General features: G+C 73.0%; 40 protein-coding genes and 1 pseudogene. 17 read left to right on the forward strand and 24 right to left on the reverse strand.

Going from position 1 to position 44,501, the window contains the following annotated elements; all coding sequences use genetic code 11:
* A partial coding sequence (locus ADY01_RS03835; RefSeq protein WP_049565376.1) for a hypothetical protein occupies nucleotides 1-490 on the reverse strand: 490 nt, incomplete at its 3' end.
* Nucleotides 491-546: 56 nt separating this feature from the next.
* Entirely contained in the window at nucleotides 547-1,206 is a 660-nt protein-coding gene (locus ADY01_RS03840; protein ID WP_234320048.1) for a GntR family transcriptional regulator, read from the reverse strand.
* 93 nt (nucleotides 1,207-1,299) lie between these two features.
* Between ADY01_RS03840 and ADY01_RS03845 the strand changes: the two genes are divergently transcribed.
* The 5 genes from ADY01_RS03845 (at nucleotide 1,300) to ADY01_RS40240 (ending at nucleotide 8,901) form a co-directional block, all read left to right on the forward strand.
* Nucleotides 1,300-1,896, forward strand: coding sequence for a DJ-1/PfpI family protein (locus ADY01_RS03845; RefSeq protein ID WP_049565378.1), 597 nt, complete (start codon nucleotides 1,300-1,302; stop codon nucleotides 1,894-1,896).
* Entirely contained in the window at nucleotides 1,893-2,342 is a 450-nt protein-coding gene (locus ADY01_RS03850; protein WP_049565380.1) for a MarR family winged helix-turn-helix transcriptional regulator, read from the forward strand. Before ADY01_RS03845 ends, ADY01_RS03850 begins: the two co-directional genes overlap by 4 nt.
* Before the next feature lie 163 nt (nucleotides 2,343-2,505).
* Nucleotides 2,506-4,395 (forward strand): protein kinase domain-containing protein, encoded by a 1,890-nt coding sequence (locus tag ADY01_RS03855; protein ID WP_053170478.1) that lies wholly within the window; start codon nucleotides 2,506-2,508, stop codon nucleotides 4,393-4,395.
* Between the two features lie 103 nt (nucleotides 4,396-4,498).
* The gene (locus ADY01_RS03860) at nucleotides 4,499-6,478 is read left to right on the forward strand and encodes a serine/threonine-protein kinase (RefSeq protein ID WP_053170482.1); all 1,980 of its coding nucleotides are present in this window, start codon (nucleotides 4,499-4,501) and stop codon (nucleotides 6,476-6,478) included.
* A gap of 167 nt (nucleotides 6,479-6,645) precedes the next feature.
* The gene (locus tag ADY01_RS40240; protein WP_078899966.1) at nucleotides 6,646-8,901 is read left to right on the forward strand and encodes a serine/threonine-protein kinase; all 2,256 of its coding nucleotides are present in this window, start codon (nucleotides 6,646-6,648) and stop codon (nucleotides 8,899-8,901) included.
* A gap of 91 nt (nucleotides 8,902-8,992) precedes the next feature.
* On the opposite strand, the gene ADY01_RS03870 is transcribed toward ADY01_RS40240, so the two are convergent.
* Nucleotides 8,993-10,276, reverse strand: coding sequence for an adenylosuccinate synthase (locus ADY01_RS03870; RefSeq protein WP_049565382.1), 1,284 nt, complete (start codon nucleotides 10,274-10,276; stop codon nucleotides 8,993-8,995).
* 132 nt (nucleotides 10,277-10,408) lie between these two features.
* Between ADY01_RS03870 and ADY01_RS03875 the strand changes: the two genes are divergently transcribed.
* Nucleotides 10,409-11,182: a diacylglycerol kinase family protein gene (locus tag ADY01_RS03875; protein WP_049565383.1), complete on the forward strand. Its 774-nt coding sequence runs from the start codon at nucleotides 10,409-10,411 to the stop codon at nucleotides 11,180-11,182.
* A 63-nt stretch (nucleotides 11,183-11,245) separates the two neighbouring features.
* Here the strand turns inward: ADY01_RS03875 and ADY01_RS03880 are convergent, their stop codons facing one another.
* Complete coding sequence (locus tag ADY01_RS03880) at nucleotides 11,246-11,761, reverse strand: GbsR/MarR family transcriptional regulator (protein WP_078899967.1); 516 nt, start codon at nucleotides 11,759-11,761, stop codon at nucleotides 11,246-11,248.
* An 82-nt stretch (nucleotides 11,762-11,843) separates the two neighbouring features.
* Between ADY01_RS03880 and ADY01_RS03885 the strand changes: the two genes are divergently transcribed.
* The 4 genes from ADY01_RS03885 (at nucleotide 11,844) to ADY01_RS40245 (ending at nucleotide 16,336) form a co-directional block, all read left to right on the forward strand.
* A complete protein-coding gene (locus tag ADY01_RS03885; RefSeq protein ID WP_049565386.1) occupies nucleotides 11,844-12,785 on the forward strand; it encodes an ABC transporter ATP-binding protein in 942 nt (313 codons plus the stop codon).
* On the forward strand, nucleotides 12,782-14,449 hold the full coding sequence (locus ADY01_RS03890; RefSeq protein ID WP_049565389.1) for an ABC transporter permease: 1,668 nt from the start codon (nucleotides 12,782-12,784) through the stop codon (nucleotides 14,447-14,449). Before ADY01_RS03885 ends, ADY01_RS03890 begins: the two co-directional genes overlap by 4 nt.
* Before the next feature lie 220 nt (nucleotides 14,450-14,669).
* Nucleotides 14,670-15,215, forward strand: a complete 546-nt coding sequence (locus ADY01_RS37900) for a hypothetical protein (protein WP_049565391.1) — start codon at nucleotides 14,670-14,672, stop codon at nucleotides 15,213-15,215.
* An 8-nt stretch (nucleotides 15,216-15,223) separates the two neighbouring features.
* Nucleotides 15,224-16,336, forward strand: a complete 1,113-nt coding sequence (locus ADY01_RS40245; RefSeq protein ID WP_053170487.1) for a class F sortase — start codon at nucleotides 15,224-15,226, stop codon at nucleotides 16,334-16,336.
* Here the strand turns inward: ADY01_RS40245 and ADY01_RS03905 are convergent.
* The 10 genes and pseudogenes from ADY01_RS03905 to ADY01_RS03950 form a co-directional block, all read right to left on the reverse strand.
* Nucleotides 16,249-17,019 carry an alpha/beta hydrolase gene (locus ADY01_RS03905; RefSeq protein WP_324612889.1) on the reverse strand — a complete coding sequence of 257 codons (771 nt, stop codon included), beginning with the start codon at nucleotides 17,017-17,019 and terminating at the stop codon, nucleotides 16,249-16,251. The genes ADY01_RS40245 and ADY01_RS03905 overlap by 88 nt on opposite strands.
* Nucleotides 17,016-18,227: a kynureninase gene (gene kynU, locus ADY01_RS03910; protein WP_049565393.1), complete on the reverse strand. Its 1,212-nt coding sequence runs from the start codon at nucleotides 18,225-18,227 to the stop codon at nucleotides 17,016-17,018. The genes ADY01_RS03905 and kynU overlap by 4 nt, the downstream gene beginning before the upstream one ends.
* Nucleotides 18,214-19,038: a tryptophan 2,3-dioxygenase gene (locus ADY01_RS03915; protein WP_049565395.1), complete on the reverse strand. Its 825-nt coding sequence runs from the start codon at nucleotides 19,036-19,038 to the stop codon at nucleotides 18,214-18,216. The genes kynU and ADY01_RS03915 overlap by 14 nt, the downstream gene beginning before the upstream one ends.
* Before the next feature lie 136 nt (nucleotides 19,039-19,174).
* Nucleotides 19,175-19,588, reverse strand: coding sequence for a DUF3151 domain-containing protein (locus ADY01_RS03920; RefSeq protein WP_049565397.1), 414 nt, complete (start codon nucleotides 19,586-19,588; stop codon nucleotides 19,175-19,177).
* Nucleotides 19,589-19,656: 68 nt separating this feature from the next.
* Nucleotides 19,657-20,679: a class II fructose-bisphosphate aldolase gene (fbaA, locus tag ADY01_RS03925; protein ID WP_049565399.1), complete on the reverse strand. Its 1,023-nt coding sequence runs from the start codon at nucleotides 20,677-20,679 to the stop codon at nucleotides 19,657-19,659.
* A 139-nt stretch (nucleotides 20,680-20,818) separates the two neighbouring features.
* Complete coding sequence (gene pyrE, locus ADY01_RS03930) at nucleotides 20,819-21,355, reverse strand: orotate phosphoribosyltransferase (protein ID WP_049565401.1); 537 nt, start codon at nucleotides 21,353-21,355, stop codon at nucleotides 20,819-20,821.
* Between the two features lie 11 nt (nucleotides 21,356-21,366).
* The gene (locus tag ADY01_RS03935) at nucleotides 21,367-22,182 is read right to left on the reverse strand and encodes an aldose 1-epimerase (protein WP_234320049.1); all 816 of its coding nucleotides are present in this window, start codon (nucleotides 22,180-22,182) and stop codon (nucleotides 21,367-21,369) included.
* A gap of 230 nt (nucleotides 22,183-22,412) precedes the next feature.
* A complete protein-coding gene (locus tag ADY01_RS03940) occupies nucleotides 22,413-23,303 on the reverse strand; it encodes an SRPBCC domain-containing protein (RefSeq protein WP_049565454.1) in 891 nt (296 codons plus the stop codon).
* 91 nt (nucleotides 23,304-23,394) lie between these two features.
* Nucleotides 23,395-24,147 (reverse strand): annotated as a pseudogene (locus ADY01_RS03945) (spermidine synthase); the annotation flags it as partial.
* Entirely contained in the window at nucleotides 24,144-24,716 is a 573-nt protein-coding gene (locus tag ADY01_RS03950; protein WP_049565404.1) for a DUF2617 family protein, read from the reverse strand. The gene ADY01_RS03950 and the pseudogene ADY01_RS03945, both read right to left, overlap by 4 nt.
* 407 nt (nucleotides 24,717-25,123) lie before the next feature.
* Between ADY01_RS03950 and ADY01_RS03955 the strand changes: the two genes are divergently transcribed.
* The 5 genes from ADY01_RS03955 to ADY01_RS03975 all read left to right on the forward strand — a co-directional run bounded on the left by ADY01_RS03955 (nucleotide 25,124) and on the right by ADY01_RS03975 (nucleotide 31,743).
* Complete coding sequence (locus tag ADY01_RS03955) at nucleotides 25,124-26,830, forward strand: ABC transporter family substrate-binding protein (RefSeq protein WP_234320050.1); 1,707 nt, start codon at nucleotides 25,124-25,126, stop codon at nucleotides 26,828-26,830.
* 202 nt (nucleotides 26,831-27,032) lie between these two features.
* Nucleotides 27,033-28,544 carry an ABC transporter permease gene (locus tag ADY01_RS03960; protein WP_049565408.1) on the forward strand — a complete coding sequence of 504 codons (1,512 nt, stop codon included), beginning with the start codon at nucleotides 27,033-27,035 and terminating at the stop codon, nucleotides 28,542-28,544.
* A gap of 15 nt (nucleotides 28,545-28,559) precedes the next feature.
* A complete protein-coding gene (locus tag ADY01_RS03965; protein WP_234320051.1) occupies nucleotides 28,560-29,582 on the forward strand; it encodes an ABC transporter permease in 1,023 nt (340 codons plus the stop codon).
* The gene (locus ADY01_RS03970; protein ID WP_053170490.1) at nucleotides 29,582-30,715 is read left to right on the forward strand and encodes an ABC transporter ATP-binding protein; all 1,134 of its coding nucleotides are present in this window, start codon (nucleotides 29,582-29,584) and stop codon (nucleotides 30,713-30,715) included. The genes ADY01_RS03965 and ADY01_RS03970 overlap by 1 nt, the downstream gene beginning before the upstream one ends.
* Nucleotides 30,712-31,743, forward strand: coding sequence for an ABC transporter ATP-binding protein (locus tag ADY01_RS03975; protein ID WP_049565409.1), 1,032 nt, complete (start codon nucleotides 30,712-30,714; stop codon nucleotides 31,741-31,743). The genes ADY01_RS03970 and ADY01_RS03975 overlap by 4 nt, the downstream gene beginning before the upstream one ends.
* Nucleotides 31,744-31,775: 32 nt before the next feature.
* Here the strand turns inward: ADY01_RS03975 and ADY01_RS03980 are convergent, their stop codons facing one another.
* The 4 genes from ADY01_RS03980 to ADY01_RS03995 all read right to left on the reverse strand — a co-directional run bounded on the left by ADY01_RS03980 (nucleotide 31,776) and on the right by ADY01_RS03995 (nucleotide 36,301).
* Nucleotides 31,776-32,105 (reverse strand): MTH1187 family thiamine-binding protein, encoded by a 330-nt coding sequence (locus tag ADY01_RS03980; protein WP_049565411.1) that lies wholly within the window; start codon nucleotides 32,103-32,105, stop codon nucleotides 31,776-31,778.
* Nucleotides 32,102-32,677, reverse strand: a complete 576-nt coding sequence (locus ADY01_RS03985; protein ID WP_049565412.1) for a YbjN domain-containing protein — start codon at nucleotides 32,675-32,677, stop codon at nucleotides 32,102-32,104. Before ADY01_RS03985 ends, ADY01_RS03980 begins: the two co-directional genes overlap by 4 nt.
* A gap of 96 nt (nucleotides 32,678-32,773) precedes the next feature.
* Nucleotides 32,774-35,368: an ATP-dependent chaperone ClpB gene (gene clpB / locus ADY01_RS03990; RefSeq protein WP_049565414.1), complete on the reverse strand. Its 2,595-nt coding sequence runs from the start codon at nucleotides 35,366-35,368 to the stop codon at nucleotides 32,774-32,776.
* A gap of 129 nt (nucleotides 35,369-35,497) precedes the next feature.
* Nucleotides 35,498-36,301: a trypsin-like serine peptidase gene (locus ADY01_RS03995; protein ID WP_078899971.1), complete on the reverse strand. Its 804-nt coding sequence runs from the start codon at nucleotides 36,299-36,301 to the stop codon at nucleotides 35,498-35,500.
* A 116-nt stretch (nucleotides 36,302-36,417) separates the two neighbouring features.
* Here ADY01_RS03995 and ADY01_RS04000 point away from each other — a divergent pair, with 116 nt between their 5' ends.
* Together ADY01_RS04000 and ADY01_RS04005 are read left to right on the forward strand one after the other, a co-directional pair.
* A complete protein-coding gene (locus ADY01_RS04000) occupies nucleotides 36,418-38,508 on the forward strand; it encodes a peptidoglycan recognition family protein (RefSeq protein ID WP_078899972.1) in 2,091 nt (696 codons plus the stop codon).
* A gap of 58 nt (nucleotides 38,509-38,566) precedes the next feature.
* Nucleotides 38,567-39,244: a phosphatase PAP2 family protein gene (locus ADY01_RS04005; RefSeq protein WP_049565424.1), complete on the forward strand. Its 678-nt coding sequence runs from the start codon at nucleotides 38,567-38,569 to the stop codon at nucleotides 39,242-39,244.
* Here ADY01_RS04005 and ADY01_RS04010 read toward each other — a convergent pair.
* The 6 genes from ADY01_RS04010 to ADY01_RS04035 all read right to left on the reverse strand — a co-directional run.
* A complete protein-coding gene (locus ADY01_RS04010) occupies nucleotides 39,222-39,752 on the reverse strand; it encodes a TerD family protein (protein ID WP_049565426.1) in 531 nt (176 codons plus the stop codon). The two genes, ADY01_RS04005 and ADY01_RS04010, sit on opposite strands and share 23 nt — an antisense overlap.
* Nucleotides 39,753-39,882: 130 nt before the next feature.
* Entirely contained in the window at nucleotides 39,883-40,338 is a 456-nt protein-coding gene (locus ADY01_RS04015) for a heat shock protein transcriptional repressor HspR (RefSeq protein ID WP_049565428.1), read from the reverse strand.
* A 4-nt stretch (nucleotides 40,339-40,342) separates the two neighbouring features.
* Nucleotides 40,343-41,542 (reverse strand): molecular chaperone DnaJ, encoded by a 1,200-nt coding sequence (gene dnaJ / locus ADY01_RS04020; RefSeq protein WP_049565430.1) that lies wholly within the window; start codon nucleotides 41,540-41,542, stop codon nucleotides 40,343-40,345.
* 42 nt (nucleotides 41,543-41,584) lie between these two features.
* Entirely contained in the window at nucleotides 41,585-42,262 is a 678-nt protein-coding gene (grpE, locus tag ADY01_RS04025) for a nucleotide exchange factor GrpE (protein WP_049565432.1), read from the reverse strand.
* Complete coding sequence (gene dnaK, locus ADY01_RS04030; RefSeq protein WP_049565434.1) at nucleotides 42,259-44,112, reverse strand: molecular chaperone DnaK; 1,854 nt, start codon at nucleotides 44,110-44,112, stop codon at nucleotides 42,259-42,261. The genes grpE and dnaK overlap by 4 nt, the downstream gene beginning before the upstream one ends.
* Before the next feature lie 113 nt (nucleotides 44,113-44,225).
* Nucleotides 44,226-44,501, reverse strand: a 276-nt coding sequence (locus ADY01_RS04035; protein ID WP_159000940.1) for a SpoIIE family protein phosphatase, incomplete at its 5' end; no start/stop codon positions are given.

Here is a 44,501-nt window from a genome sequence, read left to right on the forward strand (position 1 = left end):
GGGGCGGGTTCAGGTGGTCGATCTCCAGCACCGGCGCCACCCGCTCCAGCTCGCGCAGCAGCCCGTGACTGGAGCCCAGGGGCCCACCGCCGGCCAGCAGCGTCTCGTTGACCAGCGGGTGCGGGAAGTCGACCGGGACGTACGCGCCCGCGTGGTCGAAGTGCCACACCAGGTGCGACTGCTGCGCGCTCGCCTCGAACATCTCCAGCAGATGCTGGTAGTCGCCGTCCAGCTCCTCCGCCGGGGAGACCGGCAGGCCGCTGAGCTGGAGCAGGTAGGCGCGGCGCAGCAGGTGGAGCGCGGCGTAGTCGAAGCCCGCGATCGGCGCGACCGCCCCGGACATGCCGGGGACGTACCCGTAGACGGGGACCGGCGGCAGCCCGGCCTCGTTCAGGGCCCGGTCGTACTCGGCGAGCTCGTCGGCGAACGGATTGTCGGGGCTGTGGCACAGCACATCGACGAGGGGGACCAGCCACAGGTCACAGGCCACGTCACTGCTTTCTCTGCGAGGGGCGCGTACGGGCCAGCGTAGAGCCTGAAACGGCCTCATGCCCCGGTCAGTTGCGCGGCGAGGGCGAGGGCCTGGGCGCGGTAGGCGCCGAGCAGGCGGGCCGTTCCCGCGGGGTCCTGGCGTTCGACCGAGTCGGCGAGCTCCAGATGGCCCGCCCACAGGCGCCCGGCGAGGCCGGGTTCGCGGCGCAGGTAGGGCACGGTGAACGCCCAGCAGGCGACCCGCAGCCGGTCGAGGAAGTCCCCGATGTGGGGGTTGCCGAGCAGCGCGTCGAGCTCGCGCCAGAAGCGCAGGTCGTAGGCGATGAGGATGTCCAGGTCGCCGGCCAGGGCGGCCTGCCGCGCGGCGGCGGCGCGGCGGCGGATCGAGGTGAACGCCTCGGGCAGCGCCTCGCGCCCGGCCAGCTCCGGGTTCATCACCAGGACGCCGTCGCTGACGATGCGCTGCGCCTCGATCATGCTGCGGAAGTCTTCGAGCGAGAACCGCCTGATGCGGAAGCCGCGGTGCTGCTCCACCTCCAGGAGGCCCTGGGCCGAGAGGTCCACCAGGGCCTCGCGGACCGGCGTGGCCGAGACGCCGTACTGCTCGGCTATCTCCCGCACGGTGAATTCCCCGCCCGGGGCGAGCCGCCCGGCGAGGATCTCCTCCCGCAGGGCGTCGGCGAGTTGCTCGCGCAAGGTGCTGCGTTGAATCACGGCGGCCCAGCCTAGCCCTCCCCCGTTGACAGCATGCTGTCCATTTGCCAGGATGCTGTCACAGGCACCCGTTCCCGAGGCCGGGAGGCCCGCATGAACAAGACCGTTCACCTCGCCGTATACGACACACTCGCCGACTGGGAGACCGGTCACGCCACCGCCGAGCTGGCCAGGCGCGGCTACCGGGTGGTGACCACCGGGCCCACCACCGAGCCGGTGACCACCGTCGCCGGCGTGCGCGTGCTGCCGGAGATCGCGCTCGCCGACCTCTCCCCCGAGGACAGCGCGCTGCTGATCCTGCCCGGCGCCGACCTGTGGCTGGAGGGCGAGGCGCTGGCGCCGTTCGCCGACGCCGCCCGCCGCTTCACCGAGGCGGGGGTGCCCGTGGCCGCGATCTGCGGCGCGACGGTGGGTCTCGCCCGCGCCGGGCTCCTCGACGACCGCGCGCACACCGGCGCGGCGCCGTACGTGCTCGGGCTCAGCGGGTACGCGGGCGGCGAGCTGTACCGGGACGCGGACGCGGTCTGCGACCGCGACGTGATCACGGCGGGGCCGACGGACCCGGAGGCGTTCGCCCGCGAGATCTTCCGGCGGCTCGGCGTCTTCGGTCCCGAGGTGCTCGACGCGTGGTTCCGGCTGTTCGCGCACTCCGACGCGGACGCCTACGAGACCGTGGCGGCGGCCGGGTGACCCCCGGGGGAGCGCCCGCCCTGCTGTCCGGCACCGCGCTGACGTCCTTCAGGATCAACGGCCAGTTCCTCGCCGTCGCCGAGGGGCTGGCCCGCCCGGCGGGGCTGACCGCCGCGTGGTGGCAGGTGCTCGGGGCGGTGCTGAACGAGCCGCTGACCGTGGCCGGGATCGCGCGCGCGATGGGCATCACCCGGCAGAGCGTGCAGCGCATCGCGGACCTGCTGGTCGAGCGCGGCCTCGCGGCGTACCGGCCCAACCCGGCGCACCGCAGGGCCAAGCTGCTCGCGGTGACCGACGAGGGGCGGACGGCGGTGGACCGGATCGGCCCCGGGCACGCCGAGTTCGCCGCCCGGCTGAGCGAAGAGCTGGGCGGCGAGGAGGAGTTCGCCCGCGTCCACGACGTGCTGCGACGGCTCACCGCCGCGCTGGACCGCCTGGAGGAGTGACCCGGGCGCCGGGCGGTCCGCGCCCCCCGGGGGGAGTTCACGTCACGGGGTGAGTTACAGAACGGGTGACGAGTCGTGACACGGCGGGGACCGGCCGGACCAGGGGCGTTGGCCCTATGCTCGGGGCGACGTGTCCGCGCACCGGGGGGAAGGACGTCCGCGCATGGAATCGCTCGCGCCCGAGGACCCGCGCACGATCGGTGGCTACCGACTGCTCGCCCGGCTCGGCGAGGGCGGCATGGGGCAGGTCTACCTGGCGCGTTCCGAGCGCGGCAGGACCGTCGCCGTCAAGACCATCCAGCCGGGGCTGGCCAGGGAGCCGGACTTCCGGCGGCGGTTCGCGCGGGAGATCACCACCGCGCGGCGGGTGGGCGGCGAGTGGACCGCCCCGGTGCTCGACGCCGACACCGAGGCGGCGACGCCCTGGGTCGCCACCGGGTACATCGCCGGGCCGACGCTCCACCGGGTCGTCGCGGAGGACTACGGCCCGCTGCCCGAGCGCTCCCTCGCCTTCCTCGCCTCGGGGCTGACGCGGGCGCTGCGCGACATCCACAGCACCGGGCTGATCCACCGCGACCTCAAGCCGTCGAACATCATGATCACCATCGACGGCCCCCGCGTCATCGACTTCGGCATCGCCCGCGCCCTGGACGGCATCACCAGCGGCGGGCTGACCAGGACGGGGGCCGTGATCGGCTCCCCCGGCTTCATGTCGCCCGAGCAGGTCCGCGGCCAGCGGCTCACCCCCGCGAGCGACGTCTTCTGCCTCGGCTCGGTGCTGGCCTACGCGGCCACCGGGAGGCTGCCGTTCGGGACCGGGGACAGCGGCGGGCACGCGCTGATGTTCCGGATCGTGGAGGAGGAGCCGGACCTCGACGGGGTGCCGGACGCGGTGCGCGGGCTGGTCGCCGACTGCCTGCTCAAGGACGCGGAGCAACGCCCCGGCGTCGAGGGGCTGCTGGAGCGGACCGGGCCCGGAGGCGACGGGCCCTGGCTGCCCGCCGAGGTGCTGGCACAGCTCGGCCGCCACGCGGTCTCGCTGCTGGACAGCGAGGACCCTGACGCCGTGTCCGGACCGGCCGCGCCCCCGGCGCCGCCCGCCCCCGGGGGGCCCAGGACGCCGCCGACGTTCGGCGCCCACGCCGACGTCACCACGGCCGCGCCCTCACCCGGCGGCGCGGCGCACCCGCCGACCTACGCCGTGCCCCCGGCGCACACGCCCCCACCGCACCACACCCCCGTGCCCCCGCACACCCTCGCGCCGCCTCACACGCCGGTGCCGGGCGCGCCGGTGCCCCGCGCGCCGGTGACGTACACGCCGCAGGGGTACCGGGAGCCCCCGACGCGCCCCTGGCACTCAGCGCCGGCGTACGCGCCGCCGCCCCCGGCGCCGCCCCCAAAACCACGGCCGGTGCGCGGATCGACCACCGCGCTGACCGCCCTGTTCGCCGTGATGGCGCTGACGCTGGCCGTCACCCTGGCGCTGTACGCGCAGGTGGCGGGCGACATCGGCGACTGGGAGAGCGAACTGCTCCGTGGCGGGGGCGACGTGACCCTGATCTCCGAGACGGCCGAGAAGCGGAAGAACGACCTGGAGTGGTTCGCCAACGCGGCGGGCGTGGTCCAACTGGCCCTGTTCCTCGTCTGGTTGATCTGGTTCTGGCAGGTCAGGCGCAACGCGGAGGCGTTCGCCCCCGGCCGGATCAGGTACAAGCAGAGCCGCGCGGCCGTCTTCTGGTTCATCCCACTCGCCAACCTGGCGCTGCCCAAGCAGATCGCCGACGACATCTGGCGCGCCTCGCACCCGAGGCCGTACGCGTCCCTCGCCCTGGTCAACGCCTGGTGGACCCTGCTCCTCGCCTACCTGCTCTCGGGCGTGGTGCTGAGCGGCCAGCCGTGGCACGAGGCGGAGAACGTCGGCCAGGCCACCCGGCGCGCCGTGCTCGGCGCCCTCCAGAACGGCCTCGGCCTGGCCGCGGCCGTGGCGGCGCTCGTTCTCGTCAGGAGGATCGCCGGCATGCAACACGCGCGGCTCACCGGCACACCGCACTGAGCCGCGCGCTCCAGCAGCCCCGCTGACCCGCATGGGCGGTCGGCCCGTTCACCTTTATCCTCGGTGGGGCAACCAACGACAGTATCGGGGGAGTCTGCTCCATATGGATCGGCTGACGCCACAGGACCCGCACCGGATAGGGGAGTACCGGCTGCTCGGCAGGCTCGGCGAAGGCGGGATGGGACAGGTCTTCCTGGCCCGTTCCGAACGCGGCCGGACCGTCGCCGTCAAGACGATCAGGTCCGCACTCGCCCAGGAGCCCGACTTCAGGCGGCGGTTCGCACAGGAGATCACCGCCGCGCGCCGGGTGGGCGGCCGGTGGACCGCGCCCGTGCTCGACGCCGACACGGAGGCGGCGACGCCCTGGGTCGCCACCGGGTACATCGCCGGGCCCTCGCTGCACGAGGTCGTGAGCCGGGACTTCGGCACGCTGCCCGAGCACAGCGTCCGCCTCCTGGCCAACGGCCTGGCGCACGCGCTCCAGGACATCCACGGCGCCGGGCTCGTGCACCGCGACCTCAAGCCGTCCAACGTGCTGCTCACCATCGACGGGCCGCGGGTCATCGACTTCGGCATCGCCCGCGCCCTGGAGCCGGGCCCCGGCGAGGGGATCACCCGCACCGGCGCGACGGTGGGCTCCCCCGGGTTCATGTCCCCCGAGCAGATCCGCGGGGGGCGGCTGAGCCCGGCCAGCGACATCTTCTGCCTCGGCTCGCTGCTGGCGTACGCGGCCACCGGCCACACCCCGTTCGGCGCGCTGGACTCGGGCGTGCACATCCTGATGTTCAACATCGCGGAGGAGCCGCCCGATCTGGCGGGCGTGCCCGAGGGGCTCCACGAGCTGATATCCGGCTGTCTCGCCAAGGAGCCCGAGCGGCGGATCACGGTGGAGCAGCTGCTCCAGGCGACCACGCCGCTCAGCGTCTCCCGCGAGCCGTGGCTGCCCGGCGCGCTGGTCGCCCAGCTCGGGCGGCACGCCGTCGAGTTGCTCGACTCGGAGAACCCGGAGAGCCGCACCGATCTGCCGGTGGTGCCCCCGTCCGCCGCGGCCTCGCCGCCCCCGCCCTCGGGCCCGCGGCCCGCGCACTCCTCGCCCTGGCCCGCCTCCACGAGTCCGCAGCCCAGGCCCGCGCCGGTCCCCTCGCCGTACTCGCAGCCGGGCACTCCCTACCGCCCCGCGGCGCCCTCGCTCCCCTCGGTCGGCGGTTACCCCGGCGGCGGCTACGGCACCCCGCCGCCGCCCTCGGGCCGCTCGCGGCGTCCGGCCACCATCGCCTCGATCGCCGCCGTGCTGGTCGTGATGGCGGTGCTCGGCGTGCTGGTGGCCCAGCAGGTGACCGGGGACGGCGGCGGCGGAGGCGGGGGCGACGGCGTGATCGACGAGGCGTATCTCGGCGCCTGGCAGGGCGAGTACACGGACGACGGCGGCGATGTGAAGGAGCTGCGCTTCGAGATCGAGCAGGGCGGCGAGGGCGAAGTCGTGGGCCGGGCCCTGACGCTCACCCCCAGGACCCTGTGCGTCTTCGAGATGCAGCTCGACTCGTTCGACGGCCGGCTCTCGTTCACCGAGGTCGCCGACTGGAGCGCGCCCGAGGACGAGATCGAGGAGTCCTGCCGGGACAACACCACCGTCCAGACGCTGCGCCTCAACGAGGAGGGCGGGATGGACTGGGCGTACAGCAGCCAGAGCGCGGTGCTGCACACCGCCGACCCGGCCGCGGCCGAGAACGTCCCGGCGGGGCTGCTCGGCGAGTGGCGGGACGAGTGGCACGACGAGGACCAGGATGTGGACGGCGAGGACATCGTCACCATCTCGCAGGGCAGAGTCGGGGACATCGTGCTGCGGTTCGCCAGGTCGCAGGACGGCGAGATGACGTGCACCTGGGAGAACCACCTGGTGGCGGTCGGGGAGCGGCAGATCACGCTGGGTCCCGACCAGTTGGTGGAGAGCGGGCCCGACGCGGACTGCAGCGTCTACCCGAGCTTCCGGCTGTTCCAGGAGGACGGCGACGAGGACACCATCAAGATCAATTGGCTGGACCGCCTCGACGAGGACCCGGCCGAGCTGGAACGTATCGAATAGGTCTCTTTCATGTCTGCTCCATGTCCCCTTCAGGTCACGAATTGGTACGGATGCCGACGTCAGAGGGGCACGGGGGAACCGGTCGCCGTTCGGCTCCTGTCCCCTACCTTGTGTACGGTCCCCCGTATTCTCATGAGGCTTATCGGAGCGAAGGGGAGTAGCACGACATGAAACCGCTCGGGCCGACCGATCCTCAACGAGTGGGCCACTACCGCCTGCTGGGGAAATTGGGCGCCGGCGGAATGGGCAGCGTTTATCTCGCCCGCTCCGACCGCGGGCGCACGGTGGCCGTCAAGCTCGTCCAGCCGGAGCTCGCGGCACAACCGGAGTTCAGACAACGGTTCCAGCACGAGGTCGACGCGGCGCGCCGCGTCGGCGGTGACTGGACCGCTCCGGTGCTCGGCTGCGACACCGAGGCGGAGACGCCCTGGGTGGCCACCGGCTACGTGGCGGGTCCCTCGCTCCACGAGGTCGTCGCCCACACCTATGGCCGCCTGCCCGAACGCTCGCTGCGGATCCTCGCCAACGGCCTGGTCAAGGCGTTGCGCGACATCCACGCCGCGGGCTTGGTGCACCGCGACCTCAAGCCGTCGAACGTCATGATCACCATCGACGGCCCCCGCGTCATCGACTTCGGCATCGCCCGCGCCCTGGAGGCCGGCGGCGAGGGGCTGACGAGGACGGGCGCGGCCGTCGGCTCGCCCGGCTTCATGTCGCCCGAGCAGTGCCGCGGCGAGGTCCTGACCGCCGCGAGCGACGTCTTCTGTCTCGGCTCCGTGCTCACCTTCGCGGCGACCGGCTCCACCCCGTTCGGCGACGCCAACAGCGCGATGACCGCGCTGATGCTGCGGATCGTCCAGGGCCAGCAGGACCTGAGCGAGGTGCCCGAGGGGCTGCGCGGCCTGATCGAGCGATGCCTGGCGCAGCACCCGGCGGACCGGCCCAGCCTGGACGAACTCATCGCGTACACCGAGTCCGCGGAGAACGACGAGGAGCCCTGGCTGCCGGGCGCGCTGGTGGCCAAGCTCGGCCGCCACGCGGTGGAGCTGCTGGACTCCGAGGACCCGCTCCAGGCGCCGCCGAAGCCGGCGACGCAGCCGCCGCCCGCGATGCCGCACATGCCGCCGACGCCGGCCCCGCCGTCGTCCATACCCGGCATGCCGCCCACGAGTCCGCTGCCGGCGCAGCCGCCGACGCAGCTGAGCGTGCCCGCGACGCCGCCCCCGAGCCCTCCGCCGAACTCGGGGGTGGACGGGATGGCCACGATGACCTCGGCCATGCCGCCCGCCGGGTACGGCACCCCGCCCCCCGCGGGCGGCGGCTACGGCTACCCGCAGGGCCCCGGGGGCCCCGGAGGGCCCGCCGGGTACGGCTACCCGCAGGCGCCGGGCACGCCCGGGTACGGCTCGCCGGTCCCCGGCGACGTCAACTCCGTGCAGGGCCCCTACGGCGCGAGCTACCCGGCGGGGCCGATGGGTCACGGCGGCCCCGGCGCTCCGGGCGGTCCCGGCCACGGCGGTCACGGCGGCGGACAGCGCAAGAACATCACGTGGATCGTGGTCGCGGCGGTCGCCGTCTTCGCCCTGGCCGCGGGCATCGCGGTGGTCTCCATGAGCGGCGGCGACGACGAGCCGGACGACCCGCCCACCGCGCAGCCGTCCAACGACCCCACCGAGGACCCGACCCAGGACCCGACGCCGACCGAGGACCCGACCGAGGACCCCGCGCCGCCCGGGGGCGGGGAGGGCACCGTGGGGTACGAGTACATCGGCTCCTGGGAGGGCCCGGTCCTCAACGACGGCGAGGACGCCGGCTGGTACCAGCGGATCGAGATCAACGAGGGCTCCACGGGCGACACGGTGACGACGCAGTGGACGCTGCTGCGGACCCTGCTGTGCACCGAGGAGTCGCAGCTGACCGGGGTCGGCGACGCGCTGACCCTGACGGGCACCGGCACCACGGTCACCGCTCCCACCGACGACCCGAGCCGCTGCGAGCCGTACGGCGAGCAGACCATCGAGCCCCAGGGCGACGGCACGCTGCTGTGGACCTCGGGCAGCCTGACCGCCGAGCTGACGATGGCCGACCTGAGCCAGGGCGGCGACGGCATGCCGATCGCCATCTACGAGGGGCAGTACCAGTCCCCCGACTACCAGGTCACCTTCCCGTTCTCCGCCTCCGCGGGCGAGCTGGGGGTCACCTACACGAACGGCTCCTGCACCTGGGAGGGGCACCTGGTGGCCAACCACACCGACACCACCTCCATCCTGGTCGGCCCGGCCGAGGCCACCTCCGGCGACTGCGAGCCGCTGCCCTCGTTCACCATCTCCTGGACGCTGGGCTCGGGCGACTCCGAGGCGCAGTCGGTCGAGTTCTCCGAGTTCGACGGAAGCACGACGTTCAGCGCCGAACGCACCAACTGACGGGGTAACCCGGCGGGAGGGGGCCGGGGGCGCGCGTTCGACCGACGCGCCCCCGGCCCCCTCCGTCGTTCCCGCCGCGCTCCGCGCGCGGTCAGACGAACGCGTTGATCTGGATCGTCTCCTCGCGCCCCGGGCCGACGCCGATGGCCGAGACGGGGGCGCCCGAGAGCTCTTCGAGCGCCCGCACATAGCGCTGCGCGTTCTTCGGGAGCTCCTCGAAGGTCCGGGCCTTCGCGATGTTCTCGCTCCAGCCGGGCAGGTACTCGTAGACTGGCTTCGCGTGGTGGAAGTCGGTCTGGCTGTACGGCAGTTCATCCACGCGTCGGCCGTCGATCTCGTAGGCGACGCAGACCGGGACGCGGTCCCAGCCGGTGAGGACGTCGAGCTTGGTGAGGAAGAAGTCGGTCAGCCCGTTGACCCGGGTCGCGTACCGCGCGATCACCGCGTCGAACCAGCCGCAGCGCCGGTCGCGCCCGGTCGTGACGCCGAACTCGCCGCCGATGCGGCGCAGCGCCTCGCCGTCGGCGTCGTGCAGTTCGGTGGGGAACGGCCCCGCGCCGACCCGCGTGGTGTATGCCTTGAGGATGCCGATGACGCGGCTGATCTTCGTGGGCCCGACGCCCGAGCCCGTGCAGGCGCCGCCCGCGGTCGGGTTGGACGAGGTGACGAACGGATAGGTGCCGTGGTCGACGTCGAGCAGGGTGCCCTGGCCGCCCTCGAAGAGCACCACCTTGCCCTCGTCCACCGCCTGGTTGAGGACCAGGGTGGTGTCGCAGACGTAGTCCCTCAGCCGGTCCGCGTAGCCGAGCAGCTCGGTGACGACCTGGTCCGCGGCGATGGCGCGGCGGTTGTAGAGCTTGGCGAGGACCTGGTTCTTCTGGTCGAGCGCGGCGTCGACCTTCTGCCGGAGGATCGATTCGTCGAAGAGGTCCTGGACGCGGATGCCCTGCCGGTTGATCTTGTCGGCGTAACTCGGGCCGATGCCGCGCCCCGTGGTGCCGATCCTGCGGGTGCCGAGGAAGCGCTCGGAGACCTTGTCGAGGGTCTGGTGGTACGGGGTGATCAGGTGCGCGTTGCCGCTGATCAGCAGCCGGGAGGTGTCGATGCCGCGCGCGTTCAGCCCGCTCAGCTCGGAGAGCAGGACCTTCGGGTCGACGACGACGCCGTTGCCGATGACGGGAACGCAGCCGGGGGACAGGATGCCGGACGGCAGCAGGTGGAGCGCGTACTTCTGGTCGCCGACGACGACGGTGTGCCCCGCGTTGTTCCCGCCCTGGTAACGGACCACGTAGTCGACCGAACCGCCGAGCAGATCGGTGGCCTTGCCTTTGCCTTCGTCACCCCACTGAGCGCCGAGCAGCACAAGTGCGGGCACAGGCGTACACCCCTTTCGAGCGGGGCATCTACGCAAGGGCTGCCCCGGATCGACGAAACCCCTGGCGCAATCGCGACAGGGGCTCTTGCACAGAGAGCCTACGGGACACGCAGCCGGGAGGCGAACAGTCAGGTGCTCATCGTCATCGACCCGACGGCTCGGCGGACGGACGGGGAATCGGTGCGCATCGCCAGGGATGTGCTCTGCGCCGGCGAGGGTGAGGCGAAGGTTTGTGTGCTCGACCGCCCGGGGGCGCTCACGCGCGTCCTCGCGCGCCGGGGCGGGCGCCGGGTGGTGATCGTCGGGGACGACGGCGCGCTGCTGCGGGCGGTGACGCTGCTGCACGAGACGGGTGAACTGGGCGCGAGCCCGCTGGCGATGGTGCCGGTGGGTCCGGGGCCCTCGGTCGCGGTGGCCAGGGCTCTTGGGGTGCCGACGGACGCGGTGGCCGCGTCGCGCGCGGTGCTCACCGGGACCGACCGCCGTCTCGACCTGCTGACGGACGACGCGGGGGGCGTGGTGCTCGGCCCGCTCGGGATCCCCGCGCCCAACCCGCGGGCCTCGGGCGCCTCCGGGCTGTGGTGGCGGACGGTGCACCGGCCGCGGCAGCGGCTGCGGGTCGAGGCGGACGGACGGGTGCTCGCGGATCTGGACCGGCCGGTCGCCGGTGTCTCGCTGCGTGCGGCGGGCGGCCTGGCGGAGGTGGTGGTGCGGCCGAGCCCGGCGGGCGAGGACGTGTCGGCCCGCGCCACGTCGGTGACGGTGTCCGGGGCGGTGTCGGGGGCGGGCTTCAGCTACCGCGCGGACGCGGTCGTCCTGGGGCCGACGCGGGAGCGGACCTGGACCGTTCGCCCGGGAGCGCTGAGCCTGACGGTCCCGGCGGCCCGGAGCAACGGGTCGGGGTGACGGGTCCGGGTGACGGCGGGGGTGACGGCTCGGGGCGCGCGGCGGCGGGCGTGGGACGGCGCGTCAGCCGGCGCCGCGCTGCGCGCGCCAGCGCGCGAGGGTCTCGGGCAGCTCCATGCGGAGGAACGCGAGGAAGTCGGCGGTCTCGGCCAGCCTGACCCCGGCCTCCGTGTCGCGCCCCACCGCGTCGACGCCCGACTCCATGGTGGCGACCCAGCGCGCGAGCAGGGGGTCGCGGCTGGCGATGGCCTCGTGCCAGACGTCGTGCTGGAGCCGGTACCGCTCGCGGCGCGAGCCCGGCTCGCGCTCCCTGCTGAGCAGGTGCATCTGCGCCAGGTAGCGGACGGCGCCCGAGACGGCGGCGGGCGAGACCTGGAGCCGGTCGGCCAGCTCCGCGGAGGAGAGCGTGCCCTCCTGGGAGGCCAGCAGGCAGGCGAAGACGCGCGAGGCCATGCGCGGCATGCCGGCCTCGGTCATGTCGGCGGCGCACCGCTCGACCCAGGCGGCCGTGGCGTCGCTGTACGGCGGAACGGGCCGCCGCTCACCGGGCCGTCGCGTCGGGGGGGTGGGGTCGATCATCAGATCATCCTCCCATCCGCGTTCATGGAGCTTGACGCTTTCCTAACTTCACAACTTTGTGAATCAACAGTAAGTTGAAAACATGAACACGGCAAGCAACGCCATCACCGTCAGCGGTCTGGTGAAAACCTTCGGCCGGACCCGCGCCCTGGACGGTCTCGACCTGGAGGTCGGGACCGGCGAGGTGCACGGCTTCCTCGGGCCCAACGGCGCCGGGAAGTCCACCACCATCCGTGTCCTGCTGGGCCTGCTCCGCGCCGACGCGGGATCCGTGACCCTGCTCGGCGGGGACCCGTGGGACGACGCGGTGCGGTTGCACAGACGGCTCGCCTACGTTCCCGGCGATGTCGAGCTCTGGCCCAATCTGAGCGGCGGCGAGGCCATCGACCTCCTCGCCCGGCTCCGCGGCGGCCTGGACCGGGAGCGGCGCGACGAGCTCACCGAGCGATTCGCCCTCGACCCCACGAAGAAGGGCCGCACCTACTCCAAGGGGAACCGGCAGAAGGTCGCCCTGGTGGCCGCCCTCGCCTCGCGCGCGGACCTGCTGCTGCTCGACGAGCCCACCGCGGGCCTGGACCCGCTGATGGAGGTCGTCTTCCAGGACGTGATCAAGGAGGCCAAGGACGCGGGCAAGACCGTGCTCCTCTCCAGCCACATCCTGGCCCAGGTCGAGAAGCTCTGCGACCGGGTCAGCATCATCAGGCTCGGGAAAATCGTCCAGTCCGGGACGCTCAGCGAGATGCGCCACCTCACCCGCACCACCATCGAGGCGGAGACCGGCGAGCCCGTCACCGGCCTCGACGCACTGCCCGGGGTGCACGACGTGCGCGTCGAGAACGGCACGGTCCACTTCGGCGTCGACGGCGGCCACCTGGACGGCGCCGTCCGCCACCTCGCGGGCTTCGGCGTCCGCAGCCTGGTCAGCCACCCGCCGACCCTGGAGGAGCTCATGCTCCGCCACTACGGCGACGAGCTGGAGGCCCTGGAGGGCAACGGCCACCAGCACGCGGGAGCGGCGCGATGACCGCCACCGCGACCGCCGGTCCCGCCGCCCCCGCGAGGCCCGCGCACCCGGGCGGCCGGGGCGGAGCGCTGGCGGGCACCGGCACGCTCATCCGGTTCAACCTGCGGCGCGACCGCGTCCGGCTCCCGGTCTGGATCGGGGCCCTGTTCTTCGTCACCGTCGCCTCCGCCGCCAGCTTCGAGACCACCTATCCCGAGTTCGCGGACCGCGAGTCGGCCAAGCGGACCGTGGAGGGACCCGCCGGGCTCGCCATGTCGGGCCCCGAGCACTACCTCGGCGGCGACTACCACTACGGCGCCATGACCGGCCACCAGATGATCGGCGCGATGGCCATCGTCGTCGGCATCATGAGCGTGCTCACCGTCGTGCGGCACACGCGCACCGAGGAGGAGACCGGCCGCGCGGAGCTGCTGCGCTCCGCCGTGGTCGGCCGCCACGCCCACCTGGCCGCCGCCCTGACCGTCGCCGTCGCGGCCAACGTGGCGCTCGGCCTGCTGCTGGCCCTCGGCCTCGGCGGGCTCGGCGTCGAGAGCGTCACCGCCTCCGGCTCCCTGCTCTACGGCGCCGCCAGCGTCGCCGTCGGCGTCTCCTTCGCCGCCGTCGCGGCCGTGACGGTGCAGATCACCGCGTTCGCCCGCGGCGCCTCCGGCATGGCCATCGCCGTCGTCGGCGCGGCCTACACCCTGCGCGCGGTCGGCGACATCGGCGCCGACGCGCTGTCCTGGCTCTCCCCCATCGGCTGGGCCCAGCGCACCTACGTCTACGTCGACGACCGCTGGTGGCCGCTGCTGCTCCACGCCGCGTTCGCCGTCGGCTGCGTCCTCGTGGCCGTGGCCCTCTCCACCCGCCGCGACCTGGGCGCGGGTCTGCGCCCGCCGCGCCCCGGACGGCCGAGGGCGAGCGAGGCCCTGGCCCACCCGCTCGGCTTCGCGCTCCGCCTCCACCGCGGCGTGCTGATCGGCTTCGCCGCCGGAGGGCTGCTCACCGGCCTCACGTTCGGCTCGGTCCTCGGGGAGACGGAGGACCTGCTCGACAGCAGCGACGAGCTGCGCGAGTCCGTCGAACAGCTGGGCGGCGCCAGCCTGGCCGAGGCGTTCGCCTCCGTGGTCCTGGCCATCCTGACGCTGATCGCCGCCTGCTACGTGGTGATGGCCGTGCTGCGGGCGCGGGCCGAGGAGACCGGCGGGCGCGCCGAACCGCTGCTCGCCACCGGCCTGTCCCGCACCCGCTGGGCGGGCAGCCACCTGGCCGTCGCGCTGGCGGGCGGCACGCTGATCACGCTGCTGGCGGGCTTCGGCCTCGGCCTCGCGGGCGCGGGCTCCGCGGAGGACACCGGCCTGATCTGGAGCCTGACCTGGGGCGCGCTGGCGTACGCGCCCGCGCTGTGGGCGACCGCGGGGATCACGCTGGTGGTGTTCGGATGGTTCCCCCGGGCGTCGATGGCGGCGTGGGCCGTTCCGACCTACGCGTTCTTCGTCGTCTACCTGGGCAACCTGACCGACATCCCCGGTCTCCTGAGCAACCTGTCGCCGCTCAGCCATGTGCCGCAGGTGCCGGCCGCCGAGCTGGACTGGGTGCCGCTGCTCGCCCTCACGGCGGTCGCCGCGGGCACGAGCGCGCTGGGCCTGGCCGGCTTCCGGCGCAGGGACCTGGAGACCAAGTGACCCCGCACGGGCGCTGACGCGCGTCGGCTGACTTCGCATCGGCTGACCCCACGTCGGCTGACCCCGCGTCATGAGGGCCCGGCCGCCGCCTCCCCGTTCGGCGGCCGGGCCCTCACCCGCGAGGACGCGCTCCGGGTGCGGGCGGCGTCACGGACTGTTCGCATGAGTGACAACCCGTCACGCCCTCCGCGTGCGGCAGACGACCGGAGGTCACTCGTCCATGAAGCCCCGCATCCGCATCGCCACCCGTCTGACCGCGGCCACCGCCACGTCCGTTCTCGCCCTGGGCCTCGCGGCACCGGCCGCGCTCGCCCAGGACGCCGCCAGGCCCGGGTGGGACAGCTCCTCCCCGCTCACCATCTCGCCCAGCTCGGGCGGCGCCGGCACCTCGGTCACCGTCAAGGCCGCCTGCCAGCCGAGCGGTCCCGCCACCTCGCAGGCGTTCCAGCAGAACATCACCCTCCGCAAGAGCCACGACAAGCGCTGGGTCGGCACCGGCCGGATCAAACGCAGCGGCCTCCAGGTCGGCAGGAGCTACCAGGTCACCGTCCGCTGCTCCGACGGCGTCACGCTGAGCACGACGTTCACCTTCACCGCCGGCACCCCGAGCGGCGGCGCCTCCGCCGGCTTCGGCGGCCAGGGCGGCGCGAGCAGCGGCTCCACCCAGGCGACGGCCCTGGCCATCGGCGGCGGCATGGCCGTCGCGGGCGCGGTCGGGTACGTGTTCCTGGCCCGCCGCCGGCGCTCGACCGGCAACCACTTCTGAGGCACGGCGTGCCCAGACCCCCGCGCCTCCCCCGGCCCTCCGGGCTCGCCGGGATCGCCGCCCGTGCCCGGCTCACCCGGCTCACCCGGCTCACCGCGGTCGCCCGGCTCCTCGCCGTGCTGCGCGCCCTCGCGCTGCGGATGGGGCGCTCGCCCGCGGCGCGCCGGGCGGGCGCCTGGTGCGAGGCCAGGGCGCCGCGCCTGGTGGCCTCCTGCCGCCACCACGCCCTCCGCGCCACCGCCCCGCTCCGCCGCGCCGCCCCGGCGGGAACGGGCGACGCGGCGGGGCCCGATGGCGCCCCCGCCCCGGGAGGGGGCCCGGCCCGCCCGGCCGCGAGGACCAGGCACCAGCGGCTCTCGCTCACCAGCCGCCGTCTGGAGACGTCCGCCGCGGCGGTGGCGGTCTCGGTGGGCCTGCTCGCCGGGTTCTTCTGGCCCGGCGGCGCCGACGGCATGCGCGAGGCCCGGGCGTCGAGCGGCATCGCCGAGGGCGTCTCGCGCCCCGGCGCCGTCGACGCCCCGGCCGCCGCGCCCGACGCGGGTTCCACGGCGGACCTGGACCCGTCCATATCGGGCCAGCCGTCGGACGTGGTGGCCCCACCCATGGTCCGGGCGGACCCGATCCGGGTCCGCATCCCCCAACTGGCCACCGACGTCGAAGTCTTCGGCGCCGACCTGTCGCCCGACGGCGGCCCGCCCTCCCCCTCGGAACAGGACGCGATGCGCGCCGCCTGGTACTCGGGCGGCGTCGCGCCCGGCGAGCGCGGCGCGGCCATCCTGGTCGGGCACCTGGACACCTACGACGGGCCCGCCGCGTTCGCCGGACTCGGCTCGCTGCGGCCCGGCGAGAACATCGAGATCGACCGCACCGACGGCCAGGTCGCCGTCTTCACGGTCGACTCGGTCGAGCAGTACCCCAAGTCGGACTTCCCCGACGAGCGGGTCTACGGCTCGGTCGACACCCCGCAGCTCCGGCTGATCACCTGCGGCGGACGCTGGTCCGAGGGCGGCGGCTACGACTCCAACATCGTGGCCTACGCCCGGCTGACCGCCTCGTCGGTCTCCGCCAGCTCCCCCAGCAGCCAGGTCCCGGCGTACGAGCCGGGGTTGAACGGGTCGTAGTGCCCCACGCCCGGCAGCAGCCGCAGCCGGGAGCCGTGCCGGGCGGCGTAGGACCGGGAGAGCCCGGCCGGCACCTGGCGGTCCTCGGCACCGTGCACCAGCAGCACGGGGGCCGCCGGGGACGGCAGCCGCAGCGGGTCCGCCTCCGGCGGCGCTCCCCCGAGGAACGCCGCCACCGCGCCGCCGCCGAGCGCGAGTTCGGCGGCCCGCCGCAGGTCGCTGACGGCCGCGACCGCGACGGTCGCGGCGATCCGCCCCGGCGCGCGGGAGGCCGCCCACAGCGCGAGGTGGCCGCCGGCCGAGTGCCCGGCCAGCACCACGGGCCCCTCGCCCGGCAGCACGGCGAGCCCGGCGCGCACGTCGTCGAACGTCTCGGGCCACCCGCCGCCCCCGCCGGTCCGCCGGTACTCCGCGAGCGCCACCGGGACGCCCCGCCCGGCCAGCGCGACGGCGAACGGCACCAGGTAGGCGCGGTCGTACGCCTGCCGCCAGAACCCGCCGTGCAGCAGCACCACCCGGGGCGTGCCCTCGCCGTACACGTCGACGACCTGCGCCGGGTCCTCCCCGTACCGCAGGACCAGGTCGGGCGCCCTCCCGCCCGGCAGCCCGAGCAGCGCGGCGGCCTCCACCGCGTCCCGCCCCGTCTCGGGCGCCCCCTCGGCCTCCGGCGCCCCCTCGGTCAACGGGCCTCCTCGCCCGCCGGGTCGAGAGCCCGGCCGAGCTCCCACGCCGCGCGTTCGGCGTCCGCGAACGTCGTGTAGAGCGGGGTGAAGCCGAAGCGCAGCAGGTTCCGCGGCCTGAAGTCGCCGACCACGCCCCGCGAGACCAGGAGGGCGTGCACCTCGGCGGCGTTCTCGCAGTGGACCGAGACCTGGCTGCCGCGCCGCGCGTGCTCCTCGGGCGTGACCGGCCTGGCCAGGGCGCCCGGCACATACCGTTCCAGGCAGGCGAGGAAGAAGTCCGTCAGCGCCAGGGACTTCGCCCGCACGGCGCGCAGGTCCACGCCCTCCCACACGCCGAGCGCCGCGTCGAGGGCCAGCAGCGACAGGATCTCCGGCGTGCCGACGCGGCCCCTGACCGGCCCGTCCGCCGGGGCGTAGGACGGATCCATGGCGAACGGGTCGGCGTGCGAGTTCCACCCGGGCAGCGGGGAGTCGAAACGGGCCTGGTGCTCGGCGCGCAGATACAGGAACGCGGGGGAGCCGGGCCCCCCGTTCAGGTACTTGTAGGTGCAGCCCACCGCCAGGTCGACGCCCGCCGCGTCCAGCTCGACCGGCAGCGCGCCCGCGCTGTGGCAGAGGTCCCAGACGGCGAGCGCCCCGGCCGCGTGCAGGGCCTCGGTGACCGCCGGGAGGTCGAACAGCTCGCCGGTGCGGTAGTCCACGTGGTTCACCAGGGCGGCGGCCGTGCGCGGCCCGGCCGCCGCCGGGATCTCCGGCACCGTCACCGGGCGCAGCGTGCGCCCGGTGAGCCGGGCGGCGGAGGCCGCGATATAGCCGTCGGTGGGGAAGGTGGCGGCGTCGACCAGGATCTCGTCCCGCTCCTCGTCCGCCATCCTGACCGCGCCGACCAGTGCCTTGAACAGGTTGACGCTGGTGGAGTCGCCGACGACCACCTGCCCCGGCGCCGCGCCCACCAGCGGCGCGATCGCCTCGCCCACCCGCTCCGGCGCCGTCCACCAGCCGGCCTCGGTCCAGGAGCGGATCCGCAGCGCGCCCCACTCGCGGGCGACCACCTCGGCCAGCCGCTCCGGGACGTCGCGCGGCAGCGCGCCCAGGGAGTTCCCGTCGAGGTAGACGGTGTCGTCCAGCACGAAGCGCGCCCGCAGCGCCCGCAGCGGGTCGGTGGCGTCCAGTTGTGCGGCGCGCCCGCGCGGTTCAGACCTGGCCACGGGCGGTCCACAGCTCCGGGAAGACCCACCGGCTCGCCCGCTTCTCCAGCCAGGCCACGCCGGGCGAGCCGCCGGTGCCGATCTTGCCGCCCATCGCGCGGCGGGTGGCGGCGAGGTGGTCGTTGCGCCAGCGCCACACCAGCTCGGCCACCTCGGTCAGCGCCTCCCCGAGCCGCAGCAGGTCGCCGCCGTCCGGGCCCTCCTCGCCCGCGGCGTAGATCCGCTGCCAGGCCGCGGCGACGGCCGGGCTCTCCTCGTAGCGCCGGCTCAGGTCCCGGTCCAGCACCTCGTCCGGGATGCGCTCGCCGTGGCGCGCGAGGTAGGCCAGCACGTCGTCGTACAGGCTCGGTTCGCGCAGGGACTTCTCCAGCTCCGCGTGGGCGCGGGGCGTGCCGCGGTGCGGGACCAGCATGGACGCCGCCTTGTCGCCGAGCAGGAACTCCATCCGCCGGTACATCGCCGACTGGAAGCCGGAGCCGTCGCCCAGCGCGGGCCGGTAGGCGTTGAACTGCCGGGGCGTGAGGTGCGCCAGCGGCTCCCAGGAGGCGTTGAGCGCGCGCATCTCGTGGGCCGAGCGGGCCAGCGCGGCCAGCGCGTCGGGCAGCCGGTCGGCGCGCAGCGCGTCCGCCGCGGTCCGCCACTCGTGCACCAGCACCGTGAACCACAGCTCCATGACCTGCGTGGTGACCAGGAACGCCATCTCGCCCGGGTCGTCGGTCAGCGGGTGCTGGAGGTGGGTGAGCACGTCCGCCTGGACGTAGTTCTCGTAGGGGGTGGGTTCTTCGCCGAAGTCCGTCACCGGTTGCGACATCGTTGTCTCCTTGGGCGGCCTTGATTCCCACGTCAGCGTACGTGCGGTACGGGCAAAGGCGCCCCGCGGGGGCGGGGCGCCTCGGTGGTGGTGCTCGGGGCGGTGGGCCGGCGCGCCGGCACGCCGTCGGGCCGGCTCAGGACAGCGTGTCCGCCGCGGTCGGCGAGCTGTCCCGGAGGAACTGGGCGCACCGCTCGTACTCCTCCTGCTCGCCGATGGTCTGCGCCGCCCGGGCGAGGGCGTGCAGGGCACGCAGGAAGCCGCGGTTGGGCTCGTGCTCGAACGGGATCGGGCCCTGGCCGCGCCACCCGCTGCGCCGCAGGGAGTCCAGGCCGCGGTGGTATCCGGTGCGGGCGAACGCGTACGACTCGATGGTGCGGCCCTCCGCGAACGCGTCGTCCGCGAGCTGCGCCCAGGCCAGCGATGAGGCCGGATACTTCGCCGCCACCTCACCCGGAGCCGTGCCGGCGGCGAGCAGTTCGCGGGGCTCCGGGTCGTCGGGCAGGTGGGTCGGGGGCGTGCCCCCGAGCAGATTCTCGTGAATGGCCATGCCGACCAGTCTGCCGGTTGGCCGCGCGAAGGCCCAAACGCCCGGGCCCGCGTGCGGCGGTCGGCGTGCTACTTCAGCCGGGTGCCGGTGGACCTGAGGTGGCCGCAGGCGGCGGTGACGCGCTCGGCCATGCCCGCCTCGGCGAGCTTGCCCCAGCTGCGCGGGTCATACGTCTTCTTGTTGCCGACCTCGCCGTCCACCTTCAGCACGCCGTCGTAGTTGCGGAACATGTGGTCGGCGATGGGCCGGGTGAACGCGTACTGGGTGTCGGTGTCCAGGTTCATCTTGACGACGCCGTTGCCCAGCGCGGTGGCGATCTCCTCCTCGGTGGAGCCGGAGCCGCCGTGGAAGACGAAGTCGAACGGGCTCTGCTTGCCGTACCGCTCGCCCACACCCTCCTGGAGGTCCTTGAGCAGCTCGGGGCGGAGCACGACATTGCCCGGCTTGTAGACGCCGTGGACATTGCCGAAGGAGGCGGCCAGCAGGTACCGGCCCTTCTCGCCCAGGCCCAGCGCCTCGGCGGTGCGCAGCGCGTCCTCGACCGTGGTGTAGAGCTTGTCGTTGATCTCGTGGGTGACGCCGTCCTCCTCGCCGCCGGTGGGCGTGATCTCCACCTCCAGCACGATCTTGGCGGCGGCGGCACGGGCCAGCAGCTCCTCGGCGACCTCCAGGTTGTGCCTGAGGGTCTCGGCCGAGCCGTCCCACATGTGGGACTGGAACAGCGGGTTCCCGCCGCGCGCCACGCGCTCCTCGGAGATCGCGATCAGCGGGCGGACATAGCCGTCCAGCTTGTCCTTGGGGCAGTGGTCGGTGTGCAGCGCGATGTTCACCGGGTACTTCTTCGCGACCACATGGGCGAACTCCGCGAGCCCGCTGGCACCGGTGACCATGTCCTTCTGGTACTGGCCGCCCAGGAACTCGGCGCCACCGGTGGAGATCTGTACGATGCCGTCGCTCTCCGCCTCGGCGAATCCGCGCAGCGCGGCGTGCAGGGTCTGCGTCGAGGTCACGTTGATGGCCGGATAGGCGAACTGGCCTGCCTTCGCCCGGTCGAGCATCTCGTTGTAGACCTCGGGGGTCGCGATGGGCATCTGTCCGCTCCTTGGAGTCTGCGTTGCGTGCGTTGCGTGCGACAGCCCGAATATCCTCCCAGACCGCCATCACGGCGCGGGCGAGCGCCCAAAGTTTCACGTGAAACGACTACGGAGCGTGAGATCCCGCCGGAGCCGCTCAGGCGAGGCCGAGGTCACCCAGCCGGAACGCGGGGTAGTACGGCAGCCCGGCGGCCTCGACGGCCGCCGCCGCGCCCCGGTCGACGATCACGGCGACCCCGGCCACCTCGGCCCCGGCCTCGCGCAGCGCCTCGACGGCCGTCAGCACCGAACCACCCGTGGTGGAGGCGTCCTCCACGGCCAGCACCCGGCGGCCCGCCACATCGGGCCCCTCGATGCGGCGCTGGAGGCCGTGTGCCTTGCCCGCCTTGCGCACCACGAAGGCGTCGAGACGGCCCCCGCGCGCCGCGGCGGCGTGCAGCATCGCCGCGGCGACCGGGTCGGCGCCCAGCGTCAGCCCCCCCACGGCGTCGTACTCCAGCTCCGCGGTCAGGTCCAGCATCACCTGGCCGACCAGCGGCCCGGCCTCGCCGTCGAGGGCGATGCGGCGCAGATCGACATACCAGTCCGCCTCCTGCCCCGAGGAGAGCACCACCTTGCCGTGCACCACGGCCTTGCTCGTGATCTGCCGCAGCAGTTCGTCTCGCGCGCTCATGGCCCCCGAGCCTATGCCAGGACGCTCCAGGCCCAGCGGGTGGTGATCTCCAGCGGCTCCAGCTCGGTGACCAGCCGGGGGCGGGAGTTCAGGCCGTCCGGCGGGCCGGACTGCGGCTCGACGCAGACGGCCTCGTCCAACTCGTCGTAGACCACCGCCCACGGGGAGCGGCTGGTGACCGAGAGCTCCAGCTCGCCGGGCCAGGTCAGCGAGACGTCCACGCCGTCGGGCATGCCGAAGGTGTCGTCCCAGGGTCCGGGACCCGGCTCGACGCGACGGCCGGTGGGGAGGTGGTCCTCGCCGCGCTCCTCCTGCCACTCGGCGTCGAAGTCGATGCGGACGCCCTGCCCATCGGGGCTGAGGGTGCGCAGGAACCACGGGTGCCAGCCGGCCTGCGCCGGGAAGGAGGCGCCCAGGGTCTCCACGCCCAGCGTGAGCGTCACGCCGCCGCCGTCCTCGTCCAGTTCCACCAGCTGGGTGACGCGCCCCGGGTACGGCCAGGGATCGGTCAGCTCGCAGAGCAGGACCGCCGAGGTGGCGTCCCCGCGGACGGTGCGCCACTGCCTGCGGCGGACCGTGCCGTGGATGGCGTGCGGGGCGCCGTTGGTCGGCATCTGGTGAACGGTGCCGCCGTTGCGGAAGCGGCCGTCCCTCATCCGCCCGCACCAGGGGGCCATCACGAAGGAGCCGAACCGCTCCCCCTGCCGGAGCAGCTCGGTGCCTCCGACCACGAGCGAGGCGATCCGCCCGCCCTGGTCGGGCCGCAGCACCAACTCGGTCCCGCCTGCGGAGAGTCGTACACCACGGTCGGTGTCATGAGTCGTCACGGTATGACGATAGCCCCGGCTCCGCCGCCCTGCCGTCACCGACGGCCCGGTGGGGAGCGGGCCGTCTAGGGTCTGTCCGGCGAATCCTCGCGGGCTCCCGACGCCGGCTACGGCACCTCGCCGCGTTACCGAATCGCCCCGGTACGACCAAGTACGAGGGGCGACCCGGTGCCTTGCGATGCACCGCATCCGACGCCGCTCGCTATCCACGAAGATCCGCCGGACAGACCCTAGCGACGGCGCCGGAGGGCGCGGGTGATCAGGACTGCGGTGGCCACGGCCATGGCCGCCGCGGGGGCCGCCCAGCGGAGGGTGGCGGCGCCCGAGGAACGGCCCGGCGCGGGCTCGGGGGCGTAACGGCCCCGGGGCGGCGCGTGGTCCACCTCCTCCGCGCTGCGGCCGATCATCGTGCGACGGGCGAAGTCCGCCTCCGGCTCGGGCAGGAGGCCGGACTCGTCCTCCTCCACCGCCGGGTCGAGCGTGGGCGGCGGGATGTCGATGTCCGGAAGCTCGGGCTCGGGCTCCGCCTCCGCCGAGGGCTCGGGCTCGACCGGGGGCACCTCCCGGATCGCGTCCGGTGGGGGCACCTCCCGGACGGAGTCTGGGGGAGGGATTCCCGGGATGGCCCGCTCGTTGTCGTCGGGCTCGCCGATGCCGCCGCCCACCGCCGGAGGCTGCCGCTCCTCGTCCGCCAACTCGTCCGCCAGCGCCTCGGCGAAACGATCCAGCAGCCGGCGCCCCGCCGCCTCGCGCTGCTCGGCCTCGACGTCCTCCATGCGCCCCTTCGCCTCCACCGTGCCGGTGAACGCCAGCACCGTGCCCGTCCCGTCCTCGGCCTCCCGCGGCGCCACGGTGAGCAGCAGCGTGGCCGTCCCCGAGCCCCGGGCCTCGTGGCCCTGCGCCTCGACGGTGAAGGACTCGCCCCCGCCGGTCACCGTCAGACCGCCGCGGTAGGTGATGGTCGAGGAGCCGATGCGCAGCCGCAGGCGGCCCGCGGGGGCGAGGGGATCGCCCTCCGGGTCGAGCTGGAGCCCCGGCACGCAGCGGGCGACCCGCTCGGGCCGGCCGAGCGCACTCCGCACCGTGGAGGGGGCATACGGCAGGAAGACCTCGTGCTCCATGGCGCGGAGCCTACCCACTGCCCGGCGCATAAGGCACTCCCGCTGGCAAAAGCACCGGATGTGCCGCCGCTCGGCCGACCGGGTGCTCCCGCACCTCCTCCTCGGCGGACCGCTCCAGGGGACCGACGGCCGCCGCGCAGGCGAGCAGCACGCCGACCACCGCGGCGTTGAGCAGGAGGAGGCGGCGCCTGACCCGCCGGGACAAGTCGCCGCGGAAGAGCCACAGCACCACGACCGCGCCCGCGAGCGCGTTGACCACGCCGGTGCACAGCGCGGCGTTCAGCTGGCCGAGCAGCGGGAGCAGAAGAAAAGGGAACGCCAGCCCGCCGAGCAGCGCCCCGACATAGTCGGCCGCGGAGAGATCCGCCACCGCGCGGTCGGCGTCCTGCTCGCGGATGCGCTGGATCAGGGTCATCAGCAGCGGCATCTCCGCCCCGATCAGCACGCCTATGGCGAGCGAGAATCCCACCAGCAGCGGCCTCGCGTCGCCGAACATCAGGAAGCAGAGGTGCAGCGCCGTCGCCGAGCAGCCGCCGACCAGCGCGAGCACCGCCTCGATCAGGCCGAAGTTGGCCGCGGCGTGCACCCGGAGCCGCTTGGCACCCAGCGAGCCGATGCCCATGGCGAAGACCATCAGCGACAGCACGATCGACGTGTAGGTCACGGTGTCGCCGACCAGGTAGTCGGCGAGCGCGATGAGCTCCAACTCGTAGACCAGGCCGCAGGCGGCGCAGATGAAGACGGCGACGAGAACCAGAAAACGCCCGATCCCCGCCGATACGGGAAGCCCGTCAGCCGCTGGACGCACGGCCGTTGGGCTGTCGGCTTCGGGCGTGTCGATCATGAACCGAACGTTACGTCACACCCCGGGTTCATCACGTCACCCACAGGAGTGCACTTCCGGTGATCGGCCACGGCCGTCACCCGCGTCCTGGTGGCGACCAGGCGCATCTCCTGCGGGTAGGAGTGCCAGGTCCGCCAGTGCACCTGGGCGCCCTTGCGCTGGGCCAGCAGCGCGGTGAACGCGTTGGGCTCGCCCGGGAAGAGCCCGGCGAGGCCCTGCGGGTGCCCGGAGACCAGGGCCAGCAACTCCTGGGCCCGGCCGGCGAACGAGCCCGCGCTCAGGCTCTCGACGCAGGCCGCGAACTCGTACTCGAAGTGACCGAGCCGCTTGGACACCCCCAGGGGCAGAGGGGTGTTGCTGCCGGGGATGCAGGCGACCGTCTCGGAGCAGGTGCCCTCGGGACAGTCGAGCAGCACCTGGTGCGAGGCGCCGAGGACGCGCAACTGCACGCGGGCGTCGACCAGTTCGAGATCGAGCGTGGCGAGCGCGGGCAGCGGCTCCCGGCCCAGGGCCCAGGCAAGATCGCTCGCTCGCGTGTCGGTGAAGGCGGTGTGGATCGTGGTGAGCATGGGTCGGCTCCCGCATGCGCAGTTGAGGGTGGCGCGGGCCGACCCTCCGGAGACAACGGGAACACCGAATCACGTAACACGCCGCCGCCACAGCGTTTTTACCCAACTTGGCCAGGTTTCCATCCCGTCGGGGTCAGGGTGGGTCAGGTGTTCTCCCCCGGCTCGCCCGCAATGCGAACACATATGCCCGATCAACGCGCGGAGACCCGGAGAAACGCCCCCTTCAGTCCCGATAAAACCCGAAATCATGGTCACGGCTCGGCGTTCTTCACATCTCGGCTGCACAACGGTCACGGTGACGCACTTGTTCCCGCACTCGTCTGTGAGGAAGCTCTCGGCAACTTCACACGAATGGGAAGGCCCAGTAGATGACGCGAATCGGCACAACGTCGAGGCTCGTCGCGGCCATGCTAGGGGGCGTTCTCGTCCTCAGCGCGTGCGGCGGCGACGACGACGACGGCAGCGGCGAGGAGAACGAGAACGGCGGCTCGGGCGGCACCGTCACCTACGGAATGGCCCAGCCGTTCCAGAGCTTCAACAACACCACCGCGTCGGCCAATACCGTCGCCAACGGCCAGGTGCTGGAGAACGTCACCTCCGGCTTCTGGACCTTCGGCAACGAGGACGGCCAGCTGGTCCCGGACACCGACTTCGGCACGTTCGAGCAGACCAGCGACGACCCGCTGACCGTCGACTACACGATCAACGACGCGGCGGTCTGGTCGGACGGCGAGTCCATCGACTGCGACGACATCCTGCTGTGGTGGAGCGCGCAGAGCGGCGCCATGGACGGCCTGTTCTCCGCGATCGGCACCGACGGCGTCGAGGACACCGCGATGCCCGACTGCCAGGCGGGCGGCAAGGCGTTCCAGCTGGTCTACAGCACGCCCTTCGCGGACTGGCAGTTCAACGGCCCCAGCCACGGCAACACCACGATGATGCCCGCGCACGTCGTCGCCGAGCAGGGCGGTCTGTCCCCCGAGGAGTTCCTGGCGGCGCTTCAGGAAGGCGACGGGGCCGCGCTCCAGGAGGCGGCCACCTTCTACAACGAGGGCTGGGCGATCGACGGTGCCCTGCCCGACCCCGCGCTCATCCCCTCCTCCGGTCCCTACGTCATCACCGGCTTCGAGCCGGAGCAGTCGGTGACGCTGACCAGGAACGAGAACTACTGGGGCGAGCCGGGCACGGCCGACACCATCGTCATCCGCACCATCGCGGAGGAGGAGCAGGTCGCGGCCCTCCAGAACGGCGAGGTGGACATCATCGAGCCGCAGCCCACGGTGGACATGGCCAACCAGATCACCGGGGCCTCCACCATCGAGTCGCAGGTCGCCGAGGAATACACCTACGAGCACCTCGACTTCAACTTCAACGAGGGCCCGTTCGCGGACTCGCTCCCGCTCCGTCAGGCGTGGGCGCTGTGCACCCCGCGCGAGACCCTCGTGCAGAATCTGATCCAGCCGGTCGTCCCCGACGCGACCACCAAGGACGTCCGCAACGTGGCGCCCTGGGACCCGGGTTACGAGGTCTCGATCGAGACGGCGGGCGACGCCATCGCGGAGTTCGGCCAGCAGGACATCGAGCGCGCGCGGCAGATCCTGGAGGAGGAGAACGCGGTCGGCACCCAGGTCACCTTCAGCACCCTGGACAACCAGCGGCGCAACGACGCGGGTCAGCTGATCACGGCCGCCTGCGAGGAGGCCGGCTTCGACGTCGAGTTCACCGCCGAGCTCGACTTCTTCGACAGCCGTCTCCCGGAGAACCGCTTCGACGTGGCCATGTTCGCCTGGTCGGGCTCGCCCGACCGCTCCGGCTGGAACTCCACCTACCGCACCGTGGGTGAGTGCTCGCCGACCGGCAAGGGCAACAACAACGGCTGCTACTCCAGCGAGGAGATGGACGCCCTGCTCGACGAGGTGCTGGTCACCTCCGACATGGAAGAGGCCGACCGGATCACCGGTGAGATCGAGGCGCTGCTCTGGGAGGACATGGTGACGATTCCGCTGTACCAGCACCCGGGTATCACCGCCTGGAACCCCGACGTGCAGAACGTCGTCCCCAACCCCTCGCAGAACGGCATCACCTGGAACGCCGACTCGTGGAGCAGAAGCTGACCGGCGGCAGGCCCCGGCCCGCCGTCCGGCGGATTCCTTAGCCGCCGAACGGCATCGCGTCACCCGCCAGTGGGGCCGGGGGTCCGCCAAGACCCCCGGCCCCGCCTGCTGTTGTCCGCTGTTGTCACCGGGCCCGACCCGGGCCCGCTCCCCCTGACCGTCCCCGACCACCCTCAACCCCCTGATCCCCAGGAGTTGCGCCATGCTCGCCTTCATCGTGCGGCGGCTCTTCGTCTCGATCTGGGTCTTCCTCGCCGCCTCGGTGGTGATCTTCTTCCTGGCGGTGAACGTCCGCGACCCGCTGTCCGAGGCCCGGCAGTTGCCAGGCCCGGCCCAGGAAACGGCCGTCGCCGAGATCACCGAGCGGATGCGCCTGGACGACCCGGTTTTCCTCCGCTACTTCCGCTGGCTCGCCGACGCCGTCACCGGTGACCTCGGCGTCAACCGCCAGGGCCAGGACGTCAACGCCATGCTGGAAGGCGCGTTCACGGCAACGCTGCAACTGGTCACCGGCGCGACGGCGCTGGCCATCGTCGTCGGCATCACCATCGGCGTGATCTCGGCGTTGCGGCAGTACACGGCCCTCGATCAGACCGTCACCTTCGTCGCCTTCATCTGCTTCTCGCTGCCGGTCTTCTGGATCGGCACGCTGCTGAAGCAGTTCCTCGCCCTCGACTTCAACGACTGGCTGGCGGAGCCGACGATCTCGCCGCTGTTCATCGGCGGCATCTCACTCATCACGGGCATGGCCTGCGCCTCCCTGATCCTGGGCGACCGCAGAACGCGGCTGATCGCGTTCGCGCTGAGCGCCGCGGCGATGGCGTGCCTGCTGGCCGTGCTGTCGGCCACCGAGTGGTTCGCGGACCCCGGCCTCGGCCCCGTGGTCGTCGCCCTCACCGCCCTCGGCGGCGCGCTCGGGTTCGCGACCCTGGTGAGCGGCCTGGAGTGGCAACGCCCCCTCCAGGCGGCCCTGATGGCCGCGGGCGCGGGCGTGATCGCCATGTTCGCCCTCGACCCGGTCCTCGACGACCCCTCGCTGATCACCCTCGGCGGGCTCGCCGTGCTGACCGCCGCCGTCTGCTTCGGCATCGGCTGGGCCTGGGGCGGCGAGCTCTACCGGGAGGCCGCCATCCCGGCCGCGATCTTCACCGGCCTGTTCACCGGCGCGGTGATCTTCACCGATCGCATGCTGATGAACTTCGACAACTACTCCGAGTCCGTCGGCGGCCGTCCCGTCTCCACCGTGGGCGCCGAGACGCCCAACTACGAGGGAACGTTCTGGGAGTCGGGGCTCGACTCGATCGGCCACCTCGCGCTGCCGACGCTCGCGCTGGTGCTGCTCTCGCTGGCCAGCTACACGCGGTACACCAGGGCGAGCATGCTGGAGGTCATGAACCAGGACTTCGTGCGCACCGCGCGGGCCAAGGGCCTGACCGAGCGCGCGGTCATCACCCGGCACGTCCTGCGCAACGGCTTCATCCCCATCACCACCCTGGTCGCCTACGACATCGGCGCCATCCTCGGCGGCGCCGTGGTGACCGAGCAGGTGTTCGGCTGGTCGGCCATGGGCCGCCTGCTCTTCACCGGCATCGAGCAGGGCGACCCGATGCCGATCATGGCGTTCTTCCTGGTCACCGGCGGCGCCGTCGTGGTCTTCAACATGCTCGCGGACATCGCCTATGCCTTTGTCGATCCGCGTATCCGGCTGTCGTAGAGGAGCTGACCGGTCGTGACACAGAACCCACCGGCCTCCGCGCCGGAGAAGGACCCGGCGGGCCTGCGCAAGGGCCCGCCACCCGAGGCCGCCGATGCCGCGCAGGGCATGACGGTCGTCGCCCGTTCCCAGGGGCAGCTGATCCGGCGCCGGTTCTTCCGGCACCGCGGCGCCCTGGCCGGAATGGCGCTGCTGCTCTTCGTGGTGGTCCTCGCCATCACCTCCATCGGCGCGGGGCCGATCCCCGGCTGGTGGGACAAGGAGCCCACCGCCACCGGGGCCGTCGTGAACAACGGCGACCCGACCCTCGGGCTGCTCCCGGGATTCCTCGGCGGCGGCGGCATCCACTGGGGCGAACACCCCTTCGGCCAGGACAACATCGGCCGTGACTACTTCGCCCTGACCATGCGCGGCACCCAGGTCTCGCTGCTGATCGCGATCATCGTCGGCCTGGTCGCCACGATCACCGGCACCGTGATCGGCGCCACCGCGGGCTACTTCCGCGGCTGGACCGAGGCCGTCCTGATGCGCGTGACCGACGTGGTCATCGCCATCCCGACGCTGCTGATCGCGGGCCTCATCGGCGTGATCATCGCGGACAAGGGCGTGGTGCTCTTCGCGCTCTTCCTCGGCCTGGTGGTCTGGACCCAGATCGCCCGGCTGGTGCGCGGCGAGGTGCTCTCGTTGCGCGAGAAGGAGTTCGTGGAGGCGGCCCGTTCGGTCGGAACCCCCTCCCACCGGATCATCTTCAAGCACATCCTGCCGAACACGATCGGCATCATCATCGTCGCCGCCACCCTCGCGATCGCCAGCGCCGTGCTCCTGGAGTCCGCGCTGTCCTTCGTCGGGCTCGGCGTCCAGCCCCCCGACACCTCGCTCGGCCGGCTGATCACCGACTACCGGACGGCGCTGACCGTGCGGCCCTGGCTGTTCTACTGGCCCGGCCTGTTCATCGTCGCCATCGCGCTGTCGGTCAACTTCATCGGCGACGGCCTGCGCGACGCCTTCGACCCCCGACAGACCCGGGTGCGTGACTGATGTCCCTTCCTCCTGCCACCCCCTCCGTGCCCTCCCCGGCCGCGCCCCTGGACGCCGCGGTCACCGAGGCCGCGGAAGAGGTCCACACCGCCCGGACGCTGGCCGACTCCCGGCCGCCGAGCGACGAGGAGATCCTCACCGTCGAGAACCTGACGGTCGAGTTCCCCACCGACGACGGCCTGGTCAAGGCCGTCCGCGGCGTGGACTACACGCTCCACGCCCGCGAAGTCCTCGGCATCGTGGGCGAGTCGGGCTCCGGCAAGTCGGTCTCCTCGATGGCCCTGATGGGCCTGCTCCCGAAGAACGCCCGCGTCCGCGGCTCCATCCGCTACCGCGGCCAGGAGCTGCTGACGATGCGCCCCAGGGAGCAACGGGCCCTGCGCGGCCGGAAGATCGCCATGATCTTCCAGGACCCCATGACCTCGCTCAACCCGGTCCGCAGCATCGGCGACCAGCTCGCCGAGGCCGTTCTCGCGCACCACCTGGTGCCCCGCAGGAAGGCGCTGGGCCGGGCCAGGGAGATGCTGGACCTGGTCGGCATCCCGCAGCCCGAGAAGCGGCTGCGGGCCTACCCCCACGAGTTCTCCGGGGGCATGCGGCAGCGCGTGATGATCGCGATGGCCATCATCAACGACCCGGACATCATCATCGCCGACGAGCCGACCACGGCCCTGGACGTCACCGTCCAGGCGCAGATCCTGGAGAAGCTCCTGGAGGTCAAGGACGCGGTCAACGCGGCGATCCTCCTCATCACGCACGACCTGGGCGTGATCGCGGGCATGGCGCACAGGACGCTGGTGATGTACGCGGGCAAGCCGGTGGAGATCGGCGGCACCGACCAGGTCTTCTACGAGCCGCGCATGCCGTACACGGCCGGCCTGCTGGGCTCCATCCCGTCCCTTGAGGGCGAGCGGGACGCCCGGCTGCGGCCCATCACCGGCACCCCGCCCTCGCTGATCCACCTGCCCCCCGGGTGCCCGTTCTCGCCGCGCTGCCCGCTGGCCACGGACATCTGCCACGAGGACGAGCCCGCCATCACCGACACCGGCGACGCGCACTACGCCGCCTGCCACCACAGCGACCTGCTGGCCGAGGCGGAAGACGCCACGGCGTTCTTCAAGGAGGGCCGATGACGACCGAGACCGAACCGAGGAAGGACCCCGTCGACAGCACGCCGGACGAGCTGCTGCGCGTCACCGACCTCGTGGTCAACTTCCCCGTGCGCGGCGGCGGTCTGGTCCGCCGGATCACCGGGCAGGTCCAGGCCGTCAGCGGCGTCTCGTTCGCCGTGGGCAGGGGCGAGACCCTGGGCGTGGTGGGCGAGTCGGGCTGTGGCAAGTCGACCACGGGGCGGGCCGTGCTCCAGCTCATCAAGCCCACCTCGGGCTCGGTGCGCTTCGAGGGGCAGGAGATCACCTCCCTGTCCGGCAACGGGCTGCGGCAGGTGCAGCGCAGCGCGGGCATGGTCTTCCAGGACCCGTACGCCTCGCTCAACCCGAAGCTGCCGGTCAACGACATCGTCGCCGAGCCGCTGAAGGTGGCGGGCCGGTGGCGTTCCAGCGGCAAGAAGCGCGTGGCCGAGCTGCTCGAACTGGTCGGCCTGAGCCCCGAGCACGGCAACCGCTACCCGCACGAGTTCTCCGGCGGCCAGCGCCAGCGCATCGGCATCGCCCGCGCGCTGGCGCTCGAACCCAAGCTGCTGGTGCTCGACGAGCCGGTGTCGGCGCTCGACGTGTCCGTGCAGGCGGGCGTGGTCAACCTGCTGGAGGACCTTCAGGACCGGCTCGGCGTGGCGTACGTCTTCATCGCGCACGACCTGTCCGTGGTCCGCCACATCTCGGACCGGGTGGCGGTGATGTACCTGGGCAAGGTGGTGGAGACGGGCACCCGCGAGGACGTGTACGAGCGGCCCTCCCACCCGTACACCCAGGCGCTGCTGTCGGCGGCGCCGCTGGCCGACCCCCGGAAGGAACGCGCCAGGCGGCGGACGGTGCTGACCGGCGACGTGCCGAGCCCGCTCGACCCGCCGAGCGGCTGCCGCTTCCGCACGCGGTGCTGGAAGGCGCAGGACATCTGCGCCACGGAGGAGCCCAGGCTGAAGGAGCGCGGCTCGGGCCATCCGGTCGCGTGCCACTTCGCCGAGGACGCGGAGGTCATCTGAGGTACCGGGCCGGGGGCCGGGCGGAAGCGGTGCTAGGCGGAGGGTTCCCCGCCGGAGGTGGCGCCCGCGGGCGGGCTGAGCAGTGACTCGACGCGGGCCACCTTGGCGGTGAGTCCGTCGGTGACGCCGTCGCGGATGTCCGCCTTCAGCACCACGCTGACGCGGCCGGCGCGGGCCTTCACCGCGTCGACCGCCCGCTTGACGACGGCCATCACCTCGTCCCACTCGCCCTCGACGCTCGTGAACATCGCGTCGGTCCGGTGCGGCAGCCCGCTCTCGCGGACCACGCGCACGGCCTCGGCGACCTCCTCGCCGACGTCCTCGCCCGCCCCGATGGGCGTCACGGAGAACGCGACGATCACGGGGTCGCCTCGTCACCGGGGGCGTCGGGGCCCTGGTCCTGGCCGTCGGCGGACTCCTCGTCCTCGTCCTTCTCCAGGCCGAAGCGCTCGACGAGCCACTTGTCGAACTCGCCCGCCGCGCGGACCCAGCTCACCACGGAGGCGACGAAGTGGTCGAAGCCGACGCCCGCGCCCAGCAGCAGGTGGAAGTCGCCGATCAGCCGGACCGTTCCGTCGTCGCTGGTGTGCGTGTAGACCTTGGGCCACAGGGTCGAGTGGTTCCACTCGTCGATGCTCTGGAGCAGCCGCGGCTTGTCGTCGATGGTGTGCGGCCGGTCGTAGAACGTGCGGACCGTGAGCACCCGCTGCCGCTCCTCCCCGCGGAACATGAAGTAGACGCGGTGGTGCTTCCAGGGGGCGACCAGGTCGCCCTCCTTGTCCACCACGTGCTTGAGCTTCATGCGGTCGAGCAGCTGCTTCACCAGGTCCTGGTTCGGCATGATCGGGCCGGTGGGCTTCCTCGCCTGCTGCGGCTGGCCGGGCTTGTCCGGCTGGGCCCCGAAGTTCGGGATCGCGGACGGGTCGACAGACACGGGAGTGTGGTCCCTTCGTAGGGCGGGCAGGCTCCCCATCCTCTCCCATGCCCGCCCCGGTCTGGCAACCGGACCGGAGCGGGCATCTCGCCCTCCTCAGGCCGCGGCGATCGTCAGCCCGCCGTCCGGGCTCGCGTCCACGCGGACCGTGTCGCCGTCCCTGATCTCGCCCGCGAGGATCCTGCGGGCCAGCGGGTCGCCGATCGCCGTCTGCACCAGCCGCCGCAGGGGCCTGGCGCCGTACGCCGGGTCGTTCCCCTCGTCGGCCAGCCAGCGCAGGGCCGGCTCGGTGACGTCGAGCGTGAGCCGCCGCTCGGCCAGGCGGCGCTGGAGCGAGTCGATCTGGAGCCGGGCGATGCTGCCGAGCTCCGCGCCGCTGAGCGCGTGGAAGACCACCACGTCGTCCAGCCGGTTCAGGAACTCGGGCCTGAACGCCGCGCGCACCGCCGCCAGCACCTCCTCGCGCTGCTCGTCCGGCTTGGCCAGCGGGTCGATCAGGTGCTGGCTGCCGAGGTTGGAGGTGAGGACGAGCAGGGTGTTGCGGAAGTCGACCGTGCGGCCCTGCCCGTCGGTCAGCCGCCCGTCGTCGAGGACCTGGAGGAGGACATCGAAGACCTCGTGGTGCGCCTTCTCCACCTCGTCCAGCAGCACCACCGAGTACGGGCGGCGCCGGACGGCCTCGGTGAGCTGGCCGCCCTCCTCGTACCCGACATAGCCGGGGGGCGCGCCGACGAGCCTGGCCACCGAGTGCTTCTCGCTGTACTCGCTCATGTCGATGCGGACCATGGCGCGCTCGTCGTCGAAGAGGAAGTCGGCCAGGGCCTTGGCCAGCTCGGTCTTGCCGACACCGGTGGGGCCGAGGAAGAGGAACGAGCCGGTGGGCCGGTCCGGGTCGGCGACCCCGGCCCTGCTGCGGCGCACCGCGTCGGAGACGGCCCGCACGGCCTCGCCCTGCCCGATCAGCCGCCTGCCGAGCTCCTCCTCCATGCGCAGCAGCTTCTCGGTCTCGCCCTCCAGGAGCCGCCCGGCGGGGATGCCGGTCCAGGAGGAGACCACGTCGGCGATGTCGTCGGGGCCGACCTCCTCCTTGACCATGTTCGTCGCGGGACCGCGCTTGGCCTCCTGCTCGGCCTCCGACGCCTCGGCCAGCTGGCGTTCGAGGCCCGGGATCTCGCCGTACAGCAGCTTGGACGCGGCCTCGAAGTCGCCGTCGCGCTGGGCGCGCTCGGCGACGCCCCTGGCCTCGTCCAGGCGCTCCTTGAGCTCGCCGACCCGGTTGAGCCCCTGCTTCTCCTTCTCCCAGCGGGCGGTGAGGCCGCGCAGCTCCTCCTCGCGGTCCGCGAGCTCGCGCCGCAGCCGGTCCAGGCGCTCGCGCGAGGAGACGTCCGACTCGTTGGCCAGGGCCAGCTCCTCCATCTTGAGCCGGTCGACCGAGCGCTGGAGCTCGTCGATCTCCACGGGCGAGGAGTCGATCTCCATCCGCAGCCGGGACGCGGCCTCGTCCACCAGGTCGATGGCCTTGTCGGGCAGGAACCGGGAGGTGATGTAACGGTCGGAGAGCGTCGCCGCGGCCACCAGCGCGCCGTCGGCGATGACGACCTTGTGGTGCGCCTCGTACCGTCCCTTGAGCCCGCGGAGGATGGCGATGCTGTCCTCGACGGTGGGCTCGGCGACCAGGACCTGCTGGAAACGGCGCTCCAGCGCGGCGTCCTTCTCGATGCGCTCGCGGTACTCGTCCAGCGTGGTGGCGCCGACCATCCGCAGCTCGCCGCGGGCCAGCATGGGCTTGAGCATGTTCCCCGCGTCCATGGCGGAGTCGCCGCCCGCGCCCGCGCCGACGACGGTGTGCAGCTCGTCGATGAAGGTGATGATCCGGCCGCTGGAGTCCCTGATCTCGGAGAGGACGGCCTTGAGCCGCTCCTCGAACTCGCCGCGGTACTTGGCCCCGGCCACCATGGCGCCGAGGTCCAGGGCGACCAGCCGCTTGTTCTTCAGCGACTCGGGGACGTCGCCCTTGACGATGCGCTGGGCCAGGCCCTCCACGACGGCGGTCTTGCCGACGCCGGGCTCGCCGATGAGGACGGGGTTGTTCTTGGTGCGGCGGGAGAGCACCTGCACGACGCGGCGGATCTCGTGGTCCCGGCCGATGACCGGGTCGAGCTTGCCCTCACGGGCGGCGGTGGTGAAGTCGGTGCCGAACTTCTCCAGCGCCTTGTAGGTGCCCTCGGGGTCGGCGGTGGTGATGCGCTGCCCGCCCCGGCCCGTCTCGAAGGCGTCGAGCAGCTTGCGGTCGGCCGCGCCCTCCCGGGTGAGCAGCTCACCGGCCTGGCCGCCCTTGGCGGCGAGCCCGATGAGCAGGTGCTCGGTGGAGACGAACGAGTCGCCCAGCTCGCGGGCGCGCTGGGCGGCGTCGGCGATGACGGCCAGCAGCTCGCGGTTGGGCTGCGGCTTGGCGACGGACGCGCCGCGGACGCTGGGCAGGCCGGCGAGCAGCCGCTCGGCCCCCGAGCGCAGCGCGGCTTGGTCGGCGTCGACGGCGGCGAGGAGGTCCTGCACGTTCTCGTTGTCCTCGCCGGTCAGCAGGGCGAGCAGGAGATGCGCCGGGGTGATGTCCGGATGCCCGCCCGTCAGCGCGCGGTCGTTGGCCGCGCTGAGGGCGTCCCGGCTCCTGTTGGTCAGCTCGGCGTTCACTTCAGCGGTACTCCTCCGTGGTCCCGATGGTCACGACGTGAGTCTGCTAGACACAACGTGCGATAAGTTGAGTCTAATCCACTCAAGCAACATCCCGGACCCCGCGGCCTCCTTCCGCCGCTGGTGCCGCTAGGGGGCGCCGCCCGGCTCCGTGCCGCCCGCCCGAGCCAGGAGGTCGCGGGCGGCGGAGGGGAAGGGGCGGCCGACGACCATGCCCCCGCCGCTGCCCACGGACATCACCGCCACCACCGTGCCCGACTGGCCGTCCTCCGCCCAGTCCGTCACCCAGGGCCCGCCGCTCGACCCGGCCGTCAGGTCGCAGTCCTGGAGCACCAGCCCGCCGAGGTTCGGCTCCTGCGCCTCGCCCGGGGTCAGCACGTCGGTCGTTCCCGCGCAGTAGCGCAGCGACTCGCCGTCGTACGGGTCGGCCGCCGGGTAGCCGAGGACGGCCACCGCGGCGCCCTCCTCGACCGGCTCGAACGCCGTCCTGTTCGCGCCGTGCTCCCCCTGGACCGTGCGCCCCTCCCTGGTGCCCAGGGTGAGGAACGCGTAGTCGAACGGCAGGATCTCGGCCACCTCCCGCCCCACGTCCCACTCCGGCGGGGTGTGGAAGGAGACCACGGGCCAGCCGTCCTCCTGGTAGGTGTCGATCCCGCCGGCGTAGCCGGGCACGAACCAGACCTCCTCGGGCGGGTCCGGGGTGTCCGCGGTGCGGACGCAGTGGGCGGCGGTGGCGACCACGCTGCCGTTGGGCGCGTCCACGACCGCCCCCGAGCAGAGTCCCAGACGGCCGCCGCCCGCGTCCCAGATGAGCTTGCCCACCGTGGAGACCGGTCCCGCGGCCCAGGGATCGGCCGCGGCGGCGGGCGAGGCGCCGAACGCGAGCAGGCAGGCGGCCACGGCGGCGGGTATGGGCAGGCGCGCGCATCTCATGGGGACCACCCTGGAATCACGCACCGGTCATGTCCAGCTACCATCCGCTGAACGGGTGGTCCGCCCGACGTACCGGCCTTGACGCCACCGGCGCGGCAGACGAGCATGCCCATGCCATGGTCAACTGGCGGGGCCCGTCCCGCCGTTCCCGTCGCCGTTCCAGTCGCCGTTCACGTCGCCATTCACGTCGCCACGTCAGGGAGGCACCCGCCGTGCGAGGACCCACCCCCCACACCAGGCGCGCGGCCGTCGCGGTCACGGCGGTCGCCGTGGCGCTGCCGCTGTTCTCCTCGGGGCCCCCGGCCGCCGCCGACGCCGACGCCGGCGCGCTCCAGGCGGCGTTCGCCGACGCCGCCGAGCGCTACGACGTCCCCGAGAGCGTGCTCCTCGGCGTCTCCTACCTCCAGTCCCGCTGGGACGGCCACCGCGGCGCGCCCAGCGTCTCCGGCGGCTACGGGCCGATGCACCTCACCGACGCGGCGACGGCGCTGGCCGAGTCCCCCGCCGAGGACGGCGAGGGCGGCGAGCACCTGGCCCACGGCCACGCCGACCCCCGCGGCGACGAGGCGCGCCCCCTCGACCTCGCCCCGCCGACCGCCGAGCCCGGCGGCGCCGCACCCACCGCGGGCACCGGCGGCCACCCCGGTGAGCTCCGCACCCTGGCCGAGGCCGCCGAGCTGACGGGACTCGACCCCGCCGAGCTGCGCCGCGTCGACGCGGCGAACATCCGGGGCGGCGCCGCCCTGCTGGCCGCCGCCCAGCGCGACCTGGGCCGCGAGGCGAGCGACGACCCGGCGGACTGGTACGGCGCGGTCGCCTCGTTCTCCGGCGCGGGCACCCGGGAGGCCGCCGAGGTCTACGCCGACGAGGTCTACGCCGTCATCAACGAGGGCGCCGCGCACACCACGGGCGAGGGCCGGCGCGTCGTCCTCGCCCCGCTGGCCGTCACGCCCGACACCTCCTCCGCCGACGGCCTCGGCCTCCCGGTCCAGGGACGCGACCCGCACGTGGAGTGCCCCCGCTCGGTCTCCTGCGCCTGGCTGCCCGCGCCCTACCAGGACCTCGGGGACGGCGACTACGGGAACCACGACCAGGCCGAGCGGCCCGAGGGGCCGTCCATCGAGACCATCGTCATCCACGACACCGAGGCCACCTGGGAGACCACCCTCGACCTGGTCCAGGACCCGACCTACGTCTCCTGGCACTACAGCCTGCGCTCCTCCGACGGCCACATCGCCCAGCACCTGGCCACCGAGGACGTCGGCTGGCACGCCGGGAACTGGTACACCAACGCCACCTCCATCGGCCTGGAGCACGAGGGCTTCCTGACCGACCCCGACGCCTGGTACACCGAGGCGATGTACCGCACCTCCGCGCGCCTGGTGCGGTACCTGGCCGAGGAGTACGACATCCCGCTCGACCGCCACCACATCCTCGGCCACGACAACGTGCAGGGCCCGCTCGACGCGAACGTCCCCGGCATGCACACCGACCCGGGCCCGTACTGGGACTGGTCCCACTACTTCGACCTGCTGGGCGCCCCGATCCGCCCCACCGCGGGACGGGACGGCGGCATCGTCACCATCGCGCCCGACTACGCCACCCACACCCCCGGCTACACCGACTGCGCGGCGCCCGGCGCCCCCTGCGCGCCGCACGGCTCCTCCGCGGTCCGCCTGCGCACCGCGCCCGACGCGGACGCCCCGCTGGTCAGCGACCCGGGCACGCACCCGGGCGGCGGCGCGTCCTCCACCGGCGTGAACGACGTCGGCGCCCGCGCGACCGCCGGGCAGCAGTTCGCCGTGGCGGGGCGGGACGGCGACTGGACCGCCATCTGGTACCTGGGCCAACGCGCCTGGTTCCACAACCCGGCCGACGCCCCCACCGCGGTGAACGCCCGTGGCTGGACCGTCACCGGCAGGGACGGCGCCGCCACCATCCCGGTCTACGGCCGCGCCTACCCGGAGGCCGCCGCCTACCCGGAGGGGGTGCCCGCGCAACCGGTGGTGCCGCTGTCCTACGCGATCCCGGCCGGGCAGGAGTACGTGGCCGGGCTGCGCACCGACTCCAGCTACTACTGGGCCGTCTCCTTCGACCCGGCCGGTCACACCGAGGTCGGGGGCGAGCCGTACTACCAGATCCAGCTCGGCCACCGCGTCGCCTATGTCCGCGCCGCCGACGTCGAGTTGCGCCGTTCCGGAACGTGAGAGGCACCGGGAACGTGACGGAGCGGGCCGGTGGCCCGGGGCCGCCTAGACTCACCGGATGCCCCAGGCCACCCGCCACGCGCTGACCCGCTCCCATGTGATCGCCATCGCGGCGGCCACCCTGTTCGCCGCCCTGATCGTGGCGGTCACCGCCGCGGGCGACGGGCCGATCGGCCCCGACGCGGCGGTGCGGGACTGGGTGGTGGACCACCGCACCCGGGGGTGGATCGACACGTTCCAGGCCATCGCCGACAGCGGCAACCGCGTGGTGCCGCACCTGCTGGCCGCGCTCGCGGGCGCGCTGGTGGTGCCGCGGGCCTGGCCGGTCGGCGCGCTGGTGGGCGCGGGCGCCCTGGTGGCGGGCCAGCTGATCCGCTACACCCTGGTCAACACCCTGGACCGGCCGCGCCCCCCGGCCGCCGAGTGGACGACGCACGTCAGCAACCCGTCGCTGCCCTCGGGCCACGCCACCACGGCGGCGCTGACCGCGATCGGGCTGGCCGCCGCGCTGCTGCCGCACTGCCACCGGAGGGTGACCAGGGCGCTGGCCGTCGCCGTGCCCGCCGCCTGGGCCGTCGCGGTCGGGGCCAGCCGCCTCGTCCTGGGCGTGCACTGGTTCTCCGACGTGGTCGCCGGCTGGCTGCTGGCCACCGTGATGACCGCGCTGGCCCTGCCGCCCCTGGGCCGCGCGCTCGGCGCGCGGAGCCAGGGACCTACGCGGGCCGCTCGCCCATGACCCGGGCGAACGTCTCCGGGTCGGCGTCGAAGCCGCGGAGCGCGGGGGCGAACGCCCAGGCCCCGGAGCCGTCCCTGGCGAACTCGGCGACCGTCGCCGCCGTGGAGTCGTGGACGCCGGCGAACGTCTCCTCGGCCAGCTGGGTGTAGCCCTCGGCCACGCGCACCTTGCCGCCCACGACCGTGCCCAGCGTCTTGCGCCCGTCGCGCTGCTGCACGGCGACGCCCACGACCACGCGGCCGTAGTCGGCGGACATCCGGTCGAACTCGAACCCCATGACCTCGTCGAAGCCGAAGCCCTGCCCCGTCTTGCTCTCCCTGCTCAGCGTGATCGTCCCGTCGGGGGCCCTGCTGCCCGCGTGCACGACATAGACCGGGGCGCCGAACGGGTCGTCCTTCCGGTACACCCCCGCGACGATGTCCACGTCCGTGGGCGCCGAACCGGAGGGGCTGGGGTCCCACCTGACCGCCACCTCGGCCCGCGCGATTCCCTTGTTGGCACCGCTCACAGTGTCCCCTCCACATCCGGCAACATGCGCTGTCCGCCCGTCGGTTGTCATGGTGTCACGCGAGGGTGACACCGCGGGAGGCCGGACGGCGCGTGGGCGTGGGCACGGGGCGCGGGGCGCGCCCGCGCCCTCAGCGGTTCCCGCGGTCCGGGCGCCACACCACGATGGCGGAGGACTGGCGGACGTCCTGGTACGGCACCAGGTCGCGGCGGTAGGAGGCGTGCACCTGCGCCTCCCGCTGGGTCATCGCCAGGGCCGCCCCCTCGACGGCCTGCTGGAGCTCGATCACCTTCGCCTGGAGCGCGGCGACCTGGGTCTCCAGCTCGATGATCCGCTTGATCCCGGCGAGGTTGATCCCCTCGTCCTGGGAGAGCCGCTGCACCTCGCGCAGCAGCTGGATGTCACGGGCGGAGTAACGGCGGCCCCGGCCCGCCGCCCGGTTGGGGCAGACGAGGCCGAGGCGGTCGTACTGCCGGAGCGTCTGCGGGTGCAGCCCGGAGAGCTGCGCCGCGACGGAGATGACGTACACCGGGGTCTCGTCGGTCAGTTCGTAGGGGTTACTGCTCTGTCCGTGCCGGCCGTCCATCTCGTTACTCTCCTCTCGCGGCCTCGAACAGCCCCTCTCGGGGGTCCTCGCCATCCACCGCGGCCCGGTAGTCCTCCAGTGCCCTTCTGGCCTTGTCGCCCAGATCGCGCGGCACGGAGACCTCGATGGTGACCAGCAGGTCGCCGCGGGTGCCGTCCTTGCGCACGGCGCCCTTGCCCCGGGCCCGCATGGTGCGCCCGCCCGGGGTGCCGGGCGGCAGCTTCAGCGTCACCGGAGGGCCGCCCAGCGTGGGCACCTTGATCTCACCACCGAGCGCGGCCTCGGGGAAGGTCACCGGCACCGTGATGGTCAGATTGTCGCCACGGCGGCCGAAGACCGGGTGCTCGTCCACGTGCACCACGACGTACAGGTCGCCGCTCGGGCCGCCGCGCTCGCCCGGCGCGCCCTTGCCGCGCAGCCGGATGCGCTGCCCGTCGTCCACGCCGGCGGGGATCCGGACCTGCATGGTGCGGGAGCTGGTCGCCCGGCCGCTGCCCCGGCAGACGGGGCAGGGGTCCTGGGCGATGAGCCCGCGCCCCCGGCAGTCCACGCACGGGTCGGTGAGCGAGAAGCCGCCCCCGCCGCCCCGGCTGACCTGCCCGGTGCCGACGCAGGTCGGGCACACCCGGGGCGTGCCGTTCTTGTCGCCGGTGCCCGAGCAGGACTTGCAGGCCGCGGAGGAGGACATCCGCAGCGGGACGGTCGCCCCGGCCACGGCCTCGGTGAAGCTGAGCGTCACCTCGGACTCGATGTCCTGGCCGCGCCGCGGCTGGGTGCGGGCGCCCGCGCCGCCCCGGTTGAACAGGCCGCCGAAGACGTCCCCCAGACCGCCGCCGAAGCCGCCGCCCGCGGCGCCGGGCCCGGGCCCGGCCGGGCCGGGGCCCTGCGGTCCCGTGCCGCCGAACAGGTCGCCGAGGTCGAAGTTGAACTGCCCCCCGCCGCCGGGCCCCGGGCGGAACCCACCGGCGCCGAACAGGGCGCGCGCCTCGTCGTACTCCTTGCGCCGCTTGGGGTCGCCGAGCACGTCGTACGCCTCGGAGACGTCCTTGAAACGGTCCTCGGCGCGCGCGTCACCGGTGTTGGCGTCCGGGTGGTTCTCCCGGGCGAGCTTGCGGTAGGCCTTCTTGATCTCCGCCTCGGTGGCGTCCTTCGGGACGCCGAGGACCTTGTAGAAGTCCTTCTCGATGAAGTCCTTGGTGCTCATCCCCGGCGTCCCTCCTCCCACTTCGGCTCCCTCACCGCGGCGTCAGCCCTCGTCCGGGCCACCGCCGTCTTCCTTCTCGGGCGCACTCTCCTCCTGTTCGGCGGGCTTGCCCGGCTGGGGCTCGGCGACGCCGACCCGGGCCGGCCGAATCGTTCGCTCGCCGATGCGGTACCCCGGCTGAAGGATCTGCACGCACGTCGTCTCCGTGACATCGGGCGAGTAGCTGTGCATCAGGGCCTCGTGGATGGTCGGGTCGAAGGACTCGCCCTCCTTCCCGAACTGCGCCAGGCCCATCTTCGCCGCCACGACCTCCAGCGACTCGGCGACCTGCTTGAAGCCGCCGACCAGCTCGCCGTGGTCCCGGGCGCGGCCGATGTCGTCGAGCACGGGCAGCAGCTCGGTCAGGAGGCTGGCCACGGCCATCTCCTTGACCGCGATGCGGTCGCGCTCGACGCGGCGGCGGTAGTTCTGGAACTCCGCCTGGAGCCGCTGGACGTCCTGCGTGCGCTCGCCGAGTGCCGAACGCGCCTGGTCGAGCTGGGCGGTCAGGGCCACATCCGCGAGCTCCTGAGCAGCCGACGGCTGGGGAGTGCCCTCCCCCGCCGCCGCGGCGTCGCCGCGCTCGTCGGAGGCAGGGGACTCCGCGCCCGCCTCGGGGTTCGCCGCGTCGGCGTCGGGGACCTCGGGCTCCTCGTCGAAGCCCTGCGGGTCCTGGGTCACGCTGCACCACCCTTCGGCTTGTCGTCGTCCACGATCTCGGCGTCGACGACGTCCTCGTCCGGCGCCCGCTCGGTACCCGTGCCCTCACCCGGCGCGCCGCCGGCCGCCTGCGCGGCCTGGGCGTCGGCGTAGATGGCCTGGCCGAGCTTCTGGCTGGTGGCCGCGACCTTCTCGGACGCCTCGCGGATCGCGGCGGTGTCCTCGCCCTTCAGCTTCTCCTTGAGGTCGGCGATGGCGGTCTCGACCTCGGCCTTGACCTCGCCGGGGACCTTCTCGGAGTTCTCCTTCAGGAAGTTCTCCGTGGTGTAGACGAGCTGCTCCGCCTGGTTGCGCGTCTCGGCGGCCTCGCGGCGCCTGGAGTCCTCGTCGGCGTACTGCTCGGCGTCGCGCATCATCCGCTCGATGTCGTCCTTCGGCAGCGCGGAGCCGCCGGTGACGGTCATCCGCTGCTCCTTGCCGGTGCCGAGGTCCTTGGCGGAGACGTGCATGATGCCGTTGGCGTCGATGTCGAAGGTGACCTCGATCTGCGGGACGCCGCGCGGCGCCGGGGGCAGGCCGGTCAGCTCGAACATCCCGAGCTTCTTGTTGTACGCCGCGATCTCGCGCTCGCCCTGGTAGACCTGGATCTGCACCGACGGCTGGTTGTCCTCGGCCGTGGTGAAGATCTCGGAGCGCTTGGTGGGGATCGTGGTGTTGCGCTCGATCAGCTTGGTCATGATGCCGCCCTTGGTCTCGATGCCGAGGGACAGCGGGGTGACGTCCAGCAGGAGGACGTCCTTGACCTCGCCCTTGAGCACACCGGCCTGGAGGCTGGCGCCGATGGCGACGACCTCGTCCGGGTTCACGCCCTTGTTGGCGTCCTTGCCGCCGGTCAGCTCCCGCACCAGCTCCGCGACCGCGGGCATGCGGGTCGAGCCGCCGACGAGCACCACGTGGTCGATCTCGGACAGGTGGATCCCGGCGTCCTTGATCACGTTGTGGAACGGGGTCTTGCAGCGTTCGAGCAGATCGGCCGTGAGCTGCTGGAACTGCGCCCTGGTGAGCTTCTCGTCCATGTGCAGCGGGCCCTCGGCCGAGGCCGTGATGTAGGGCAGGTTGATCGTCGTCTCGGTGGACGAGGAGAGCTCGATCTTGGCCTTCTCCGCGGACTCGCGCAGGCGCTGGAGCGCCATCTTGTCCTTGGAGAGGTCCACGCCGTGCGCGTTCGCGAACTGGCGGACCAGGTGGTCCACGACCCGCTGGTCCCAGTCGTCGCCGCCCAGGTGGTTGTCGCCGTTGGTCGCCTTCACCTCGACCACGCCGTCGCCGATCTCCAGCAGCGAGACGTCGAAGGTGCCGCCGCCGAGGTCGAAGACCAGGATGGTCTGGTCGTCCTTCTCCAGGCCGTACGCCAGGGCCGCCGCGGTGGGCTCGTTGACGATGCGCAGCACGTTCAGACCGGCGATCTCGCCGGCCTCCTTGGTGGCCTGCCGCTCGTGGTCGTTGAAGTACGCCGGAACGGTGATCACCGCGTCGGTGACCTTCTCGCCCAGGTACGACTCGGCGTCGCGCTTCAGCTTCTGAAGGATGAACGCGCTGATCTGCTGCGGGTTGAAGTCCTTGCCGTCGAGCCCGATCTTCCAGTCGGTGCCCATGTGGCGCTTGACCGAGCGGATCGTCCGATCCACGTTGGTCACGGCCTGGCGCTTGGCTACCTCGCCGACGAGCACTTCGCCGTTCTTGGCGAAGGCGACGACGGACGGCGTGGTCCTGGCGCCCTCGGCGTTGGTGATGACGGTGGGCTCACCGCCTTCGAGAACACTGACGACGGAGTTCGTCGTGCCCAGGTCGATGCCGACCGCACGTGCCATTTCGATATCCTCCAGCTACTTGCTTGAGTGCTTCCCGCTCAAGACTGCCGGACACCCTCGGCGCCGTCAAATGTCCTGAGTCGGCCAGGCTCAAGTTTGTCTCCGGAGAAGACTCAACGCGGGGCGCAGAAGCTCAGGGCCAGCAGCGCGACGTCGTCCTCGATCGTCCCGGCGAAGTCCGACACGTCCTGCCAGACCCAGTCCACCAGCCGGGGCAGCGCCTCGTGCACCGGGGGCCTGCGCTGCTTCTGGGCCTTCTGGGCCGCCGCGCGCGCCAGCTTGCCGGAGAGCCGGTCGACCAGCGGATAGAACTGCCCCTGCCTGTTCCGCGCCTCGGTGACGCCGTCGGTGTAGCCGAGCAGCACGTCGTCCCGGCGCAGTTCCACGAG

Source organism: Streptomyces sp. SBT349, from assembly GCF_001083795.1.
Taxonomy (GTDB): Bacteria; Actinomycetota; Actinomycetes; order Streptomycetales; family Streptomycetaceae; genus Streptomyces.

Excerpts from the sequence above, each read along its gene's own strand:
- ADY01_RS03845 (WP_049565378.1), top strand. The coding sequence starts at position 1,300 with ATGAACAAGACCGTTCACCTCGCCGTATACGACACACTCGCCGACTGG.
- ADY01_RS03855 (WP_053170478.1), top strand. The coding sequence starts at position 2,506 with ATGGAATCGCTCGCGCCCGAGGACCCGCGCACGATCGGTGGCTACCGA.
- ADY01_RS03860 (WP_053170482.1), top strand. The coding sequence starts at position 4,499 with ATGGATCGGCTGACGCCACAGGACCCGCACCGGATAGGGGAGTACCGG.
- ADY01_RS40240 (WP_078899966.1), top strand. The coding sequence starts at position 6,646 with ATGAAACCGCTCGGGCCGACCGATCCTCAACGAGTGGGCCACTACCGC.
- ADY01_RS03880 (WP_078899967.1), bottom strand. The coding sequence starts at position 11,761 with ATGATCGACCCCACCCCCCCGACGCGACGGCCCGGTGAGCGGCGGCCC.
- ADY01_RS03885 (WP_049565386.1), top strand. The coding sequence starts at position 11,844 with ATGAACACGGCAAGCAACGCCATCACCGTCAGCGGTCTGGTGAAAACC.
- ADY01_RS03890 (WP_049565389.1), top strand. The coding sequence starts at position 12,782 with ATGACCGCCACCGCGACCGCCGGTCCCGCCGCCCCCGCGAGGCCCGCG.
- ADY01_RS37900 (WP_049565391.1), top strand. The coding sequence starts at position 14,670 with ATGAAGCCCCGCATCCGCATCGCCACCCGTCTGACCGCGGCCACCGCC.
- ADY01_RS03915 (WP_049565395.1), bottom strand. The coding sequence starts at position 19,038 with ATGTCGCAACCGGTGACGGACTTCGGCGAAGAACCCACCCCCTACGAG.
- ADY01_RS03920 (WP_049565397.1), bottom strand. The coding sequence starts at position 19,588 with ATGGCCATTCACGAGAATCTGCTCGGGGGCACGCCCCCGACCCACCTG.
- fbaA (WP_049565399.1), bottom strand. The coding sequence starts at position 20,679 with ATGCCCATCGCGACCCCCGAGGTCTACAACGAGATGCTCGACCGGGCG.
- pyrE (WP_049565401.1), bottom strand. The coding sequence starts at position 21,355 with ATGAGCGCGCGAGACGAACTGCTGCGGCAGATCACGAGCAAGGCCGTG.
- ADY01_RS03940 (WP_049565454.1), bottom strand. The coding sequence starts at position 23,303 with ATGGAGCACGAGGTCTTCCTGCCGTATGCCCCCTCCACGGTGCGGAGT.
- ADY01_RS03950 (WP_049565404.1), bottom strand. The coding sequence starts at position 24,716 with ATGCTCACCACGATCCACACCGCCTTCACCGACACGCGAGCGAGCGAT.
- ADY01_RS03955 (WP_234320050.1), top strand. The coding sequence starts at position 25,124 with ATGCTAGGGGGCGTTCTCGTCCTCAGCGCGTGCGGCGGCGACGACGAC.
- ADY01_RS03960 (WP_049565408.1), top strand. The coding sequence starts at position 27,033 with ATGCTCGCCTTCATCGTGCGGCGGCTCTTCGTCTCGATCTGGGTCTTC.
- ADY01_RS03970 (WP_053170490.1), top strand. The coding sequence starts at position 29,582 with ATGTCCCTTCCTCCTGCCACCCCCTCCGTGCCCTCCCCGGCCGCGCCC.
- ADY01_RS03975 (WP_049565409.1), top strand. The coding sequence starts at position 30,712 with ATGACGACCGAGACCGAACCGAGGAAGGACCCCGTCGACAGCACGCCG.
- ADY01_RS03995 (WP_078899971.1), bottom strand. The coding sequence starts at position 36,301 with ATGAGATGCGCGCGCCTGCCCATACCCGCCGCCGTGGCCGCCTGCCTG.
- ADY01_RS04000 (WP_078899972.1), top strand. The coding sequence starts at position 36,418 with ATGGTCAACTGGCGGGGCCCGTCCCGCCGTTCCCGTCGCCGTTCCAGT.
- ADY01_RS04005 (WP_049565424.1), top strand. The coding sequence starts at position 38,567 with ATGCCCCAGGCCACCCGCCACGCGCTGACCCGCTCCCATGTGATCGCC.
- ADY01_RS04015 (WP_049565428.1), bottom strand. The coding sequence starts at position 40,338 with ATGGACGGCCGGCACGGACAGAGCAGTAACCCCTACGAACTGACCGAC.
- dnaJ (WP_049565430.1), bottom strand. The coding sequence starts at position 41,542 with ATGAGCACCAAGGACTTCATCGAGAAGGACTTCTACAAGGTCCTCGGC.
- dnaK (WP_049565434.1), bottom strand. The coding sequence starts at position 44,112 with ATGGCACGTGCGGTCGGCATCGACCTGGGCACGACGAACTCCGTCGTC.